Annotated in this window: 45 protein-coding genes (1 of these 45 running past the window's edge); 17 read left to right on the forward strand and 28 right to left on the reverse strand. The window is 68.9% G+C overall.

Annotation, left to right across the window (positions count from 1 at the left end):
* The first annotated feature begins 915 nt into the window (after positions 1-915).
* Positions 916-1,620: a methyl-accepting chemotaxis protein gene (locus BM060_RS33645; RefSeq protein WP_370311529.1), complete on the forward strand. Its 705-nt coding sequence runs from the start codon at positions 916-918 to the stop codon at positions 1,618-1,620.
* Positions 1,621-1,984: 364 nt separating this feature from the next.
* Here the strand turns inward: BM060_RS33645 and BM060_RS04165 are convergent, their stop codons facing one another.
* Together BM060_RS04165 and cra are read right to left on the reverse strand one after the other, a co-directional pair.
* Entirely contained in the window at positions 1,985-2,764 is a 780-nt protein-coding gene (locus BM060_RS04165) for a TatD family hydrolase (RefSeq protein WP_074977532.1), read from the reverse strand.
* 5 nt (positions 2,765-2,769) lie between these two features.
* On the reverse strand, positions 2,770-3,762 hold the full coding sequence (gene cra, locus BM060_RS04170) for a catabolite repressor/activator (protein WP_043272548.1): 993 nt from the start codon (positions 3,760-3,762) through the stop codon (positions 2,770-2,772).
* A 228-nt stretch (positions 3,763-3,990) separates the two neighbouring features.
* On the opposite strand from cra, the gene ptsP reads away from it, so the two are divergent.
* From ptsP to BM060_RS04185, 3 genes are read left to right on the forward strand one after another with little or no spacing between them, the layout of a single operon-like run.
* Positions 3,991-6,867, forward strand: coding sequence for a phosphoenolpyruvate--protein phosphotransferase (ptsP, locus tag BM060_RS04175; RefSeq protein WP_074977535.1), 2,877 nt, complete (start codon positions 3,991-3,993; stop codon positions 6,865-6,867).
* Positions 6,867-7,796 (forward strand): 1-phosphofructokinase, encoded by a 930-nt coding sequence (gene pfkB / locus BM060_RS04180; RefSeq protein WP_074977537.1) that lies wholly within the window; start codon positions 6,867-6,869, stop codon positions 7,794-7,796. Before ptsP ends, pfkB begins: the two co-directional genes overlap by 1 nt.
* Before the next feature lie 47 nt (positions 7,797-7,843).
* The gene (locus BM060_RS04185; protein ID WP_074977539.1) at positions 7,844-9,565 is read left to right on the forward strand and encodes a PTS fructose-like transporter subunit IIB; all 1,722 of its coding nucleotides are present in this window, start codon (positions 7,844-7,846) and stop codon (positions 9,563-9,565) included.
* 377 nt (positions 9,566-9,942) lie between these two features.
* Here the strand turns inward: BM060_RS04185 and BM060_RS04190 are convergent, their stop codons facing one another.
* The 8 genes from BM060_RS04190 to arnB are packed head-to-tail and all read right to left on the reverse strand — an operon-like array spanning position 9,943 to position 18,811.
* The gene (locus BM060_RS04190) at positions 9,943-11,319 is read right to left on the reverse strand and encodes a UDP-glucose dehydrogenase family protein (RefSeq protein WP_074977541.1); all 1,377 of its coding nucleotides are present in this window, start codon (positions 11,317-11,319) and stop codon (positions 9,943-9,945) included.
* Between the two features lie 17 nt (positions 11,320-11,336).
* Entirely contained in the window at positions 11,337-11,792 is a 456-nt protein-coding gene (gene arnF, locus BM060_RS04195; RefSeq protein ID WP_074977543.1) for a 4-amino-4-deoxy-L-arabinose-phosphoundecaprenol flippase subunit ArnF, read from the reverse strand.
* Positions 11,789-12,133 carry a 4-amino-4-deoxy-L-arabinose-phosphoundecaprenol flippase subunit ArnE gene (gene arnE / locus BM060_RS04200; RefSeq protein WP_074977545.1) on the reverse strand — a complete coding sequence of 115 codons (345 nt, stop codon included), beginning with the start codon at positions 12,131-12,133 and terminating at the stop codon, positions 11,789-11,791. Before arnE ends, arnF begins: the two co-directional genes overlap by 4 nt.
* Positions 12,130-13,776, reverse strand: coding sequence for a lipid IV(A) 4-amino-4-deoxy-L-arabinosyltransferase (arnT, locus tag BM060_RS04205; protein ID WP_074977547.1), 1,647 nt, complete (start codon positions 13,774-13,776; stop codon positions 12,130-12,132). Before arnT ends, arnE begins: the two co-directional genes overlap by 4 nt.
* Positions 13,773-14,657, reverse strand: coding sequence for a 4-deoxy-4-formamido-L-arabinose-phosphoundecaprenol deformylase (gene arnD / locus BM060_RS04210; protein WP_135499973.1), 885 nt, complete (start codon positions 14,655-14,657; stop codon positions 13,773-13,775). Before arnD ends, arnT begins: the two co-directional genes overlap by 4 nt.
* Complete coding sequence (gene arnA / locus BM060_RS04215) at positions 14,654-16,657, reverse strand: bifunctional UDP-4-amino-4-deoxy-L-arabinose formyltransferase/UDP-glucuronic acid oxidase ArnA (protein ID WP_074977551.1); 2,004 nt, start codon at positions 16,655-16,657, stop codon at positions 14,654-14,656. The genes arnD and arnA overlap by 4 nt, the downstream gene beginning before the upstream one ends.
* The gene (gene arnC, locus BM060_RS04220; protein ID WP_074977553.1) at positions 16,654-17,667 is read right to left on the reverse strand and encodes an undecaprenyl-phosphate 4-deoxy-4-formamido-L-arabinose transferase; all 1,014 of its coding nucleotides are present in this window, start codon (positions 17,665-17,667) and stop codon (positions 16,654-16,656) included. The genes arnA and arnC overlap by 4 nt, the downstream gene beginning before the upstream one ends.
* Before the next feature lie 4 nt (positions 17,668-17,671).
* Positions 17,672-18,811, reverse strand: a complete 1,140-nt coding sequence (gene arnB / locus BM060_RS04225) for a UDP-4-amino-4-deoxy-L-arabinose aminotransferase (RefSeq protein ID WP_074977555.1) — start codon at positions 18,809-18,811, stop codon at positions 17,672-17,674.
* 360 nt (positions 18,812-19,171) lie between these two features.
* On the opposite strand from arnB, the gene BM060_RS33515 reads away from it, so the two are divergent.
* From BM060_RS33515 to BM060_RS04245, 4 genes are all read left to right on the forward strand, one after another.
* A complete protein-coding gene (locus tag BM060_RS33515) occupies positions 19,172-21,196 on the forward strand; it encodes an aminotransferase class I/II-fold pyridoxal phosphate-dependent enzyme (RefSeq protein ID WP_074977557.1) in 2,025 nt (674 codons plus the stop codon).
* Between the two features lie 71 nt (positions 21,197-21,267).
* A complete protein-coding gene (locus BM060_RS04235; protein WP_058488568.1) occupies positions 21,268-22,056 on the forward strand; it encodes a transporter substrate-binding domain-containing protein in 789 nt (262 codons plus the stop codon).
* A gap of 51 nt (positions 22,057-22,107) precedes the next feature.
* Entirely contained in the window at positions 22,108-22,818 is a 711-nt protein-coding gene (locus tag BM060_RS04240) for an ABC transporter permease (RefSeq protein WP_074977559.1), read from the forward strand.
* A gap of 10 nt (positions 22,819-22,828) precedes the next feature.
* Positions 22,829-23,578: an ABC transporter permease gene (locus tag BM060_RS04245; protein ID WP_074977562.1), complete on the forward strand. Its 750-nt coding sequence runs from the start codon at positions 22,829-22,831 to the stop codon at positions 23,576-23,578.
* Here BM060_RS04245 and BM060_RS04250 read toward each other — a convergent pair.
* On the reverse strand, positions 23,575-24,198 hold the full coding sequence (locus BM060_RS04250; protein ID WP_074977564.1) for a TetR/AcrR family transcriptional regulator: 624 nt from the start codon (positions 24,196-24,198) through the stop codon (positions 23,575-23,577). The two genes, BM060_RS04245 and BM060_RS04250, sit on opposite strands and share 4 nt — an antisense overlap.
* Before the next feature lie 103 nt (positions 24,199-24,301).
* Between BM060_RS04250 and BM060_RS04255 the strand changes: the two genes are divergently transcribed.
* Entirely contained in the window at positions 24,302-25,315 is a 1,014-nt protein-coding gene (locus tag BM060_RS04255; RefSeq protein ID WP_074977567.1) for a M14 family metallopeptidase, read from the forward strand.
* 125 nt (positions 25,316-25,440) lie between these two features.
* Here BM060_RS04255 and BM060_RS04260 read toward each other — a convergent pair whose 3' ends face one another.
* The 3 genes from BM060_RS04260 to BM060_RS04270 form a co-directional block, all read right to left on the reverse strand.
* On the reverse strand, positions 25,441-25,884 hold the full coding sequence (locus BM060_RS04260; protein WP_074977570.1) for an REP-associated tyrosine transposase: 444 nt from the start codon (positions 25,882-25,884) through the stop codon (positions 25,441-25,443).
* 210 nt (positions 25,885-26,094) lie between these two features.
* Positions 26,095-27,678: a peptide chain release factor 3 gene (locus BM060_RS04265; protein WP_074977572.1), complete on the reverse strand. Its 1,584-nt coding sequence runs from the start codon at positions 27,676-27,678 to the stop codon at positions 26,095-26,097.
* A gap of 113 nt (positions 27,679-27,791) precedes the next feature.
* Positions 27,792-29,063, reverse strand: coding sequence for a cation:proton antiporter (locus BM060_RS04270; RefSeq protein WP_074977575.1), 1,272 nt, complete (start codon positions 29,061-29,063; stop codon positions 27,792-27,794).
* Between the two features lie 655 nt (positions 29,064-29,718).
* Here BM060_RS04270 and BM060_RS04275 point away from each other — a divergent pair.
* On the forward strand, positions 29,719-30,882 hold the full coding sequence (locus BM060_RS04275) for a type III PLP-dependent enzyme (RefSeq protein ID WP_043315266.1): 1,164 nt from the start codon (positions 29,719-29,721) through the stop codon (positions 30,880-30,882).
* A 502-nt stretch (positions 30,883-31,384) separates the two neighbouring features.
* Here the strand turns inward: BM060_RS04275 and BM060_RS04280 are convergent.
* From BM060_RS04280 to BM060_RS04290, 3 genes are all read right to left on the reverse strand, one after another.
* On the reverse strand, positions 31,385-33,175 hold the full coding sequence (locus BM060_RS04280; RefSeq protein ID WP_074977577.1) for a phosphoethanolamine transferase CptA: 1,791 nt from the start codon (positions 33,173-33,175) through the stop codon (positions 31,385-31,387).
* 115 nt (positions 33,176-33,290) lie between these two features.
* Entirely contained in the window at positions 33,291-34,085 is a 795-nt protein-coding gene (locus BM060_RS04285; RefSeq protein ID WP_074977580.1) for a tetratricopeptide repeat protein, read from the reverse strand.
* A 1-nt stretch (position 34,086) separates the two neighbouring features.
* Complete coding sequence (locus tag BM060_RS04290) at positions 34,087-34,767, reverse strand: Fe2+-dependent dioxygenase (RefSeq protein WP_074977583.1); 681 nt, start codon at positions 34,765-34,767, stop codon at positions 34,087-34,089.
* A gap of 203 nt (positions 34,768-34,970) precedes the next feature.
* Here BM060_RS04290 and BM060_RS04295 point away from each other — a divergent pair, with 203 nt between their 5' ends.
* Together BM060_RS04295 and BM060_RS04300 are read left to right on the forward strand one after the other, a co-directional pair.
* Positions 34,971-37,220, forward strand: a complete 2,250-nt coding sequence (locus BM060_RS04295) for a TonB-dependent receptor (protein ID WP_074977585.1) — start codon at positions 34,971-34,973, stop codon at positions 37,218-37,220.
* A 90-nt stretch (positions 37,221-37,310) separates the two neighbouring features.
* Entirely contained in the window at positions 37,311-39,854 is a 2,544-nt protein-coding gene (locus tag BM060_RS04300) for a PepSY domain-containing protein (protein WP_245323022.1), read from the forward strand.
* A gap of 68 nt (positions 39,855-39,922) precedes the next feature.
* On the opposite strand, the gene lpxO is transcribed toward BM060_RS04300, so the two are convergent.
* Positions 39,923-40,822: a lipid A hydroxylase LpxO gene (gene lpxO / locus BM060_RS04305; protein ID WP_009617712.1), complete on the reverse strand. Its 900-nt coding sequence runs from the start codon at positions 40,820-40,822 to the stop codon at positions 39,923-39,925.
* Positions 40,823-40,966: 144 nt separating this feature from the next.
* Between lpxO and BM060_RS04310 the strand changes: the two genes are divergently transcribed.
* From BM060_RS04310 to BM060_RS04320, 3 genes are read left to right on the forward strand one after another with little or no spacing between them, the layout of a single operon-like run.
* Positions 40,967-41,722 (forward strand): 5-oxoprolinase subunit PxpA, encoded by a 756-nt coding sequence (locus BM060_RS04310; RefSeq protein ID WP_074977592.1) that lies wholly within the window; start codon positions 40,967-40,969, stop codon positions 41,720-41,722.
* A complete protein-coding gene (pxpB, locus tag BM060_RS04315) occupies positions 41,719-42,396 on the forward strand; it encodes a 5-oxoprolinase subunit PxpB (RefSeq protein WP_074977595.1) in 678 nt (225 codons plus the stop codon). Before BM060_RS04310 ends, pxpB begins: the two co-directional genes overlap by 4 nt.
* Positions 42,393-43,313: a 5-oxoprolinase subunit C family protein gene (locus BM060_RS04320; RefSeq protein WP_135499972.1), complete on the forward strand. Its 921-nt coding sequence runs from the start codon at positions 42,393-42,395 to the stop codon at positions 43,311-43,313. Before pxpB ends, BM060_RS04320 begins: the two co-directional genes overlap by 4 nt.
* On the opposite strand, the gene BM060_RS04325 is transcribed toward BM060_RS04320, so the two are convergent.
* Positions 43,310-43,792 (reverse strand): Lrp/AsnC family transcriptional regulator, encoded by a 483-nt coding sequence (locus BM060_RS04325; RefSeq protein ID WP_074977597.1) that lies wholly within the window; start codon positions 43,790-43,792, stop codon positions 43,310-43,312. The two genes, BM060_RS04320 and BM060_RS04325, sit on opposite strands and share 4 nt — an antisense overlap.
* 137 nt (positions 43,793-43,929) lie before the next feature.
* On the opposite strand from BM060_RS04325, the gene BM060_RS04330 reads away from it, so the two are divergent.
* Positions 43,930-44,556 carry a LysE family translocator gene (locus BM060_RS04330; protein ID WP_009617717.1) on the forward strand — a complete coding sequence of 209 codons (627 nt, stop codon included), beginning with the start codon at positions 43,930-43,932 and terminating at the stop codon, positions 44,554-44,556.
* A 303-nt stretch (positions 44,557-44,859) separates the two neighbouring features.
* Here BM060_RS04330 and BM060_RS04335 read toward each other — a convergent pair whose 3' ends face one another.
* From BM060_RS04335 to BM060_RS04370, 8 genes are all read right to left on the reverse strand, one after another.
* Positions 44,860-45,831 (reverse strand): peptide ABC transporter ATP-binding protein, encoded by a 972-nt coding sequence (locus BM060_RS04335; protein WP_074977599.1) that lies wholly within the window; start codon positions 45,829-45,831, stop codon positions 44,860-44,862.
* On the reverse strand, positions 45,831-46,802 hold the full coding sequence (locus BM060_RS04340; protein ID WP_074977601.1) for an ABC transporter ATP-binding protein: 972 nt from the start codon (positions 46,800-46,802) through the stop codon (positions 45,831-45,833). Before BM060_RS04340 ends, BM060_RS04335 begins: the two co-directional genes overlap by 1 nt.
* 124 nt (positions 46,803-46,926) lie before the next feature.
* Positions 46,927-47,838: an ABC transporter permease subunit gene (locus BM060_RS04345; protein ID WP_074977603.1), complete on the reverse strand. Its 912-nt coding sequence runs from the start codon at positions 47,836-47,838 to the stop codon at positions 46,927-46,929.
* A 10-nt stretch (positions 47,839-47,848) separates the two neighbouring features.
* The gene (locus BM060_RS04350) at positions 47,849-48,859 is read right to left on the reverse strand and encodes an ABC transporter permease subunit (RefSeq protein ID WP_043315252.1); all 1,011 of its coding nucleotides are present in this window, start codon (positions 48,857-48,859) and stop codon (positions 47,849-47,851) included.
* A gap of 64 nt (positions 48,860-48,923) precedes the next feature.
* Positions 48,924-50,522 carry an ABC transporter substrate-binding protein gene (locus BM060_RS04355; RefSeq protein WP_074977605.1) on the reverse strand — a complete coding sequence of 533 codons (1,599 nt, stop codon included), beginning with the start codon at positions 50,520-50,522 and terminating at the stop codon, positions 48,924-48,926.
* 10 nt (positions 50,523-50,532) lie between these two features.
* Positions 50,533-51,912 (reverse strand): OprD family porin, encoded by a 1,380-nt coding sequence (locus BM060_RS04360; protein WP_074977608.1) that lies wholly within the window; start codon positions 51,910-51,912, stop codon positions 50,533-50,535.
* A gap of 145 nt (positions 51,913-52,057) precedes the next feature.
* Positions 52,058-53,659 carry an ABC transporter substrate-binding protein gene (locus tag BM060_RS04365; RefSeq protein ID WP_074977828.1) on the reverse strand — a complete coding sequence of 534 codons (1,602 nt, stop codon included), beginning with the start codon at positions 53,657-53,659 and terminating at the stop codon, positions 52,058-52,060.
* Between the two features lie 221 nt (positions 53,660-53,880).
* Positions 53,881-54,444, reverse strand: a complete 564-nt coding sequence (locus BM060_RS04370; protein WP_074977610.1) for a helix-turn-helix domain-containing protein — start codon at positions 54,442-54,444, stop codon at positions 53,881-53,883.
* A gap of 181 nt (positions 54,445-54,625) precedes the next feature.
* On the opposite strand from BM060_RS04370, the gene BM060_RS04375 reads away from it, so the two are divergent.
* Positions 54,626-55,843: a M24 family metallopeptidase gene (locus tag BM060_RS04375; RefSeq protein WP_074977613.1), complete on the forward strand. Its 1,218-nt coding sequence runs from the start codon at positions 54,626-54,628 to the stop codon at positions 55,841-55,843.
* Positions 55,844-56,373: 530 nt separating this feature from the next.
* Here the strand turns inward: BM060_RS04375 and BM060_RS04380 are convergent.
* A protein-coding gene (locus BM060_RS04380; RefSeq protein WP_074977615.1) for an OprD family outer membrane porin crosses the window boundary here: on the reverse strand, positions 56,374-56,707 show its end. The gene runs 1,055 nt beyond the window's last position; the window shows 334 of its 1,389 coding nt (coding positions 1,056-1,389); its start codon lies off the right edge, out of view; the stop codon is at positions 56,374-56,376.

Raw genomic sequence — 56,707 nt, forward strand, 5'->3', positions numbered from 1 at the left:
GAGACCGAAGGCTCGATGCAGAGCAAGGCCGGCATGGCCATGCGCCTGCTGAGCAATGTGCAGATCTTCAACAAGCTGCTGGCCACGCAGTCCGGGCTGAGCCAGGACGACAGCGCCGAAGTGCGGCAGATGGCCGACCTGATCAGCAGCGTCACCCCGGCGGTCACCGAGACCATCAGCCGCGGCCGCGTGCTGGGCACCGCGGCGTTGGGCCAGGGGTTCCTCAATTCCTCCACCAGCAGCAAGCTCGACGACCTGCTGCAGGACCTGGAGAAGCTCCACGCCGAATACGCCCTGAAGCTGCAGGAGGCCCTGGGCGCCAGCAGCGCGGCGCAGCAGGCGCTGGCCGGCGAGGCCGAGGCCAGCCGCGAGACGCTCAAGAGCCTGGGCAAGCTGATCGAGGACAAGGTGGTGATGGCCGACTCCCTCGACCTGCCCTGGGCGCAGTTCTACGACCAGATCAGCCAGGGCATGGACAAGACCTACCAGCTCAACGACAAGGTGCTCGGCTACCTCGGCGGCCAGCTGGAGCAGCGCCTGACCGGCAAGCAGGCGCAGATGGTCCTGCTGGTGGTGGCGCTGCTGGTGGTGTTCCTCGCCATCGTCTACCTCTACGGCGGTTTCTACGTCTCCACCCGCTCCACGCTCAAGAGCCTGGGCGCGATGATGGAGCGCGTCGCCGCCGGCGACATGACGGTCAACTACCAGGCGCAGAGCCGCGACGAACTGGGCGAGCTGGGCCAGGCCTTCAACGAGACGGTACGCCGCGTGCACGACCTGATCGAGCAGGTGGGCCGCACCGTGGCCGAGGTGGAACGGCAGACCGGCCGCGTGGAAGTGGTGTCGGCGCAGAGCAACCAGGCGGTGGCCGGCCAGCGCGACCAGATCGAGCAGGTGGCCACGGCGATGAACCAGATGGCCGCCACGGCCCAGGAAGTGGCGCGCAGCGCCGCCGCCGCCGTGGGCAGCGCGCAGAGCGTGAACCAGGAGACGGTCAGCGGCCGCGATCTGGTGGAATCCCAGGTGGGCAGCATCCAGCGCCTGGCCGCGGAGATCGACCAGTCGGTGGAAGTGATCAACCAGCTGGCCGCCGACAGCGCCTCCATCAGCCGTGTGCTGGACGTGATCAAGGGCATCGCCGAGCAGACCAACCTGCTGGCGCTCAACGCCGCCATCGAGGCGGCGCGGGCCGGCGAGCAGGGCAGGGGCTTCGCGGTGGTGGCCGACGAGGTGCGCACCCTGGCCAAGCGCACCCAGCAGTCCACCGAGGAGATCGAGCAGATGATCTCGCGCCTGCAGAGTGGCGTGGGCGCCGCGGTGAAGGCCATGGGCAGCAGCCACCAGACCGCCGACGGCACCGTCAGCCAGTCGGCGCAGGTGCAGCAGGCGCTGGACAACATCCTCGGCGCGGTGGGCATGATCGTCGACCAGAACCAGCAGATCGCCGCGGCCGCCGAGCAGCAGACCACGGTGGCCCACGACATCGACCAGAACATCGTGCAGATCAACCAGGCCGGCGAGCGCACCGCCCTGGGCGCCAACGAGACCGAGCGCGCCAGCCGCGAGCTGTCCGAACAGGTGGTGGAACTGAAGCGGCTGATCGGCGCCTTCAGGGTCTAAAGGGTTTCACCAGCAGCCCGGCATCCGCGCGAGCGCAAGGATGCTTCCCCATCTCGCGGGTGCCGGGTTGTCGGTGAAAAGGCTGTTGCCGGGAGCGTAGGGCGTATAACGCTCCGCGTTATCCGCCGTCTGGCCTTGATTCCCGGCGGCTCCGGGATTGACCTTGGCGTTGGCTGTGGCTTCGGTGTAACGGCGGATAACCGCGAACGGTTATCCGCCCTACGTTATGGGTGGGTCTGGTGTAGGGCGTATAACGCTCCGCGTTATACGCCGTCTGGCCTTGATTCGCGGCGGCTCCGAGGTTGACCTTGGCGTTGGCTGTGGCCCTGATGTATCGGCGTACAACCGCGAACGGTTGTACGCCCTACGTCCAGCCGAAAACCTCCCCCGCATTCCGCGTACTGGCCTCCGCCAACTCCTCCGCACTCACCCCCCGCAACGCTGCCAGCGCCTCGCAGATCGCCGGCAGGTGCTCCGGGCTGTTGCGCTGGCCGGGGAACATCGCCGGGGCCATGTCCGGGGCGTCGGTCTCCAGCACGATCGACTCCAGCGGCAGTTCCGCCACCGTCTTGCGCAGGCGGTTGGCCTGGGGCCAGGTGGGCGCGCCGCCCAGACCAAGGCGGAAGCCCAGCTTGATGTATTCGCGGGCTTCCTCGCGGCTGCCGGCGAAGGCGTGGACGATGCCGCGGCGCGGCGGGCGGAAGCGCTTGAGGGTGGCGATCATCGCGGCGTGGGCGCGGCGCACGTGGAGCAGCACCGGCAGTTCGCAGTCGATGGCGATGCGCAGCTGTTCCTCGAACAGCGCCTGCTGCGCCTCGCGGTCCAGGTCTTCGAGGTAGTAGTCCAGGCCGATCTCGCCCACCGCGCACAGCTTCGGGTGGCCGGCCAGGCGCTGCAGGTGCTCGCGCAGGTCGCGCAGGTGTTCGGGACGGTGCTGCGCCAGGTAGATCGGGTGCAGGCCCAGGGCGGCGTAGAGCGAATCGTTTTCCTCTGCCAGTCGCAGCACCCTTTCCCAGTTCTCGCGGAACACCCCCAGCAGCACCTGGCGCTCCACGCCGAGCCCGGCGCAGCGTTGCAGCAGGGCGGCGCGGTCGGCGTCGAAGTCCGGGAAGTCGATGTGGTTGTGGGTGTCGACCAGGCGCATGGCGGTCACCCGGCGCGCAGCTTGAGGGTGCGCGGGATGGGGTGCACGCCGGGCTGGTAGTGCTCGTGTTCCACGGCCTCCAGGGCCAGGTCCAGGGCGCGGGCGGCGATCAGCGCGTGCTGCTGGGAAATGGCGTTGACCTTCAGCGGCACGAAGTCGAGCAACTGGGTGTCGCCGAAGGTGCCCAGGCGCAGGTCGCGCGGCCAGCCGCCGGGCAGCGCCTGGAACACGTCGAACACGCCTTCGAGCAGCACGTAGGAGGTGGTGATCAGCGCGTCCGGCAGGTAGCCCAGGCGCTGCAGCAGGCCCTCCATCAACTGGCGGCCGCACTCGCGGCTGAAGCTGGCGCCCTGTTCGATGAAGCGCTCGCCGCCAAAGCCCTGCAGGGCCTGTTCGAAGCCGGCGCTGCGCTCCTGGCTGATGATCAGCTCCGGGCGCGCGCCGAGCAGGGCGATGTGCCGCGGCGCGGGCTGCAGCAGGGTAGCGGTGAGGCGCTGGGCGGCGTCGCGGTCGTCGCTGACCACCGAGCAGAAGCGCCGTGGGTCCAACTGGCGGTCGATGGCGATCACCGGCACGCCCTTGTCCAGCAGTAGCTGGTGGCTGTCGTCGTCGGCCGGTAGGCAGCTGGCCACCACCAGGGCGTCGCAGCGCCGCGCGCGGAACAGGTTCAGGGCCTGGCGCTCGCTCTCCGGCTCGTCGTCGGAGCAGGCGATCAGCAACTGGTAGCCGCGGGCGCGGGCGCCCTGTTCCAGCAGCTTGGCGATGCGCGCGTAGCTGGGGTTCTCCAGGTCCGGGAGGATGAAGCCGAGGGTGCGCGTCTGCCCGCGGCGCAGGCTGGCGGCCTGCTGGTCGGGGTGGTAGCCGTGGGCCTCGATCACCGCGCGCACGCGCTCCACGGTGGCCGCGCTGATGCGCCGCTGCACGGCCTTGCCGTTGATGACGTAGCTGGCCGTGGTCACCGAGACCCCGGCCAGACGGGCGATATCACTGAGTTTCAACACATACCCCGGCACTGCTGACTGACAACTGGAGGCTTCCAAGGATCACGCATTATCGGGTAACGTGCCAGTCTCAATAGGTGAAACGATTCAGCAAAAGCTGTCCCCCTGCCTGCGGCCACTATGCTGGTCACCAGGGACAGCCTCGCTGTTCACCCCAACAAGCGGATAACCGCCCCGTTTCGGCAGCCCGGCTTTCCTCCCGGGCGAGCCGCTGAGGAGAACGATGTGCTCGAACTGACCGCGCAGCAGGTCCGCATGCAACAGCGGGCCGCGGACAAGCCGGCCGCCCTCGAACTGCTCTGCCAGGCCCTGGAGGCCGACGGCCTGGTCGAGCCGGGCTACCTCGCCGGGCTCAAGGATCGCGAGGCCCAGGGCTCCACCTACCTCGGCCAGGGCATCGCAATCCCCCATGGCACCCCGCAGACCCGCGACCTCGTGCGCCGCACCGGCGTGCGCCTGCTGCACTTTCCCGACGGCGTGGACTGGGGCGACGGGCAGATCGTCTACCTGGCCATCGGCATCGCCGCGCGCTCGGACGAGCACCTGAACCTGCTGCAACTGCTGACCCGCGCCCTGGGCGAGGGCGACACCGGCGCGGTGCTGCGCGAGGCGCAGGATGCCGAGCAACTGCTGAAGGCCCTGAGCGGCGCCCCGCAAGCCCTGGCCCTGGACGCGCAACTGGTGGCGCTGGGGCAGGGCGCCGAAGACTTCGACGAACTGCTGCTGCTCGCCGCGCGCCGGCTCAAGGTCGCCGGCTGCGTGGAGAGCGGCTTCCTCGCCGCGTTGCAGCAAGGCGAGGCGCTGCCGCTGGGCGAGGGCCTGTGGTGGCTGGGCGGCGGCGAGAAGGTCAGCCGGCCCGGCCTGGCCTTCGTCACCCCGCAACGCGAGCTGCAGCACGCCGGCCAGCCCCTGCGCGGGCTGTTCTGCCTGGCCGAGCGCGGCGATGCGGCGTGCGTTGTGCTGGAGCGCCTGTGCGACCTGCTGGTGGACGGCCGCGGCGCCGAACTGGCCCGTGCGACTTCGGTACGCGCCGTGCTGGAGGCCCTGGGCGGCGAGCTGCCGGTGGATTGGCCGAGCCTGCGCGTGCCCCTGGCCAACCCCCATGGCCTGCATGCGCGGCCGTCGCAGGTGCTGATGCAGATGGCCCGCGACTTCGACGGCGAAATCCGCGTGCGCATCGCCGACAGCGAGGCGGCGCCGGTATCCATCCGCAGCCTGAGCAAGCTGCTCAGCCTGGGCGCGCGGCGTGGCCAGGTGCTGGAATTCTTCGCTGAACCTGCGATCGCCGAGGCGGCCCTGCCGGCCCTACGCGAGGCGGTGGAGCAGGGCCTGGGCGAGGACGTCCTGCCGCTGACGGAAGCGCCCGTGGAGCCCGAGACGCCGGCCGAGCCGGAAGCGCACCTGCCCGAACTGGTCCGGGGCGAGTGGCTGGATGCCATCGCCGCCGCCCCGGGCATCGCCAGCGGCCCGGCGCACCTGCAGGTGGAGCCGAAATTCCAGTACCCCGCCCGCGGCGAATCCCCCGAGATCGAGGCGCAGCGCCTGGCCGAGGCCAAGGCCGCCATCGCCACGGAGATCGAGGCCCTGGTGGAGCACAGCCGCAGCAAGGCGGTGCGCGACATCTTCGTCACCCACCAGGCCCTGCTCGATGACCCCGAACTGGGCGCCGAAGTGGCCGTGCAACTGGCCGATGGCGCCAGCGCCGAAGCGGCCTGGCACGCGGTGATCGAACGGGCCGCCAGCCAGCAGGAGGCCCTCGGCGACGCCCTGCTCGCCGAGCGCGCGGCGGACCTGCGCGACCTTGGCCGCCGGGTGCTGGCGCGCCTGTGCGGGGTGAGCCTGGCCGCCGAGCCGGCGCAGCCGTACATCCTGGTGATGGACGAGGTCGGCCCCTCCGACGTGGCGCGCCTGGACCCCGAGCGCGTGGCCGGCATCCTCACCGTGCGCGGCGGTGCTACCTCGCACAGCGCCATCATCGCCCGCGCCCTGGGCATTCCCGCCCTGGTCGGCGCCGGTGAAGGGCTGCTGGCGCTGCCGCCGGGCACGCCGCTGCTGCTCGACGGCGAGCGCGGCCGCTTCGTGGTGGCGCCCGCGGACGAGGTGCTGGAACAGGCCCTGCGCCGGCGTGAGGAACACCAGCGCCGCCAGGCCCTCGCCGAGGCGCGCCGGCATGAACCGGCGCGCACCCGCGACGGCCATGCGGTGGAAGTCTGCGCCAACCTCGGCGACAGCGCCGGCGCCGCCCAGGCCGTGGAACTGGGCGCCGAAGGCGTGGGCCTGCTGCGCAGCGAGTTCGTCTTCCTCGACAGCCCGCGCGCGCCGGACCTGGCGGCCCAGGAAGCCGAGTACCGCCGCGTGCTCGACGCCCTCGGCGGCCGCCCGCTGGTGGTGCGCACCCTGGACGTAGGCGGCGACAAGCCGCTGCCGTACTGGCCGATCCCGGCCGAGGCCAACCCCTACCTGGGCGTGCGCGGCATCCGCCTGACGTTGCAGCGCCCGCAGATTTTCGAGACGCAACTGCGCGCCCTGCTGCAGGCGGCCGCCGGGCGGGCGCTGCGGATCATGTTCCCGATGGTCGGCCAGGTCGAGGAATGGCGCCGGGCGCGCGACCTGGCGCTGGCCCTGCGCGAGGAGTACGACTGCGCCGACCTGCAGCTGGGCATCATGGTCGAGGTGCCCTCGGCGGCGCTGCTGGCGCCGGTGCTGGCGCGCGAGGTGGACTTCTTCAGCGTCGGCACCAACGACCTGACGCAGTACGCCCTGGCCATCGACCGCGGCCACCCGACGCTGTCCGCCCAGGCCGACGGCCTGCACCCGGCGGTGCTGCAACTGATCGACATGACCGTGCGCGCCGCCCATGCCCACGGCAAGTGGGTGGGCGTGTGCGGCGAGCTGGCCGCCGACGCCCAGGCGCTGCCGGTCCTGCTGGGGCTGGCGGTGGACGAGCTGAGCGTGTCCGCGCGCAGCATCCCGCTGGTGAAGCAGGGCGTGCGCGAGCTGGACCTGGGCCGGGCCCGCGAACTGGCCGGCGCCGCCCTCGGCCTGGCCTCGGCGGCGGAGGTCCGCGCCCTGGTGGCGCGGGCCCTGGGGGAGGCGCGCTGATGGCCCGCATCCTCACTCTCACCCTGAACCCGGCGCTGGACCTCACCGTGCGCCTGCCGAGCCTGGAACTGGGCGCGGTGAACCGCAGCGAGGCGGTGTTGGCCCAGGCCGCCGGCAAGGGCCTGAACGTCGCCCAGGTGCTCGCCGACCTCGGCCATGAGCTGAGCGTGGGCGGCTTCCTCGGCGCCGACAACGCCGAGGCCTTCGAGGCGCTGTTCCGCCGCCGCGGCTTCCGCGACGCCTTCGTCCGGGTGCCGGGCGAGACGCGCAGCAACATCAAGCTGGCCGAGCGCAGCGGGCGCATCACCGACCTCAACGGCCCCGGCCTGGAAGTGGATGCCGAGGCCCAGCGGCGTCTGCTGGACGGCCTGGACGAACTGGCCGCCGATCAGGACCTGGTGGTGGTGGCCGGCAGCCTGCCGCGCGGCGTGCAGCCGCAGTGGCTGTATGAGCTGCTGCTGCGCCTGAAGCGCCTGGGCCTGCGGGTGGCCCTGGACAGCAGCGGCGAGGCCCTGCGCCAGGGGCTGGCGGCCAGGCCCTGGCTGGTCAAGCCGAACGCCGAGGAGCTGGCCGAGGCCTGCGGCCCGGCGGGCGCGGGCGGCGCCGATGCCCAGGCCCGCGCCCTGCGTGCCGGCGGCATCGAGCACCTGGTGCTCTCCGAGGGCGCCGAGGGCGTGCGCTGGTACGGCCCGGACGGGCTGTGGCAGGCGACGCCGCCGAAGGTCGAGGTGGCCAGCACCGTGGGCGCCGGCGACTCGCTGCTGGCGGCGATGGTTGATGGCCTGCTCGCCGGGCGGCCCGCCGCGCAGGTGCTGCGCCAGGCCACCGCGGTGGCCGCCCTGGCCGTGACCCAGTTCGACTTCGGCATCGCCGACCGCGAGCGCCTGGCCTGCCTGCAGGCGCAGGTGGCGGTGCGCGCGCTGGATTGATCCGCCCGCCCGCAGCGCCGGGCGGAGCCATAACAAGAGGTACGACGATGAACCTTGCCCTGATCACTGCCTGTCCCAACGGCCAGGTCACCAGCCTGCTCAGCGCGCGCCTGCTGCGCGCCGCCGCCGAACGCCTGGGCTGGTCGGTGTGCGTCGAGAGCAACGAGCCGCAGCGCCCCGAGCAGCGCCTGAGCGCCGAACAGATCGGCTCGGCCGACCTGGTGCTGGTGGTCAGCAGCCAGCCGCTGGACTTGTCCCGCTTCGCCGGCAAGCCGCTGTTCCAGGCGCGCCCGGCCGAGGCCCTGGCCGAGCCGGCGGCCTTTCTGCAACGCGCCGCCGCCGAGGCGCAGCCCTGGCAAGGCACGCAGGCCGAGGCCAAGGCGGTGCGGGTAGTGGCGGTGACCGCCTGCCCCACAGGCGTGGCGCACACCTTCATGGCCGCCGAAGCGCTGCAGCAGGCCGCCGAGCGCCTGGGCTGGCAACTGCGGGTGGAAACCCAGGGCTCGGTGGGCGCGCGCAACCCGCTGTCGGCCGAGGACATCGCCGCCGCCGACGTGGTGCTGCTGGCGGCCGACATCGAGGTGAACGCCGAGCGCTTCGCCGGCAAGCGCATCTTCCGCTGCGGCACCGGCGTGGCGCTGAAGCAGCCCGAGGCGACCTTGCGCAAGGCCCTGGAGGAAGGCGCCACGGAAAGCGCCGTCGCCGCCGCTGCGCAGAAGCCGGGCAAGGGCGAGGCGCGCGGGCTGTACAAGCACCTGCTGACCGGCGTGTCGTTCATGCTGCCGATGGTGGTGGCCGGCGGCTTGCTGATCGCGCTGTCCTTCGTGTTCGGCATCCAGGCCTTCAAGGAGCCGGGCACCCTGGCTGCGGCGCTGATGCAGATCGGCGGCGAAAGCGCCTTCAAGCTGATGGTGCCGATGCTCGCCGGCTACATCGCCTGGTCCATCGCCGACCGCCCGGGCCTGGCGCCGGGGATGATCGGCGGGCTGCTGGCCAGCAGCCTGGGCGCGGGCTTCCTCGGCGGCATAGTGGCGGGCTTGCTGGCAGGCTACTCGGCGCGCGCGGTGAGCCAGTGGCTGAAGCTGCCGCAGAGCCTGGAGGCGCTCAAGCCGATCCTGCTGATCCCGCTGCTGTGCAGCCTGTTCACCGGGTTGGTGATGATCTACGTGGTGGGCCAGCCGGTGGCCGGGTTGATGAGCGCATTGACCGACTTCCTGGCCGGCATGGGCACGGCCAACGCCATTCTCCTCGGCCTGCTGCTCGGCGGCATGATGTGCGTCGACCTCGGCGGGCCGATCAACAAGGCCGCCTATGCCTTCTCCGTGGGCCTGCTGGCCTCGCAGAGCTACGCGCCCATGGCGGCGACCATGGCCGCCGGCATGGTGCCGCCGATCGGCATGGGCCTCGCCACCCTGCTGGCCCGGCGCAAGTTCGCCCAGAGCGAGCGCGAGGCGGGCAAGGCGGCGCTGGTGCTGGGCCTGTGCTTCATCTCCGAGGGCGCCATTCCCTTCGCCGCCAAGGACCCGTTGCGGGTGCTGCCGGCCAGCGTGGTGGGCGGCGCGCTGACCGGGGCGCTGTCGATGTACTTCGGCTGCAAGCTGCTGGCGCCCCATGGCGGGTTGTTCGTGTTGCTGATTCCCAATGCGATGAATCATGCGCTGGCGTATCTGCTGGCGATCGTCGTGGGGAGTGTGGTGACGGGGGTGATTTATGCCGTGCTCAAGCGGGATGAGGTGCAGGGGATGGTGGGGGTGCCGGGGCGGGCATAGGTTGGGTGTTCAATCGCGGACGGAGTCCGCTCCTACGGTGGTGCCGTCCTGCGTAGGGGCTGGATGGGGATTGATTTTCGTAGGAGCGAGCTTGCTCGCGAACGGTGTTTGCCGGCGGGCCTGGCGTTCATCCCGAAGAGCGCCCTCTCCCTAACCCTCTCCCTGAAGGGAGAGGGGACCGTTCGGTGTGCGCGGGTATTTCGGCGTTAGCCGGTTAGCACAGAGACTGCCGGCTGAAACCATTCCTTCTCTCGGCACGGACAAGCCCCCTCTCCCTTCAGGGAGAGGGCTGGGGAGAGGGAGCGGAGTTCAGCTCAACTGCGGAGTCACCGGGAAATGCCATTCGCGAGCAAGCTCGCTCCTACGAAGAGCGCCCCTCAGGCGCTGCGCCGCAACGGCTGCTCTTGCGCCGGCACCGGCAGCCGGTGCGAATCCCCCCGGCCCATGGCGAAGTATTCGAACCCATAGCGCGCCATCCGCTCCGGATCGTAGAGGTTGCGCCCGTCGAAGATCACCGGCGCCTTCAGGCGGCTGGCCAGCAGCTCGAAGTCCGGGGCCTTGAATTGCTGCCACTCGGTGCAGATCACCAGGGCATCGGCGCCGCCCAGCGCCGCCTCGGGGGTGCCCATCAGTGTCAGGCGTTCGTCATGGCCGTACAGGCGCTGGGCCTCGGGCATGGCTTCGGGGTCGAAGGCGCGGACCTTGGCCCCGGCCGCCCACAGCGCCTCCATCAGGGCGCGGCTGGGGGCGTCGCGCATGTCGTCGGTGTTGGGCTTGAACGACAGGCCCCAGAGGGCGAAGGTGCGGCCCTTGAGGTTGCCGCTGAAGTAGGCGGCGATGCGCTCGAACAGCTTGTGCTTCTGGCGCTGGTTGATGGCTTCCACCGCGCGCAGCAGGTCGCTGGAGCAACTGGCGTCGTCCGCGCTGTGGATCAGGGCCTGGACGTCCTTGGGGAAGCAGGAGCCGCCGTAGCCGCAGCCGGGGTAGATGAAGTGGTAGCCGATGCGCGGGTCGGCGCCCATGCCCTGGCGCACCGCCTCGATGTCGGCGCCCAGGTGCTCGGCCAGCTCGGCGATCTGGTTGATGAAGCTGATCTTGGTGGCGAGCATGCAGTTAGCGGCGTACTTGGTCAGCTCGGCGCTGCGCAGGTTCATGCACAGGATGCGGTCGTGGTTGCGGTTGAACGGCTCGTAGATCTCGCGCATCACGTCCAGCACCTCGGGCCGCTCGCAGCCGATGACGATGCGGTCGGGGCGGCGGCAGTCGGCCAGGGCCGAGCCTTCCTTGAGGAATTCCGGGTTGGACACGATATCGAAGTCCAGGCTGCGGCCATGCTGGCTCAGCACTTTGTGGATGTGCGCCTTGACCAGGTCGCCGGTGCCCACCGGCACCGTGGATTTCTCGACGATCACCACCGGCGCCTTGCGGTGCAGGGCGATGCCCTCGGCCACCGCGAACACCGCGCCCAGGTCGGCCGAGCCGTCGGCGAGCGGCGGCGTGCCGACGGCGATGAACTGCACCAGGCCGTGGGCCGCGGCCACTTCCACCTCGCTGGTGAAGCGCAGGCGGCCGGCTTCCAGGTTCTCCTTCACCAGCTCGGCCAGGCCGGGTTCGTAGATGCTCACCTGGCCGCGCTGCAGCTTGGCGACCTTGGCCTGGTCGATGTCCATGCAGACCACGTCGTGGCCCACTTCGGCCATGACCGCGGCCTGCACCAGGCCGACGTAGCCGATCCCGAATACGCTGATTTTCATGGTTGTGTCCCTGGTGGTTACGGGTGATTCGAGCGCACCGCCGTGCTGCCGCCCTGGCTTGGGCCAGCATGCCGGTGCTTCGTTACGGTTCTTTTGCCGCGCGGCGCGTTGATGGTCAGCACGCCGGCGATCACCAGGGCCACGCCGAGGGCGCCGCGGGCGTTCAGCGGTTCGCCGAAGCCGGGCAGCGCGGCGGCGCCCAGGTAGACCAGGGCGTAGCTGATGCTCAGAAGCGAATAGGCGCGGCCCAGCGGCAGGTGGCGCAGGGCGCCCAGCCAGCACAGCAGCGACAGCGCGTAGGCCAGCACGGCGGCGGCGAGCATCCCCAGCAGTGGCAGGTGGTAGGTGCTCAGCGCTTGCAGCCACTGCGCCGGCTCGGGCAGGCGCACCATGGCCCAGCGCATGCCCAGCTGGGCGCCACTGACCAGGCCTACGCTGCCCAGCGCCAGGGCGAAGCCGGTGACGCGGCTCATGCCTGCGCCCCCAGCAGCGCCACGCCGGCGCCGATCAGCACGATGCCCAGCCAGTGGCGCGCATCGACGCTTTCGCCGAAGAGCAGGCGCGCGGCCAGGGTGACCAGCACGAAGTTCAGGCTCAGCATCGGGTAGGCCAGGCCCACCGGCAGGCGCTGCAACAGCAGCAGCCAGAGCAGCAGGGCGGCGCCCAGGCAGGCCAGGGCCAGCAGCAGCCAGGGCGACAGCAGCTTGCCCGCAAGGCCGAGGCTGCGTTCGCCCCAGCCGTCCACGGCGAGCTTCTGGGCCACCTGGCCGAGGCAGGTGAGCAGGCACACGGCGGCGAGCAGCAGGGCGGTCATGGCGCGGCCTGCGGGATCAGCAGGAAGACCAGGTGGTTTTCCCGGTAGCTGGTGACGTCCCGCGGCATCAGCGCCAGCTCGGCTTCGTCGCCGGGGCTGTTGACGCGCAGGATCACGCCCACCGGACCCTTGCGGCGCGCATCGGCGAGCCAGGCGGGGAAGCCTTCCAGGCCCAGCGAGCGGCCCTGGGCGTCGGGGTAGCCGAGGCCGTACTTGAGCTCGCCCTCGGTGTTGAGCAGGAACACCTCGCTGCGCCCGGTGCGCCAGGCCAGCGCCGAGGCGCCGCCCAGGTCGTTGCTCAACAGGGTACGGGCGCTGGCCAGCTCCTCCAGATGCTGGGCGATGAACTGGTCGGGCATCTTGCTGTTGACCATGCGCTCGGGCATCGCCGCCGGCGCCGCGGCCACCAGCAGCCAGGCGGCCAGCGCCGGCGCGGCCCACAGCTGCTGCGGGCGCAGCCATTGCAGGATGCCGCACAGGGCCCAGAGGGCGCAGACCAGGCCGATCAGCAGCAGGCTCGGCAGTTGCTGGTGGTACAGCGCCTTCTTCGCCTGCAGGAATGCCAGCGCGGCCAGGCCGAGCAGGCCCAGCAGCAGGTTCAGCGCGCCGTTCAGGCGCAGCGCCCGCAGGCGCCCGCTCTCCAGGGCGCCGGCCAGGGCATCGGCCATCAGCAGGGCCAGGGGCGCGAAGCAGGGCATGATGTAGGTCGGCAGCTTGCCCTTGGCCAGGCTGAAGAACAGGAAGGGCATGGCGAACCACAGCAGCAGGAACACCGCGTGAGGCGAGCGGCGCGCCTGCCAGCCGCGCTGGAAGGCGGCGGGGACCAGCAGCGTCCAGGGCGCCGCGCAGGCGAACAGCAGCGGCACGAAGAACCAGAACGGCCGCGCGTGCTGGGCGTCGCTGCCGGCGAAGCGCTGGATGTGCTCGTGCCAGAAGAAGAAATGCCAGAAGTCCGGCTCGCGCAGGTGTACTGCCAGCACCCAGGGCAGGCTGGCCAGCAGCGCCACCAGCACCGCCAGCGGGCCGAGCAGGAAGAGTTCGCGCAGGCGCCGGCGCCACAGCGCGTAGGGCAGCGCCACCAGCACCGGCAGCAGGCCGGCGAGGAAGCCCTTGGTCATGAAGCCCATGGCGCAGGCCGCGCCCAGCGCCACCCAGGCGCCGAGGTGGGCGCGGGGCGAGGTGGCCTCGAAGGCGAACCACAGGGCGAACAGGCTCAGGTTCACCCACAAGGTGAATTGCGGGTCGAGGTTGGCGTAGCCGGCTTGCCCGGCGATCAACGCGAAGCTGGCGTAGAGCAGCGCGGCCATCCACGCCCGGCCCGGCTGCGGCCACAGCCGCCGGCCCAGCAGCCAGACCAGCAGGGTGCTGCAGGTGCTGACCAGCACCGAGGCGAAGCGCACGCCGAACAGGTTCTCGCCGAACGCCGCCTGGCCGAGGGCGACCAGCCAGTAGCCGGCGATGGGCTTCTCGAAGTAGCGCAGGCCGAGGAAGTGCGGCGCTACCCAGTCGCCGCGCTGCAGCATTTCCTGGGCGACCTGCGCGTAGCGCGTCTCGTCGGGTATCCACAGGCCGTGCAGGCCCAGCGGCACGAGGAAGAACAGGACCAGCACGGCCCCGGCCAGCAAGCTATAGCGCCGGTTCATCGCTGTACGCCCAGCCAGCCTTCGCGGCCCGCCAGGCTGCCGCGGCTCAGTTCGCCCAGTGGTAGCGTCGCCGGGTCAGCCGGCAGCAACTGGCCGAGGGGGCGGAAGCGGATGCCGCCCTCGCGGGCATGGCCCAGCAGCGCACGGAAGGCGTCGGCCATGACGATGCCTTCCACTTCGGCGTGCACGGTGTAGACGTTCAGCGCCTGCGGGCGGAAACGGGCCATGATGAAGTCGTTGAAGGCGTCGGCGGAAAGGTCCGGGCCCACCACCTCGTCGAAGGTCGGCAGGTCCACCGGCACCTGCGGGGTGCCCGGGCGGCCGTCGGCCAGGCGCGGGCGGAACGGCGAGGCGCCGCGGCAGTCGCTGTTGTAGCGGAAGCCGAAGGCCTCCTTGGCCTGCACGGTGCGCTCGTCGGCGCGCCAGCCGGCCACCGCCGAGCAGTCCACGCGCTGGCCGAGGATGTCGCTGAGGCTGTCCACGCCCAGGGCGATCTGCCGGTGCAGTTGTTCGGCGCTCCAGTGGCCGGCGTTGGCCTGCCAGCCGTGGTGGTCCCAGGCGTGCAGGCCGACCTCGTGGCCGGCGGCCAGGGTGCGCCGCATCAAGGGGCCGAGGTCGCGGCCGATGGGCCGGCCGGGCCAGGCGGTGCCGGCCAGGAGGATGTCCCAGCCGTACAGGCTGGCGGCCTTCGAACGCAGCATCTTCCACAGGAAGCGCGGCCGCGCCAGGCGCCACAGGTGGCGGCCCATGTTGTCCGGGCCGACGCTGAAGAAGAAGGTCGCCTTCACCCCCGCCTCGTCGAGCAGCTCCAGCAGCCGCGGCACGCCGTCACGGGTGCCGCGGTAGGTGTCGATGTCGATGCGCAGCCCGGCCTGCATCAGCTGGCGACCCTCAGCTTGCCGGCCTGCTGCTGCTCGGCGATGGCCTCGCGCAGGAAGAAGTCGAGGGTCTTGGCGATGGTCTCGCGCATGTGCACCTTCGGCTCCCAGTCCAGCAGGCGGCGGGCGTTGTCGATGCTCGGTTTGCGGTGCGCCACGTCCTGGTAGCCGTCGCCGTAGAAGCTGCGGCTCTCCACCTCGCGGAAGCCGGCGAAGGGCGGGAAGTGCGCGCGCAGCGGGTGGGCCTCGAACTGGCGCAGCAGTTCCTCGCCCAGCTCGCGGATGCTCGCCTCGTTGTCCGGGTTGCCGATGTTGACGATCTGCCCGTCGCAGCGCCCGCCGTCGTTGTCGACGATGCGCGCCAGGGCCTCGATACCGTCGTCCACGTCGGTGAAGCAGCGTTTCTGCGCGCCGCCGTCGACCAGGCGGATCGGCGTGCCTTCCACCAGGTGCAGGATCAGCTGGGTGATGGCCCGCGAACTACCGATGCGCGCCGAGTCCAGGCGGTCCAGGCGCGGGCCCATCCAGTTGAACGGGCGGAACAGGGTGAAGCGCAGGCCCTTCTGGCCGTAGGCCCAGATCACCCGGTCGAGCAGCTGCTTGGACACCGAGTAGATCCAGCGCTGCTTGTTGATCGGGCCCACCACCAGGTTGGAGCTGTCCTCGTCGAAGCTGGCGTCGCTGCACATGCCGTACACCTCGGAGGTGGACGGGAAGATCACCCGCTTGCCGTACTTCACGCAGTAGCGCACCAGCTTGAGGTTTTCCTCGAAGTCCAGTTCGAACACGCGCAGCGGGTTGCGGGTGTATTCGATGGGGGTGGCGATGGCTACCAGCGGCAGCACCACATCGCACTTCTTGATGTGGTACTCGATCCACTCGGTGTGGATGCTGATGTCGCCCTCGACGAAGTGGAAGTCCGGGTTGCTCTTCAGCCGTTCGATGGCGTCGGAGCCGATGTCCAGGCCGTACACCTCGTAGTGGCCGTCGCGCAGCAGGCGCTCGGAGAGGTGGTTGCCGATGAAGCCGTTGACGCCGAGGATCAGCACCCGCGTCTTGCGCCGGGGCTTGCCCACCGCGTGCAGCCGCGAGCCGGTCACCAGGCCCATCTCGCGGGCCAGTTGCGCGCCGGCGAGGAACAGCCCGGCGTCGCCCTGCTGGCCGGCGACTACCTCCAGGCTGTCTTCGCCGCAGGCGATGCGCAGCGGCTCCACACTGAGCACGGCGCCGGCCGGGCGGCCCTGGTTGCCGGGCACCACCTTCGATTGCCAGACGATCAGCTTGCGCTCGCCCACCGGGGCGAAGGCGCCGGGGTAGGGCTGCGTCACCGCGCGCACCAGGTTGTGCAGCTCGCCGGCCGGGCGGCGCCAGTCGAGCAGGCCGTCGGCGGGGGTGCGGCGGCCGAAGTAGCTGGCCTGGCTTTCGTCCTGCTCGCGCTCGACGAAGTCGCCTTCGAGCATCGCCGGCAGCAGCCGGTCGAGCAGTTCGCCGGCGGCCTCGCGCAGCTTGCCGTGCAGGCTCAGGGCGGTGTCTTCGGCGTCGATGGCCACGCGCTGCTGGGCGATGATGGCGCCGGCGTCGGGGCGCTTGACCATGCGGTGGAGGGTCACGCCGGTCTCGCTTTCGCCGTTGACCAGCACCCAGTTGGCCGGGGCGCGGCCGCGGTAGCGCGGCAGCAGCGAGCCGTGCAGGTTGAAGGCGCCGCGGCGGGCGCAGGCCAGCAGTTCCTCGCCGAGCAGGTGGCGGTAGTAGAACGAGAAGATGAACTGCGGCTGCAGCTCGCGGATGCGCGCGATCCACAGCGGGTGGTTGACGTCCTCCGGGGCGTGCACCGGGATGCCGCGCTGCGCGCACAGCTGCGCCACCGAGCCGAAGAAGCGGTTTTCCCGCGCGTCGTCGGCGTGGGTGAACACCGCGTCGATCTGGTAGTCGGCGGCCAGCAGGGCTTCGATGCCGGCGCAGCCGATGTCGTGGTAGGCGAATACGAGGGTCTTGGCGCTCATTGGGCTAGGGACTCGACGGCAGGGGTAGGGGAGATCGACGCGGTGCTGGCGGTGGGCAGGGCCGCGCCGCGCGCCACGCGCTCGATGAAGAAGCGCGGGCGGGCGCGCACGTCGTTGTACATGCGGCCCAGGTACTCGCCGAGCAGGCCCATGCCGACCAGCTGCACGCCGCTGAACAGGAAGAGGATGGCGAACAGCACGAACAGGCCGTTGCCGGCCCAGGCCGCGCCGAACAGCAGGCGCAGCACCAGCAGCAGGGCGCCGAAGGCGGTGCCGGCCAGGGCCATGCCGGCGCCGACCAGGCTGAGCAGGCGCAGCGGGCTGGTGGTCATGCAGGTGACCAGGTCGAACATCAGGTTGACCAGGCGCAGGAAGCCGTACTTCGACTCGCCGTGCTCGCGCTCGGCGTGGCCGACGACTATCTCGCTGGTGTGGCGGGCGAAGCTGTTGGCCAGGATGGGGATGAAGGTGCTGCGCTCGCGGCAGGCCAGCATCGCCTTGACGATGCCGCGGCGGTAGGCGCGCAGCATGCAGCCGTAGTCGCTCATGGCCACGCCGGTGGAGCGCTGCACGGCCAGGTTGATCAGCTTCGACGGCCAGCGGCGCAGGGCCGAGTCCTGGCGGTTGCCGCGCACCGTGCCGACCACGTCGTAGCCCCTGGCGGCCTGCTCGACCAGGCGCGGGATTTCCTCCGGCGGGTTCTGCAGGTCGGCGTCGAGGGTGATCACCAGGTCGCCGCGGCACTGCTCGAAGCCGGCCATGATCGCCGCGTGCTGGCCGTAGTTGCGGTTGAGGATGACCGCCAGCACGTGGCTGTCGGGCGCCTCGGCGGCTTCCTGGAGCAGTTCGGCGGAGCCGTCGCGGCTGCCGTCGTCGACCAGCACGATTTCGTAGGCGCGGCCGAGCTGGCGGCAGGCGGCGTCGGTGCGGCGCAGCAGTTCGGGCAGGCTGTCCTGCTCGTTGTACACCGGGATGACCACGGAGACGCAGTCGATGGCATAGGGTTTCACGGGTTCACCGAAGGAGGGTTTCGCAAGCCCCGACCACGCGCTCCAGGTCGGCGTCGGTCATGTCGGGGAACAGCGGGATGGAACACAGGCGCGCCGAGTTCCATTCGGTGGCGGGCAGGCTGACGCCGGGGAAGCGCTGGCGGTACCAGGTGTGCAGGTGGGTGCCGATGAAGTGGATGCCGCTGCCGATGCCGCGCTGCTGCAGGGCCTGCATGAAGGCGTCGCGATGCATGCCGCAGGCCTGCTCGTCGATGCGCAGGATGAACAGGTGCCAGGCGTGCTGCTGCGGGTAGCCGGGCACGCTCAGCGGCTGCACCGGCAGGTGCGCCAGGCGTTTGAGGTACTGGGCGGCGAGTTCGGCGCGGCGGGCGTTGAGCGCCTCCAGGCGATCCAATTGGACCAGGGCGATGGCGGCATTGATATCGGTGAGGTTGTACTTGAAGCCCGGCTCGATCACCTGCGCCTGGGGCTTGCGGCCGTGGCTCAGGCGGTCGTAGGCGTCCCCCCCCAGGCCGTGGAACTTCAGGGTGCGCACGCGGTTGGCCAGGGCCTCGTCGTCGCTGACGAACATCCCGCCCTCGGCGCAGGTCATGTTCTTGATCGCGTGGAAGGAGAAGATCGCCGTGCCGCGCGCGCCGACGTGACGGCCACGGTAGCGGGTGCCGGCGGCGTGGGCGGCGTCCTCGATCACCGCGATGCCGTGTTTTTCGGCCAGCGCGTAGAGCGGGTCGAGGTCGAAGGCGGCGCCGGCGTAGTGCACCGGGATGATCGCCTTCGTGCGCGGGGTTATGGCCGCCTCGATGCGCGCGGCATCGGTCATCAGGGTGTCGCGGTCGACGTCGACGAACACCGGCGTGGCGCCCAGCAGGCAGATCATGTTGGCGGTGGACACCCAGGTCTGCGACGGGGTGATCACCTCGTCGCCCGGGCCGATGCCCAGCGCCAGCAGGGCGATGTGCATGGCGCCGGTGGCCGAGGCCACGGCCACTGCGTGCTTGCAGCCGACGTAGTCGGCGAAGCGCTGCTCCAGCAACTGGTTCTGCGGGCCGGTGGTGATCCAGCCGGAGCCGAGCACCTGGCTGACGGCCTGGATTTCCTCGGCGCCGATGCTGGGCCGGGAGAAGGGGAGGAACGCGTTGTCCATGCGGGTCACGGGACTGTGGCCATTGGGTGCGTCCATGCTCGCCGAGCATTCGTTAAGAACCCGTTATGAGCATGTTCGGAAAATGTCGGCTGGCCGCCTGCACCGTCCCGGGGCGGCGGAAAAACGCTGACCTGGGCCGCCCGGCGCCCTTCGCCAGAGTCTTCGGCGCTTGCCGCGGCGGGCGCCGAAAATGGGCCCGCAGGCCGCGGCCGCTCTATTCCGGGGCAAACTGAACGATCGCTCGATTTGGCCGGAAAACACTGTTGAACACTCGTTCATTCGTGGTTATGGTGATGCCACGCCCCGCTGCCGAACGCCGTTCCCGCCGCGGGTTCTCCGTCATTCGGGTGAGGTCCGTGCATGCGTTATTCGTCGCTTGTGGACAGGATGGTCGGGCCAGGCGCAGCCGCCTGGGATATCCACTACGCCGCCGTGGCGGCGCAACGCGCCGGGGAGGACGCGATCGTCCTCAGCGTCGGCGATCCGGACTTCGCCACCCCGGCCTTCATCACCGACGCCGCGGTGGCCTCGCTGCAGGCCGGCGACACCCACTACAGCGACGTGGCCGGGCGCCCGGAACTGCGCCAGGCCATCGCCGACCTGTACCGGCGGCGCTTCGACCTGCAGGTGGGCGCGGACAACGTCATCGTCCTCGCCGGCGCGCAGAACGCCCTGTTCGCCGCCGCCCTGTGCCTGCTGGAGGCCGGCGACGAAGTCATCGTCTTCGACCCGGTCTACGTCACCTACGAGGCCACCCTGAAGGCCACCGGCGCCAAGCTGGTGGCGGTGCCGACCCCCGCCGACAACGGCTTCCGCCTCGACGCGGCGGCCCTGGAAGCGGCCATCACCCCGCGCACCAAGGCGATCTTCTTCGCCAACCCGAACAACCCCACCGGCGTGGTCATGCGCCCCGATGAGCTGCGCGCCGTCGCCGCCGTCGCCGAGCGCCACGACCTCTGGGTGGTGGTGGACGAGGTGTACGAGGCGCTGACCTTCGAGCAGCCGCACCAGAGCTTCGCCGCGTTGCCGGGCATGGCCGCGCGCACCCTGAGCCTGGGCAGCCTGTCCAAGTCCCACGCCATGACCGGCTGGCGCGCCGGCTGGATCGTCGCCGAGCCGAAGCTGGTCGAACACATCGAGAACCTGGCGCTGAACATGCTCTACGGCCTGCCCGGCTTCGTGCAGGAGGCCGCGCTGGCGGCGGTGCGCCGCCACGACGAGGTGGCCGCCGGGATGCGCGAGGTCTACCGCCGGCGCCGCGACCTGGTCCTGCGGCAGCTGGCGCGCAGCCCGCGGCTGAAGGTGCTGAGCCCCGAGGCCGGGATGTTCGTGATGGTCGACGTGCGCGGCACGGGCCTCAGCTCCCTGGACTTCGCCTGGCAGCTGTTCCGCGCCCGCGGCGTGTCGGTGCTCGACGCCGCCGCTTTCGGGCCCCAGGCCGACGGCTTCGTGCGGCTGTCCTTCACCCTGGCCGACGAGACCCTGGCCGAGGCCTGCGAGCGCATCCTCGCCTTCGTCGAATCCCTGCCCGCGGCCTCCCCTGTAGGAGCGGGCCCTGCCCGCGAATCGCGCGCAGGGCGCGCTCCTACACAGAGCGTACCGGCGCAGCCCGCCGGCAAACCCGTGATCGAAGTCCGTGACCTGCACAAGCGCTTCGGCCAGTTCGAGGTGCTCAAGGGCGTCTCGCTGTCGGCCCGCGAGGGCGGCGTGGTCTCGCTGATCGGCGCCAGCGGCTCGGGCAAGAGCACCCTGCTGCGCTGCATCAACATGCTGGAGGTGCCCAACGCCGGCAGCGTCAGCGTCGACGGCGAGATCATCCGCCTCGACCAGGACCGCCACGGCGAGCCGCGGGTGGCCGACCAGAAGCAGCTGACGCGCATCCGTTCGCGGCTGGGCATGGTGTTCCAGAACTTCAACCTGTGGCCGCACCGCACCGTGCTGGAGAACCTGATGGAGGCGCCGACCTTCGTCCTCCACGAGAGCAAGGCCGAGGCCCGCGAACGTGCCGAGGCGCTGCTGGCGCGGGTGGGCCTGGCGGAGAAGCGCAACGAATACCCGGCCTTCCTCTCCGGCGGCCAGCAGCAGCGCGTGGCCATCGCCCGCGCCCTGGCGGTGCGGCCGAAGGTGATGCTGTTCGACGAGCCGACCTCGGCGCTGGACCCGGAGCTGGTCGGCGAGGTGCTGCGGGTGATCCGCTCCCTGGCCGAGGAGGGCCGCACCATGATCCTGGTGACCCACGAAATGGCCTTCGCCCGCGACGTCTCCAGCCACGTGGCCTTCCTCCACCAGGGCCTGATCGAGGAGGAGGGCACCCCCGAGGAGGTCTTCGCGCGGCCGCGCAGCGAGCGCTGCCGGCAGTTCGTCAACGCGCACCAGAATCGTTGAACCGGCCGCCCCGCGCGGCCACCCGGGCAAGCTTCTAGCACGACAAACCACAAGAAAGCGGAAGGGGCATCATGAACAGACAGGGTCTTTGCGGTTGGTTGGCGGGTGCGGCATTGCTGGCGGCGGGCATGGCCAGCGCGCAGGCGGAGACATTGCGCTTCGCCCTGGCGGCGGAGCCCTACCCGCCGTTCTCGGTGAAGCAGCCGGACGGCCAGTGGACCGGCTTCGAGCCGGACCTGATCCACAAGGTCTGCGCCGAGATGAAGGCGCAGTGCGAGATCGACGAGGTGGCCTGGGACGGCATCATCCCGGCGTTGATGGCGAAGAAGATCGACGTCATCTTCAATTCCATGTCCATCACCGACGAGCGTGAGAAGCAGATCGCCTTCAGCGTGCCCTACTACGACACCCCGGTGGCGGTGGCCGCGCCGGCCGCCAGCGACATCACCATCAGCCCCGAGGGCCTGAAGGGCAAGGTGATCGGCGTGCAGATCTCCACCGTCAGCTCCAACTACCTGAAGAAGTACTACGAGAAGATCGCCGACGTGCGCTACTACGACACCCAGGACTCGGTGAACGCCGACCTGGTGGCCGGGCGCATCGACCTGATGATGGCCGACGGCATCGCCGTGAAATCCTTCCTCGACTCCCCCGACGCCAAGGCCGCCGGCATCGTCAGCAAGGGCGAGGTGCCCCACGACCCGCTGTTCGGCCGCGGCGTGGGCGCCGGCCTGCGCAAGGACGACACCGCGCTGAAGGCCAGGCTCGACGAGGCCATCGGCAAGCTGCTGGCCAGCGATGACTACAAGGCGCTGTCGGACAAGTACTTCGGCCTCAGCGTCGCGCCCAAGCAGCAGTGATGAGCCGGCGCCGCCCCTGCCCGGGCGGCGCCGTCGTTCGAGGAATTCGCCATGCAATCCTATCTCGACCTCGTCGGCTTCGGCGCCCAGGGCTGGGGGCCGGCGCTGCTGCGCGGGCTGCTGGTCACCCTGCAGATATCCTTCGGCGCCTTCCTGGTCGGCATGCTGATCGGCCTGGGCGCCGCCAGCGCCAAGCTCAACGGCCCGCGCCCGCTGGCCGCCGCCGCGCGCGGCTACACCACGTTGTGCCGGGCGGTGCCGGAGCTGCTGCTGATCCTGCTGCTGTACTACGTCGGCTCCATGGGCCTGAACCAGTTGTTCGCCTGGCTCGGCTACGGCGACGTGAGGCTCAACGGCACCATGGTCGCCATCGCCGTGCTCGGCCTGGTGCAGGGCGCCTACGCCTCGGAAATCTTCCGCGGCGCCATCCAGGCCATCCCCTACGGCCAGATCGAGGCGGCGCGGGCCTACGGCATGCACGGCTTCGGCCTGTTCCGCCGCGTCACCCTGCCGATCATGGCGCCCAACGCCCTGGCCGGGATGGCCAACCTGTGGGTCAACCTGATCAAGGACAGCGCGCTGATCAGCGTGGTGGGCACCAACGAGCTGCTCTACACCGCCAAGCAGGCGGCCGGCTCGACCCGTCACTACCTGACCTTCTACCTCACCGCGGCGGCGCTGTACTACCTGCTCACGGTGCTCTCCAACCTGTTCTCCGGCTGGCTCGAGCGGCGTTTCCGCCGCTGGATACCGGCGGTATGAGGCGCGCGCGATGAGCGATCACTGGATATTCGCCTACGCCAGCCTGCTGCTGCGCGGCCTGGGCACCACCCTGTCGCTGCTGCTGGCCAGCGCCGTGCTCGGCTTCGCCCTGGCGCTGCTGGTGGCGCTGGCGCGGATGTCGCGCAACCTGTTCGTGGCCAAGGCCAGCCTGGCCTTCACCAGCGTCATCCGCGGCACGCCGCTGCTGGTGCAGATCTACACCTGCTACTACGGCCTGGGCAGCCTGTTCGCCACCTACCCGCCGATCCGCAGCAGCTTCCTCTGGCCGTACCTGCGCGATGGCTACTGGTACATAGTGTTGGCGCTGGTGCTGTCGGTGGGGGCCTACGTCGGCGAGGTGGTGCGCGGCGGCCTCAAGGCCGTGCCGCGCGGCGAGCTGGAAGCCGCCGCGGCTTTCGGCATGCACCGCCGCCTGGTGCTCTACCGGGTGTGGCTGCCGCGGGCGATTCGCCTGCTGCTGCCGACCCTGGCCGGGGAAACGGTGCTGCTGCTCAAGTCCACCGCGCTGGCCTCGACCATCGCCGTGGTCGACCTGCTGGGCGCGGCCAACGTGGTGCGCGCGCAGACCTTCCAGGTGTACCAGCCGCTGCTGCTGGTGGCGGCCATCTACGTGTGCCTGACGTTCATCATCGAGGGCTGTTTCAACCTGCTGGAGCGCACCACGCCGGTCCGCCGCGAGTCCGCCGAGCCGCGTTCGCGCGCCGGCTGGGTGTTCTGGCGGCGCAAGGCGAAGGTCTAGGCGTAGGCGCCGCGGCGCAGGCCCTCGACCCAGTGGCGGCTGAGCTGCAGGCCGTCCTCGGCGCTGAAGGTGGTGGGGTTCAGGCACCACTCCAGCCACAGGCCGTCGAGCATGGCCGACAGGCCGATGGAGGCCAGGCGCGGGTTGGCGATGGCGAAGCCCTCGCTGCGTGCAAGGTCGGTGATCAGGCCTTCGAGCAGTTGCAGGTAGGCGCGGTAGCCGCGCTCGTGGGCGTCGTTGACCGGCGTGGAGTGGCGGATGAGGCTCCAGAACACCACCCAGGGGCTGAGCAGGTCGGGGTCGAGCACGCCGGGGGAGAAGGAGCCGACCAGGAAGGCGTCCAGGCGCGCTGCGGGGTCCGGGCCGGCGGCGGCGACGCTCTCGCGCAGCGACTGGGTGACGCCGGCGGCGAGGCTCTCGTAGGCCTGGGCGACCAGCGCCTCGATGCTGCCGAAGTGGTGGTTGACCAGGCCCACGGCCACCCCCGCCTCCTTGGCTATGCGCCGCACCGAGATGCCGGCGTGGCCATCGGCGACCAGGCACTTGAGGCAGGCGCGCACCAGGTCCTCGCGGCGTTCCTCGGGCGTGGCGCGGCGGGCTTTCTGGCGGGGGCTGTCCACGCGGGGAGTTCCTTGTGCGGGGCGCCGGGGCGCGGTGGGTGGAATCGATACTAGGGGGCGCCGGGCAAGTTTGCCATGCCCCGCGACGAGGGAGGAGGCAAGCATGATCGAAGACGTATCGCTGCGGCTGAGCGGGGATTCCGGCGCGCCATTGACGGTGCCGGCCTGGCGCATCGACGCCGGCCGGCCGGGGCCGCGGGTGCACCTGCAGGCCGGGGTCCACGCCGACGAAATCGCCGGCATGCTGGTGCTGCACCAACTGCTGCCGAGGCTGCGCCGGGCGGCGGAGCAGGGGCGGCTCAACGGCAGCGTGACGCTGGTGCCCCAGGCCAACCCCTTCGGCATCGGCCAGTTCCGCCAGGGGCGCATCCTCGGCCGCCATCACGAAGCGACGGCGCGCAACTTCAACCGCGGCTTCCCGGCCTCGGCGAAAGCCACGGGCACAGTGGACAACCTCAGCGACTGGCAGCGCCAGCTGGCCGCGCTGGCGGCGCCGGCGGACATCGTCCTCGACCTGCATACCGACGACGAGGCGCTGCAGTACCTCTACGTCCACGAACGCCTGTGGCCGGCGGCGCAGGACCTGGCCGCGGCGCTGCGCGCCGAGCTGGCGATCATCTGGGAAGGCGACAGCGACGGCGCCTTCGAGGAAGTGGTGATCGCACCCTGGCTGGCCGAGGATCGCTTCGACGGGCGCCTGGTGGCCACGCTGGAACTGCGTGGCCAGGGCGACGTCAGCGACGCGCTGGCGCAGCAGGATGCTGACGGGCTGTGGGCCTTCCTCTGCGGGCGCGGGGTGATCGACGAAGCGGTGGAACTACCGGCCTGGCAAGGCGTGGCGGTGCCCATGGGTTTCATGGAAACGGTGTTCGCGCCGGTGGCCGGGGTGCTGGTGTTCGAGCGCGAGCTGGGCGAGGTGGTGCAGGCTGGCGAGCGCTTCGCCCGCATCATCGCGAGGCCGGGGGATGCCGGGAGCGAGGTGGTGCTGCGGGCGCCGCAGAGCGGGTTGTTCGTTACCCGCTATCGCGACCGGTTGATACAGCGCGGGGCGATTGCGGCGAAGTTCACCGGGGCGGCGCCGTCGAGCACCTGGACCTCCGGTGCGCTCGATCCATAACACCGCACGCCCTTTCGGCTTTTAGGCCTTTCGGCTTTTCGTAGGAGCGAGCTTGCTCGCGAACCAGCCCCACTGCGGAATCTGTTCGCGAGCAAGCTCGCTCCTACGAAGAGCACTGTGCGGCATCACAGCCAGATGGCGTTCCAGAAGGGATAGTCGGCGACGCGTTTCACCAGGCCTGCCCGCAGCGGATTGGCGATGATGTAGCGGGCGACGGCCTTGAGGTCTTCTTCATGCCGCAGAGCCCGGTCGTGGTAGCCGGATTGCCAGGCTTTTCCTGTTCGCTGCGAGGCTGCATTGATGGCGATAGCCGTGCGCGACTTGAAGCTTCGCATTACGTGTTCCAGGCGCTCTTCCTGAAGTTGCAACAGCCAATGCAGATGGTCCGGCATCAGAACCCAGGCGAGGGTCTGCAACTCCTCTGCATGGTGGATTTGCCGGCAGACCTGGCAGGCGGTCGCCCAGTCCTCGAAGAGGCGTTCGCGGTGGGGCGTGACCGTGGTGACCAGGTAGATCTGGCCGGGTATGGAATGGCGGCCCTTGCGCAGGTCCTTTCCGTGGAAGCCCATGGGGTGCTCCTTGCTGGGGTGGCGCTGGGAGCATGGCAGGGAGAGGTGTCGGATTTATCCGGGATGGGAGGTGTCTGGGGCGGTTCGCGAGCAAGCTCGCTCCTACAGGTCGGGCGTGGTACCTGCTTTTCGTAGGAGCGAGCTTGCTCGCGAACCCACCCAAACAAAAACGCCCGCACAACGGCGGGCGTTTTCACGAAGGCACCGAACTCAGTGATGCTCGCGCGTAGCGCGGAAGGTAATGTCCGGCCAGCGCTCTTCCATCAGGCTCAGGTTCACCCGGGTGGGGGCCAGGTAGGTGAGGTGGCCGCCGCCGTCCACGGAGAGGTTCTCGAAGGCCTTGTCCTTGAACTCCTTGAGCTTCTTCTCGTCCTTGCACTCGATCCAGCGGGCCGACCAGACGTTGATCTGCTCGTAGGCGCACTCGACCTTGTATTCCTCCTTCAGGCGGCTGGCGACCACGTCGAACTGCAGCACACCGACTGCGCCGAGGATGATGTCGTTGTTGCGCTCGGGGAAGAACACCTGGGTGGCGCCTTCCTCGGCCAGTTCCTGCAGGCCCTGGCGCAGCTGCTTGGACTTCAGCGGGTCCTTCAGGCGCACGCGGCGGAACAGTTCCGGGGCGAAGTGCGGGATGCCGGTGAAGCCCAGGTTCTCGCCTTCGCTGAAGGTGTCGCCGATCTGGATGGTGCCGTGGTTGTGCAGGCCGATGATGTCGCCGGCGTAGGCCTCTTCCAGCTGCTCGCGCTCGCTGGAGAAGAAGGTCAGGGCGTCGGCGATCTTCACGTCCTTGCCCAGGCGCACGTGGCGCATCTTCATGCCCTTCTCGTACTTGCCCGAGCAGATGCGCATGAAGGCGATGCGGTCGCGGTGTTTCGGGTCCATGTTCGCCTGGATCTTGAACACGAAGCCTGTGAACTTCTCCTCGGTGGGCTGCACTTCGCGCTCGTGGGTGGCGCGCGCCAGCGGCTGCGGGGCCCAGTCGACGATGCAGTCGAGCACCTGGTCGACGCCGAAGTTGCCCAGCGCGGTACCGAAGAACACCGGGGTCATCTCGCCCTTGAGGAAGGCGTCCTTGTCGAACTCGTGGCAGGCGCCCTGCACCAGTTCCAGCTCTTCGAGGAAGTTGTCGTAGAGGTCGCCCAGGTGCGCGCGGGCCTCGTCGGAGTCGAGCTTGTCGATGACCTGGGTCTCGATGCGCTCGTGACCGTGGCCGGGCACGTAGACGATGATCTTGTCCTCGGCCAGGTGGTACACGCCCTTGAAGTCCCGGTAGCAGCCGATCGGCCAGGTGATGGGCGCGGCCTTGATCTTCAGCACCGCCTCGATCTCGTCGAGCAGCTCGATGGGGTCGCGGATGTCGCGGTCGAGTTTGTTGATGAAGCTGACGATGGGCGTGTCGCGCAGGCGGCAGACTTCCATCAGGGCGATGGTCCGCGGCTCGACGCCTTTACCGCCGTCGAGCACCATCAGCGCCGAGTCCACCGCGGTCAGGGTGCGGTAGGTGTCTTCGGAGAAGTCTTCGTGGCCGGGGGTGTCGAGCAGGTTGACCATGTGCTCGCGGTAGGGGAACTGCATCACCGAGGTGGTGATGGAGATGCCGCGCTGCTTCTCCATTTCCATCCAGTCGGAGGTCGCATGGCGGTCGGACTTGCGCGACTTCACGGTACCGGCGACGGCGATGGCCTTGCCCATCAGCAGCAGCTTCTCGGTGATGGTGGTCTTACCGGCGTCGGGGTGGGAGATGATCGCGAAGGTGCGGCGCTTGGCGACTTCGGCGGCCTGGTTGGTCATGGGTGCGTGCCTGCTGGAGTTCGGTGACGGCGGGCGCGGTCGGCCCGGAAAAGCGCGGGATTATAGCCCAAAGCCTTGCGTCGCCGGCAGGTGCGGCGACGCAAGGCCCCGCCTCAGTGGCCGTCGTCGGCCGCGGGCGCCGCGCCGCGGTAGATGGTGCGCACCAGCGGGCCGATGGACAGGCCCTGGAGCAGGATGGACACCAGCACCACCACGTAGGTCAGGCTGAGGATCAGGTCGCGCTGCTCGCCCAGCGGCAGCGACAGCGCCAGGGCCACCGAGACGCCGCCGCGCAGGCCGCCCCAGACCAGGATGCGGATGGTTCCGCCCGGCACCTGGCGGCGCCCAGCCTCGGTCTGGCGCAGCACCAGGATGGCCGGGGCCACGGTGAGCAGGCGCGAGGCCAGCACCGCGCCGCCGAGGGCGAAGGCGGCCACCACGTGCAGCCAGTTGAACGGCAACAGCAGCAGTTCCAGGCCGATCAGGGCGAACAGCAGGGCGTTGAGGATTTCGTCGATCAGCTCCCAGAACTTGTCGATGTAGCGCCGCGTCTCGTCGGACATGGCGTACTGGCGCGCCTGGTTGCCGATGATCAGCCCGGCCACCACCATGGCGATCGGCGCCGACACGTGCAGGCGCGCGGCCAGGGCGGCGCCGCCGATGACCAGGGCGAGGGTCAGCATCACTTCCACCTGGTACTGGTCGATGCCGCGCATCATCAGGAACACCCCGTAGCCCAGCGCCGCGCCGAACAGCACGCCGCCCACCGCCTCCTGCAGGAATAGCCAGGCGGTGGCCGAGACGGTCGGCGTCTCGCCGGCCATGAGGATGCCCAGGAGGATGGTGAACACCACCACCGCGGTGCCGTCGTTGAACAGCGACTCGCCGACGATGGTGGTGGCCAGCGGCTTGGGCGCGCCGGCCGAGCGCAGGATGCCGAGCACGGCGATGGGGTCGGTGGGCGAGATGAGCGCGCCGAACAGCAGGCAATAGATGAAGTCCACGTGCCAGCCGAACAGGGCGAAGGTGTAGTAGGCCAGGTAGCCGATCACCGTGGTGGCGATCAGCACGCCGAAGGTGGCCAGCAGGCCGATGGGCCACTTGTAGTTGCGCAGGTCGCTGAGGTTCACGTGCAGGGCGCCGGCGAACAGCAGCGCGGGCAGGAACCAGGTCATCAGCACTTCGGAGAAGTCGATGCGGCGGATGATCTGCTGCATCTCCACCTCCAGCACCGGGTAGCCGGCCATCGACAGGCCCTGGGCGAGGAGCGAGAACACCAGCGCCGTGGCCATCACGCCGATGGTCGGCGGCAGCCGCACGAAGCGGTAGTTCACGTAGGTGAGCAGGGTGGTCAGCGTGATGAACGCCGCGGCGAGGTCGAGCATGTCGCAGGTACTCCTTGGCAAGGCAAGTGGGCCGGCCCCAGTGACCTATCCCTGGGTCGGGGGCACGCGGAAAGAGACCGGATGATAACCGGATATGGCGGACATATTGGCGAGCGCCGAGGTTTCGTCCGACAGGGGCGGGGAGTATGGGTTCCTCCCGTGGTCAGGGTTTCCGAGCCTGGTGCGCGAACTTTCTCCAAAACCTGGTGCGTGACGATGCTGCGGATGAACCCTCGTCGCTGTCCCGGGTCTGTCAAAAAGAAGGGGGATGATCGGGGCGTTCCGAAACCCCTGGAAAGCCCGTGCTGTGCGGTATTCCGTGCATTTTGTGGAGTATCTAGAACAGTCAACCGGCAAGGCGACAAAGGGATTCGGGAAAGCGGCAATTTCTGGTTGAACTCACGGACTTCAGGTCCTAAAGTTCGCGCCCGAACGTCCATGCTGGAAACGATCCATCCGGCTCAAGTACTGACGACGAGAGTCTGCCTGACTAATCAGTTCAGTGGTTTCTGCGAGCCCTTCGCAGAAAGCGCCGGGCACCAGGTGATACTCGGCGACATGCCTTGGGAAGTAGGCGAACCAAAGTGGGGAAACGGATTAGACGTTCAGCTTCACCCCTACGTATCCATGTGTTTTGCCATTGGGAGTCCCAACCATGTCCATCAAGGTCGAGGATTACTTCGCCCCTGAAACCTTCCAGCGTATGAAGGCATTTGCCGACAAGCAGGAAACCCCCTTCGTCGTCATCGACAAGCAGACCATCGCCGACGCCTACGACCAGCTGACCCACTGCTTCCCGTTCGCCAAGGTGTACTACGCGGTCAAGGCCAACCCGGCCACCGAGATCACCGAGCTGCTGCGCGACAAGGGCTCGAACTTCGACATCGCCTCGATCTACGAGCTGGACAAGGTGATGAAGACCGGCGTGGGCCCGGAGCGCATCAGCTACGGCAACACCATCAAGAAAGCCAAGGACATCCGCTACTTCTACGAGAAGGGCGTGCGCCTGTTCGCCACCGACTCCGAGGCCGACCTGCGCAACATCGCCAAGGCCGCCCCGGGTTCCAAGGTCTACGTGCGCATCCTCACCGAGGGTTCGACCACCGCCGACTGGCCGCTGTCGCGCAAGTTCGGCTGCCAGACCGACATGGCCATGGACCTGCTGATCCTCGCCCGCCAGCTGGGCCTGGTGCCCTACGGCATCTCCTTCCACGTCGGCTCGCAGCAGCGTGACATCTCCGTGTGGGATGCCGCCATCGCCAAGGTCAAGGTGATCTTCGAGCGTCTGAAGGAAGAAGACGGCATCGAGCTGAAGATGATCAACATGGGCGGCGGCTTCCCGGCCAACTACATCGCCAAGACCAACGACCTGGAAACCTACGCCGAGGAGATCATCCGCTTCCTCAAGGAAGATTTCGGCGACGACCTGCCGGAAATCATCCTCGAGCCGGGCCGCTCGCTGATCGCCAACGCCGGCATCCTGGTCAGCGAAGTGGTGCTGGTGGCGCGCAAGTCGCGCACCGCGGTGGAGCGCTGGGTGTACGCGGACGTGGGCAAGTTCTCCGGCCTGATCGAAACCATGGACGAGTCCATCAAGTTCCCGATCTGGACCGAGAAGAAGGGCGAGATGGAAGAAGTGGTGATCGCCGGCCCGACCTGCGACAGCGCCGACATCATGTACGAGCACTACAAGTACGGCCTGCCGCTGAACCTGGCCGCCGGCGACCGCCTGTACTGGCTGTCCACCGGCGCCTACACCACCAGCTACAGCGCGGTGGAATTCAACGGCTTCCCGCCGCTGAAGGCCTTCTACATCTGAGCCGCAGCTGAACCGAAGAAACCCCGCCGATGCGGGGTTTTTTCTTTTGTCCCAGCCAATGCCTTTCCGACTGCGCCGAGGTGCTTTTCGTAGGATTGCCGGAGGAGCGGCTTTTCGTAGGAGCGAGCTTGCTCGCGAACCAACCCTCCAGCACCGTGCCAGCCCGGTTCGCGAGCAAGCTCGCTCCTACGAAGAGCACCTCGGCGCAGCCTACAGTTCCTGGATGGCACGGGCGTAGGAGCGGACCCTGTCCGCGATAGCCGGAGGTGTCGGCGCGATTCGCGGATGAGATCCGCTCCTACGCTGCCCCACCCACGCCATTCCCATGTAGGAGCGCGCCCTGCGCGCGAAATCGCGGGCAGGGCCCGCTCCTACAGTTCCAGGGAAGCACGGGCGTAGGAGCGGACCCTGTCCGCGATAGCCGGAGGTGTCGGCGCGATTCGCGGATGAGATCCGCTCCTACGCTACCCCACCCACGCCATTCCCCTGTAGGCGCGCGCCCTCAACCCTCGTTGGCCTGGCGCACTTGTACGGCGGCCGGCGCCTTGCTTGCCTTGGCCAACTGCTGGTCGCCCATTGCGTTATCCAGCGGCAACTTGTCGAACTCGTGCAGGCCGTTCTTCGCGTAGGGATCGCCGATCCAGCGTGGCGCCGCGACGAACTCGGGGCTGACCAGGCTCTTGCCCGGCTCGTAGCGGTCGTAGCTCAGGCCCGCCAGGTCGGACAGGGTGTGGATCAGGTGCGAGCTGCTGTAGGGCCTTCCGCTCAGCGCCTGCAGGTCGCGCGGATGGGCCTGTTGCCAGCTCGGCGAGGTCCAGAGCAGGAAGGGGATGGTGTACATCGGCCGCGTCGGGTCGCCCTCGTTGCGCCCCAGGCGGTCGTGCTTGCCGGAGCTGAAGACTTCCTCGCCATGGTCGGAGAGGTACACCAGGAAGCCGTTCGGCTCGCTGGCGGCGTAGCGCTTGATCAGGTTGGCGACCACGAAGTCGTTGTGCAGCACCGCGTTGTCGTAGGCGTTGTAGGTGTCCGCCTGATCGTCCGAGAGCCCGGCCGGCACGCCCTGGCGGTCGTTGAAGCGGGCCGAGGCCTCGGGGTAGCGATAGCGGTAGTCCATGTGGGTGCCCAGCAGGTGCACCACGATGAGTTTCTTCGGCGCCGGGTCCTTGAGCACCTGTTCGAAGGGCGCGAAGACCACGTCGTCGTACTGGCGGGCGTTCTGGTTGCGCTGGTTGTTCAGGTAGAACTGCTCGTCCGTCTGCTGCGAGAAGGTGGTGAGCATGGTGTTGCGCTTGGTCATCGTCTGCTGGTTGGTGATCCAGAAGGTCTTGTAGCCGGCCTGTTTCATCAGGTTGATCAGCGACGGGTCGGTGAGGAAGCGGTCCGGTTGCTGCTCGTCGCCGAAGGTGAGGATCTGCTGCATCACCTCGATGGTGTAGGGGCGCGGCGAGACCACGTCCTTGAACACCGTCAGGTTGCGGTCGCCGGCGGCCAGGGCGTCGAGGTTCGGCGTGGTCGGCCGGTCGTAGCCGTACAGGTGCATGTGCTCGCGGGTGGTGGATTCGCCCAGCACCAGCACCAGGGTGCGCGGCGCCTCGCCGCTGTCATCCTTGAGGTTCTTCAGCGGCGGCAGGGCGGCGTTGCGCTGCAGCAGCTTCTGCATGTTGTCCAACTGCTGGCGGTACTGCGCGTAGCCCACCACCAGTTGCCAGGGCACCGCTGGCTCCATGCGCTGCTGCACCTTCTCCAGGGCCTGGGCGAAGCTGCGCTCCTGGCTGACCATCTGCTTGTAGAAGGGGTAGGCCAGGTTCGCCGCCACCAGCAGCACGGCCAGGGCCACCCGGGCCGGCGCCGGCATGCGCAGCGGGCGCACGCGCCGCCACAGCAGCACCGCCACCGCGGTATAGAGCAGCAGCGCCAGGCACAGCCAGGTGCTGAAGTACTGGCTGAAGTATTCGCCGGCCTCGGCTGTGTTCGACTCGAACATGACGAAGATGACGCTCTGCGAGAACTCCTGGTGGTAGATGCCGAAGTAGCTCAGGCCCACCAGCGAGGCCGCCCACAGCACCAGGCCGATCAGCGCCGCCAGGCCGCGGGTGAAGCGCGGCAGCAGCAACGGCGGGGCCAGCCACAGGCTGCTGAGGAAGAAGGCGTCGCGGAAGCCGGCGAAGCCGGTGGTGCCGCTGAACAGGATCAGCGCCTGGGTGACGCCGGAGAAGTACCAGAAGAACAGCAGCAGCCAGCCCAGGCCGGCCCAGTCCACCTTGCGGCGGGAGGGGTTGGTTGCAGTCGACACGCTTGCCTCGTCTTGCAGGGGCCGCCCGTGCGGGGCGGTCAGTTGGGCAGCGAGCCTAGCGGGGAGCGTGTGAAGGGCGGGGCAAGGGCGTGTGAAAAAAACGTCAAGAAATCGCTTACAGGCGTTTGAGCGCCGCGGCGAACAGGTCGGCGTCGGCCGTCTCGCCGAGTTCCGCGGCGCGCCGGTAGTAGGCCAGGGCCAGGCTGCGCAGTTCCGCCTGCGGCGCCCGTTCCAGCTGCTCGCGGGCCACCCGCAGGAAGTTCAGGTTGCCGCCCTCCAGGGCGCGCAGCAGCCAGTAGCGCGCGTCCTCCACCTCGCCCCGTTCGGCCAGTGCCGCGGCGTGGCTGAACTGGCCGCGGAAGTCGCCGGCCACCGCCGAGCGGCGGTACCACTCGCGGGCCTGCTCGGGGTCGCGCGGCACGCACAGGCCTTCCTCGTAATGGCGGCCGACCAGGTTCATCGACTTGGCGTGGCCGAGGTCGGCGGCGCGCCGGTACAGCGCCAGGGCATGGGCCGCGTCGCGTGGCACGCCGCGGCCGGTGGCCAGCAGGTTGGCCAGGTTGTACAGGCCCCAGTCGAGGTCCACGGCCGCCGCGCGGGCGTAGTGCTCGGCTGCCTCGGCGGGGTTGGCGGGCACGCCCCAGCCGTGCTCCAGGCAGCGTCCGAGCATGTTGCGCGCCATGGCGTGGCCGCGCTCGGCGGCGATGCGGAACCAGGTCGCCGCCAGCGCGGCGTCGCTCTCGATGCCCTGGCCGTCGAGGAGGATCTGCCCGAGCAGCGCCTGGGCCTCGACGTCGCCCTGGCGCGCGGCTTCGAGGATGGCCGCCGCGACCTGGCGCGGGTCGCTGGCCAGGCGGGCGCGCAATTGCTCCACCGAGAGCTCTTCGCGCCGGCGCAGGACGAACGCCATGTCAGACCTCGACCCAGCGCCGCAGCAGGTTGTGGTAGGTGCCGGTCAGCTCGACCAGGGCCGGGTGCTCCGGCACGTCGGCGCTGAGCTTCTGGATCGCCTGGTCCATCTGGAACAGCAGGGCGCGCTGGCTGTCCTCGCGCACCAGGCTCTGCGTCCAGAAGAACGAGGCGAAGCGCGCGCCGCGGGTCACCGGCTCGACCTTGTGCAGGCTGGTGCCGGGGTAGAGCACCAGGTCGCCGGCCGGCAGCTTCACGCGCTGCTCGCCGTAGGTGTCCTGGATGACCAGTTCGCCGCCGTCGTAGTCCTCGGGGTCGCTGAAGAACAGGGTGGAGGAGAGGTCGGTGCGCACCCGTTCGCGGCCGCCCTGCACGTCGCGCACGGCGTTGTCGATGTGGAAGTCGAAGTTGCCGCCGCCGGTGTAGCAGTTGAACAGCGGCGGGAACACCTTGTGCGGCAGGGCCGCGGACATGAACAGCGGGCTCTGCCACAGGCGCAGCAGCATGGCCTCGGCGATCTCGCGGGCCAGCGGGTGGTCCTGGGCCAGCTGCAGGTTGTGCTTGGCCTTGGCCGACTGGTAGCCGGCGGTGGCCTTGCCGTCGCCCCATTCGGCCTGTTCCAGGGCGGTGCGGATGCGGGTCACCTCGTCGCGGGTGAACAGGCCGGGGATGTGCAGCAACATGGCGGGGCTCGATCAGATGAAAATCCGATGCCGATGATAGACATTTGCATTTGCAGCGTATAGCGGAGGTGGCGAACGGTCGCACGGAGTAAATGTAAATGTTGTAAATAAAGTGCGTCTGATAATATTTACTAATTGATACAGATTCTCGTTTTGCACTAGATTGCGCCGCCTTCAGCAAGTCCCTGGGGAGGGAACTTTCGATGTCGCGTCAATCTGTCGAAGCCACCGGCGCTCCGCGCCTGCTGGTCTCCGCCGTCGGTGTGGCCATCACCGCCATGTCCGGCAGCCACTTCGCCCAGGCGGCGGAGTCCACCGAGAAGAAGCCCGCACAGGATGTGCTGTCGCTGGATGCCGACACCGTCGTCGGCCAGCAGGGCGAAGAAACCTACAACGTCCAGCAGTCGGCCTCGCAGAAGTACACCGCGCCGCTGCTCGACACGCCCAAGACCGTCACCGTGATCCCGCAGCAGGTGATTAAGGACACCGGCGCCCTGACCCTGGTCGATGCCCTGCGCACCACGCCCGGCATCACCTTCGGCGCCGGCGAGGGTGGCAACCCGGCGGGCGACCGTCCGTTCATCCGCGGCTTCAACGCCGAGAGCGACACCTTCCTCGACGGCATGCGCGACGTCGCCTCGCAGACCCGCGAAGTGTTCAACATCGAGCAGATCGAAGTCGGCAAGGGCCCGGGCTCGGCCTACACCGGCGCCGGCTCCACCGGCGGCAGCCTGAACCTGGTCAGCAAAACCGCCAAGCTGCAGGACTTCAACGACGCCAGCTTCACCTACGGTTCCGACCAGACCCACCGCACCACCCTGGACGTCAACCACACCCTGGGCGACAACGCGGCCTTCCGCCTGAACCTGATGAAGCACGAAGCCAACGTCGCCGGCCGCGACGACGTCAGCGTCAGCCGCTGGGGCGTAGCGCCGACCATCACCTTCGGCTTCAACACCCCGACCCGCGCAACCTTCTCCTACTACCACCTGGCTACCGACGACATCCCGGACTACGGCCTGCCGCTGACCAACGTCGACCGCAGCAAGCACAACCCGAGCAAGCCGGCCTCGGTCGACCGCGACAATTTCTACGGCCTGACCCACCGCGACTACCGCAAGAGCACCACCGACAGCGGCACCTTCCGCATCGAGCACGACCTCAACGACGACCTGACGCTGTCCAACAGCTTCCGCATGGTCCGCACCACGCTCGACTACGTGGTCAGCAACCCCGACGACAGCCGCGGCAACGTCGCCAACGGCTACGTCTATCGCTCGTCGAAGAACCGCAATTCCACCTCCAAGGGCTGGGTCAACCAGACCGACCTGAAGGCCACCTTCGACACCGGCAGCATCAGGCACAGCCTGGTGACCGGCCTGGAGTTCAGCTACGAGGACGTGCACAACCGCCCCTACGTGGTGACCCCGGGGGCCGCGGGCAACACCTGCAACGCCGCCCTGCTGGCCAGCGGCGACTGCACCAGCCTGGCCAACCCGACGCCCAAGGACCCCTGGACCGGCAGCATCGTCGACAGCCAGGCCTACACCGACACCGATACCAAGACCTCGGCCGTCTACGTGTTCGACACCCTCAAGCTCAACGAGCAGTGGGACCTGAACCTGGGCCTGCGCTACGACGACTTCGACACCGAGTCCAGCGGCTACAGCACCGGTGGCCGCGGCTCGGCGCCGGGCAACTTCAAGCGCGAGAGCAACACCCACTTCTGGAACTACCAGACCGGCCTGGTCTACAAGCCGCTGCCCAACGGCAGCATCTACCTGGCCTGGTCCACCTCCAGCAACCCCAGCGGCGAGACCGCAGGCGAGGGCGGCCAGGAAGTCAGCGCGGCCAACACCAGCCTGGACCCGGAACGCAACCGCAACCTGGAGCTGGGCACCAAGTGGGACTTCTTCGACGAGGCGCTGTCGCTGAACGCCGCGGTGTTCCGCACCGACAAGACCAACGCCCGCGTCGCCGACCCGGACAACAGCTCCTTCCAGGTGCTCGACGGCGAACAGCGCGTGCAGGGCGTGGAACTGGGCTTCAGCGGCCAGCTGACGCCCAAGTGGAAGGTCTTCGGCGGCTACACCTACCTGGATAGCGAGATCCGCAAGTCGACCACCAAGTCCGACGAAGGCAACCGCATGCCGCAGGTGGCGCCGAACAACTTCACCCTGTGGACCACCTACGAGGTGCTGCAGGACCTGACCATCGGCGGCGGCACCACCTACGTGGACAAGCAGTTCGGCAACACTGCCAACTCGACCTACATCCCGTCCTACTGGCGCTACGACGCCATGGCCAGCTACAAGCTGAGCAAGAACGTCGACCTGCAGCTGAACGTGCAGAACCTGACCGACAAGCGTTACTTCGACCAGGTCTACAGCACCCACATGGCCCACGTGGCCCCGGGCCGCACGGCGCTGCTGGGGGTGAACCTGCACTTCTGATCGCACGGCCTTCCGTGCACCCCGCCCGTTGCTCCTTCGGGCGGGGTTTTCTATTGTTTGGCGCCCCGCGCCCGAGGTGAGAGCAAGGTGTTGAAGAAAGTCTGGTTCCAGCTGCATTGGTTCTTCGGCATAAGCGCCGGCCTGGTGCTGGCCCTGATGGGCGTGACCGGGGCGGCGCTGTCGTTCCAGGACGAACTGCTGCGCGCCTTCAACCCTGCCAGCCTGACGGTGCAGGAGCAGCCCGGCGGCACCCTGGCGCTGGACGAACTGGTACGGCGGGTGGAGTCCGCCGAGCCGGGCAAAAAGGTGTCCTTCGTCTGGGCCAAGGTCGACGGCGACGAGGCCGCGCGCATCTTCTTCACCCCGCCGCCGGGCCAGCGCCGCGGCGAATCGCGCTACGTCGACCCCTACACCGGTGCCTCGCTGCCGGCGCCGTCCGGGGAAGGCTTGTTCATGTTCATCATGCAGCTGCACCGCTTCCTGGCCCTGGGCGAGTTCGGCAAGCAGGTGACCGCTGCCTGCACCCTGATCCTCATCTATTTCTGCCTCTCCGGCCTGTACCTGCGCTGGCCGCGCAAGACCCTGAGCTGGCGCGCCTGGCTGGCCCTGGACTGGCGCAAGAAGGGCCGCGCCTTCAACTGGGACCTGCACGCCGTGGCCGGCACCTGGTGCCTGGCCTTCTACCTGCTGGCCTCGCTGACCGGCCTGTACTGGTCCTACGACTGGTACCGCGGCGCGCTGTTCAAGCTGCTCGACGACGCCCCGGCCGGCCAGCAGCGCCAGGGCGGCCGCGGTGGCCGTGGCGGCGAAGCGCCCAAGGGGCCGCCGCTGGAAGTGGACTACAGCGCCCTGTGGAACACCCTGCGCAGCACCGCCGGCCCTGGCCTTGAGGCCTACAACCTGCGCCTGCCGCCGGTGGGTGGGCAGCCGGCCACGGTGTTCTACCGCCTGGACGACGCCACCCACGAACGCGCCTTCAACGAAATGCGCATCGATCCGAAGAGCGGCCGCCTGCTGGGCGACAAGCGCTACGCCGACAGCAGCTTCGGCAAGCAACTGCTGACCAGCGTCTACGCCCTGCACGTGGGCAGCTACTTCGGTATGCCCGGGCGCATCCTGATGATGCTGGCGAGCCTGGCCATGCCGCTGTTCTTCGTCACCGGCTGGCTGCTCTACCTCGACCGCCGGCGCAAGAAGAAGGCCGCCCAGGCCGCCCGCGTCGAACTGGCTGGCGCCGGCGGCGCCGATGCCTGGCTGGTGGGCTACGCCAGCCAGAGCGGTTTCGCCGAGCAACTGGCCTGGCAGAGCGCCGGGCAGCTGCAGGCCGCGGGCCTGGCGGTGCGCGTCGAGCCCCTGGCGCGCCTGGACCGCCAGCAACTGGAGCAGACGCGCAACGCGCTCTTCGTGGTCAGCACCTTCGGCGACGGCGAGGCCCCGGACAGCGCCCGCGGCTTCGAGCGCAAGCTGCTCGGCGAAGCCGCCGGCCTCGGCCAGCTGCGCTTCGCCATGCTCGCCCTGGGCGACCGCCAGTACCAGGCCTTCTGCGGCTTCGCCCGGCGGATGCAGGGCTGGCTGCAAGGGCAGGGCGCGCAGCCGCTGTTCGACGGCGTGGAAGTGGACAACGGCGACGCCGCTGCCCTGCGCGAGTGGCAGCAACACCTGGCGCAACTGACCGGCGTGGCCGCGCCGACGCCCTTCGCCGCGCCGCAATACGAGCTGTGGAGCCTGGCCGCTCGCGAACACCTGAACCCCGGCAGCCAGGGCCAGTCCACCTGGCTGCTGCGCCTGCAGGCGCCGGCCGGCAGCAGCGCCGACTGGCGCGCCGGCGACCTGGTGGAAATCCTTCCGCAGCACCCGCGCGAACGCGTGCTGGCGTGGCTGGCGCGCCTGGGCGTGGACAGCATGGCTTGCGTCGAGGTCGACGGCGGCCGCGTGGGCCTGGCCGAAGCCCTGACCGGGCGCGAGCTGCCGGCCTCCCTCGGCCATCTGGTCGGCCTGCACCCACAGGCCGTGCTGGACGCCCTGGTGCCGCTGGCGGCGCGGGAATACTCCATCGCCTCGCTGCCCAGCGACGGCGCCCTGGAGCTGATCGTGCGCCAGGAGCGCCACCCCGACGGCAGCCTGGGCGTGGGCTCCGGCTGGCTCACCGAATACCTGCAACCCGGCGCCGGCCTGGCCCTGCGCCTGCGCCGCAACGCCGGCTTCCACCTGCCGGAGGAAGACCGCCCGCTGATCCTGATCGGCAACGGCACCGGCCTGGCCGGCCTGCGCTCGCTGCTGCGCGCCAGCATAGGCGCGGGCCGCCGGCGCAACTGGCTGCTGTTCGGCGAACGCAACCGCGAGCACGACTTCTACTGCCGCGAAGAGCTGGAGGACTACCTGCTGAGCGGCGAACTCCAGCGCCTGGACGTGGCGTTCTCCCGCGACCAGGCGAGCAAGGTCTACGTGCAGGACGTGCTGCGTGAACGTGCTGAGGAGTTGCGGCAGTGGCTGGAAGAGGGCGCGGCGATCTACGTCTGCGGCAGCCTGGAAGGCATGGCCGGCGGCGTGGATGCGGTGCTGCGCGAAGCGCTGGGTGACCTGGCGGTGGAAGCGTTGCTGGAAGAAGGGCGCTATCGGCGGGATGTTTATTAAAGAGGCTGAAGGCTGAAGGCGGAAAGGCTCTTACCTCCAGCCTTCAGCCTCTAGCCTCCAGCGGCTCTTCAAACCCAGAGAATGAACGCCAGGATCGCCCCGAAGAACGCCCACTTCTGCAGGTAGTACAGCTTGCGGTTGCGCTTCTTCAGCGCCTTGCCCTGCAGGCGGATCTTGTACAGCGTGCCGAAGGCGCGGTTGATGCCGCCGGTCTTGTCGCCGTCGTCGTTGGGCGAGGCGGCGGCGGCCATCACGTTGCGGCTGAACCAGCGGTTGAAGGCCTGCGCCCAGCGGTATTTCAGCGGCCGCTCGACGTCGCAGAAGAGGATCACCCGGTCGTGCTCGGTGGTGTTTTCGGCGTAGTGGATGTAGGTCTCGTCGAACACCACGGCCTCGCCGTCCTTCCACGCATAGCGCTGGCCGTCCACCTCGATGAAGCAGCCCTCGTCGTTCGGCGTGAACAGCCCCAGGTGGTAGCGCAGCGAGCCGGCGTAGGGGTCGCGGTGGCGCACCAGGCGCGAGCCCGGCGGCAGCTCGGCGAACATCGCCGCCTTCACCGAGGGGATCTCCCGCAGCAGCGCGGTGGTCTGCGGGCAGACCACGTCGGCCGAGGGATGGGCGTCGTCGTACCACTTCAGGTAGAAGCGCTTCCAGCCGGTCTTGAAGAAGGAGTTGAAGCCGACGTCGTTGTACTGCTCGGAGCGCTTGATGCTGCCGGCCTCGCGCAGGCGCAGGGCCTCGGCGCGGATGACTTCCCAGTTGTCGGTGAGCTTCTGCATCTCCGGGAAGGCGTTGGGCGTCAGGTAGGGCGTGTTGGGCACCCTGGAGAACAGGTACATGAAGCAGTTCAGCGGGGCGAGGAAGCTGGAGTGGTCGCTCAGCTGCCGGGACAGCTTGTGGCGGACCTTGCCGCGTACGTGCACATAGGCGATGCAGGCCGCGTAGGCAGCCAGGATCAGGGCTTTCATCTTCGAGTCGATGGCTTTCGGCGGGAGGAAGCGAAGGATATTACTCCCCTGAATCGTTACTGAATATTCCTAAGACTAAATGATGGCCCTCTGGTTTAACCTAGGGATGTTTCCGAAACTCGCCGGCGAAGTCGAGGCAGTATCATGACCGATCAGTCAACTCGCATCCTGCTCAACTGCGACATGGGGGAAAGCTACGGCGCCTGGCGCATGGGCGACGACGTCCACGCCATGCCGCTGATCGACCAGGCCAACCTGGCCTGCGGCTTCCACGCCGGCGACCCGCTGACCATCCAGCGCACCGTGCGCCTGGCGCTGGAGCAGGGCGTGAGCATAGGCGCGCATCCGTCCTACCCCGACCTGGCCGGTTTTGGCCGCCGTCATATGAGCTGTTCGCCGGAAGAGGTGCAGGCCCTGGTGCTGTACCAGGTGGGCGCGCTGGACGCCTTCTGCCGCGCCGCCGGCACCCGCGTCGACTACGTGAAGCCCCACGGCGCGCTGTACAACGACCTAGTGCGCGACGACGCCCTGCTGGCAGCGGTGCTCGATGCCTGCGCGGCCTACCGCAAGGGCCTGCCGCTGATGGTCCTGGCCCTGGCCGACAACCGCCGCGAACTGGCCCTGGCCGACGCCGCCGACGTGCCGCTGATGTTCGAGGCCTTCGCCGACCGCGCCTATCTGTCCGACGGCCAGCTGGCCCCGCGGCGCCTGGCCGGCGCGGTGCACCACGAGCCGCAGCGCATCCTCGACCAGGCCCTGGCCATCGCCCGTGGCGAACCCTTCCCGGACATCGACGGCAACCCGCTGCGGCTGCGCGCCGACAGCCTCTGCGTGCACGGCGACAACCCCGAATCCCTGGCGGTGCTGCGGCGCCTGCGTGGCCTGCTGGACGCCGCATGATCCGCGTCGAGCCCTTCGGCGCCGAAGCCCTGCTGCTGACCCTGGCCGAACACCCGGACGTGCACCTGCCGCTGCGCATCGCCGCCCTGGCCGAACGCCTGCGCTCGGCCCTGGGCGAGGTGCTGACCGACCTGGTGCCGGGCTGGACCACGCTGCTGCTGCACTACGACCTGCGCTGCACCGAGCCCCTCGACCTGCAGCGCCGCCTGGCGCCGCTGCTGGCGGACTGGCCCGGCCCCGAGCCGAGCGACGACGCCGGGCGCCTGCATGAAATCGGCGTGTGGTACGCCGGCGAGGACCTCGACGAGGTGGCCCGGCGTTGTGGCCTGCAGCGGGACCAGGTGATCGAGCTGCACAGCGCCCGCGAGTACCGCGTCGGCGCCATCGGTTTCGCCCCGGGCTTCGCCTACCTCGGCGAGCTGGACGAGCGCCTGGCCCTGCCGCGCCGGGCCAACCCGCGCATCCGCGTGGCGGCCGGCAGCCTGGCTATCGCCGAGCGGCAGACCGCGGTCTATCCACAGGCCTCGCCGGGCGGCTGGCACCTGCTGGGGCTCACCGCGCAGCGCCTGTTCGACCCACACCAGGAGCCGCCGTGCCCGCTGGCAGTGGGCGACCGGGTGCGTTTCCTGCCCATCGACGAGGCTGCCTTCCGCCGCGCCGGAGGCTGCCCATGAGTGGCCTGCGGGTGCTCAAGGCCGGCCCGCTGAGCCTGCTGCAGGATGCCGGCCGCCACGGCTGGCAGCATCTGGGTGTTTCCACCGGCGGGCCTGTGGATATCCATGCCGCGGCCTGGGCCAACCATCTGCTGGGCAACGCCTGGGGCACGCCGCTGCTGGAGGTAGCCCTCGGCGGCCTGCGCCTGCGGGCCGAAGCGGATTGCTGGTTGGCGCTGTGCGGTGCGCAAGTGCCGATTCGCGTGGGCGGCGATGCACGCCCCGGCTGGTCGCGCTTTGCCCTGCGCGCCGGGCAGGAACTGGAACTGGGCTTCGCCGCCAGCGGCCAGCGCGCCTACCTGGCGGTGGCGGGCGGCTTCCGCGTCGAACCCGTGCTGGGTAGCGTCGCCACCCAGCGCCGCGAGGGCCTGGGCGGCCTGCACGGCGACGGCCGGGCGCTGGAGGAGGGCGACCTGCTGCCTTGCGCGGCTAGCGGTGCAGCCTTCGAACGCGGCGCCAGCGTGCCCTGGCCCTACGTGCCGGACTACCGCGAGACGCCGGTGCTGCGCGTGCTGCCCGGCGGCGACGTCTTCGAGCCGGAGCAGCGGGGGGCCTTCTTCGAGCGCACCTGGCAACTCAGCCCGCAATCCGACCGCATGGGCGCGCGCCTGCACGGTGAGCCGATCCGCGCACCCAGCCGGCAATGGTCGCTGGGCATGGTCCGCGGCGCCATCCAGGTGCCGCCGGACGGCCAGCCCATCGTCCTGCAGGCCGACCACCAGAGCATGGGCGGCTATCCGCTGCTCGGTTTCGTCCACCCCCTGGACCTGGGCCGCCTGGCGCAGTGCCCGGCCCACGCCGAGGTGCGCTTTGTCGAGACGACGCTGGAAGTGGCGCAGGACGAGCTGCGGCGCTTCTACCGTTTCTTCCGCGGCTAGCGGGGCAGGTGCTGCAGGGGCAGCGGCGCCGATTCCTTGAGGGTGCTGATGGCGAAGTTGCTGCGGATGTCGCTCACCCCCGGCAGTTTCAGCAGGGTGCCGGTGAGGAAGTGCTCGTAGGCGCGCAGGTCCGGGACCACCACCTGCAGCAGGAAATCCGATTCGCCGGAGACCAGGTGCACCGAGATCACCTCGGGCAGGTCGACCACCGCGCGGCGGAAGGCTTCGGCCTGTTCCTCGTGGTGGCGCTCCACCTTGATCCCGACGAACACCGTCAGGCCCAGGCCGACCTGGTCGCGGTCCAGGTCGGCGCCGTAGCGGCGGATCACCCCTGCCTCTTCCAGCAGGCGCACACGGCGCAGGCAGGGGGAAGGCGACAGGCCGATGGCCTCGGCCAGTTGCACGTTGCTCAGGCGGCCGTCGCGCTGCAGGGCGGCGAGGATGCGATGGTCGTAGGCGTCCAGTTGGTGGTTTGGCATAGCTGGCCAGCTTCCAGGATTTGGATTGGCAGATCATGCCAAAACTACCCAGGCTGGCAAGCCGAATACGCAAGCACCTGCCCTGGCCTTCGGGCATAGAATCCTTGACCGGAGCCCCTTGCTGCGGAGTGCGAACCATGGATTTCGGCGTCTTCCTGCTGGCCCTGGCGATGGTCTACCTGCTGCCCGGGCCGGACATGCTCCTGCTGCTGCATACCGGCGCCAGCCGCGGCGGCCGCACGGCCCTGGTCACCGCCCTGGGCCTGGCCACGGCGCGGGGTTGCCACGTGGTATTGGCTGGTGCCGGGCTGGCGCTGCTGTTCCGCAGCGTGCCCTGGACCTTCGATGCGGTGCGTTTGGCTGGCGCGGCCTACCTGGCGTGGCTGGGGTTGCGCATGTTGCTGGCGCGGCCGTCGTTGGCGGGCATCGAACCTGTGGCCGAGGTTCAGGCGCGGAGTTGGCGGCGGGCCTTTGGCAATGGGTTGTTGACCAATCTGCTCAATCCCAAGGCGTTGTTGTTCTGTTCGGTGCTGCTGCCGCAGTTCGTGCGGCCGGATGCGGGGCCGTTGGCGTTGCAGTTCGGCGTGCTGGGGGCTGTGTTGGTGGGGGTGGGGTTGGTGTTCGATAGTTTCTATGCGTTGAGCGGGGCGCGGTTGGGGCGTTGGCTGGAGCGGCATGCCTTGGCGCAGCGGGTGCAGCAGTGGGCTTTTGCTTCGTTGCTGATCGGGTTCGGGGCGCGGTTGGCGTTGTTGAGGGAGGTGTAGGCGCGAGCTTGCTCGCGAAGAGGTTTCGCCGGGGGGGAGTGGGGTTGGGCGGGTTCGCGAGCAAGCTCGCTCCTACAAGAGGGGTTGGGTGTGGGGGGAGTTGTGGAGTACAGGGATGCTCCGTTCCCCTCACCCCAGCCCTCTCCCGGAGGGAGAGGGGGCTTGTCCGTGCCGGCTGGGGGTGAAGTTTCAGCCGGATATCACAGTGTCCGGCTGACTCCGAAACATCAGCGCACTCCGAACGGTCCCCTCTCCCTTTGGGAGAGGGTTAGGGTGAGGGAGCGGAGCCCAGCATTAGCACCATTACCCCAGAAACTGCTCCGCATGATGGCAAGCCACCTGCCGCTCATCCAGCAGCCGCAGTTCCGGCACTTCCACCTTGCAGCGCTCCGTCGCATAGGGGCAGCGCTTGTGGAAGGCGCAGCCGCTGGGCGGGTTGAGCGGGTTGGGCAACTCGCCCTGGATCTTGATCTTCGGTTTGCCCGGGTCCGGGTGGATCGCCGGGGTGGCCGAGAGCAGGGCGCGGGTGTAGGGGTGCAGCGGGCGTTCGTAGAGCTTGTCCGCCGGGCCCATTTCCGCCGGGCGGCCGAGGTACATCACCAGCACGTCGTCGGCCACGTGGCGCACCACCGCCAGGTTGTGGGAGATGAACACGTAGGCGGTGCCGAACTCCTGCTGCAGGTCCATGAACAGGTTGAGCACCTGGGCCTGGATGGACACGTCCAGCGCCGAGGTCGGTTCGTCGGCCACCAGCACCTTGGGCTGCAGCATCATGGCGCGGGCCAGGGCGATGCGCTGGCGCTGGCCGCCGGAGAACATGTGCGGGTAGCGCTGGTAGTGCTCCGGGCGCAGGCCCACCTGCTGCATCATCGCCTGCACCCGCTCGCGGCGTTCGCTGCGCGACAGGCTGGTGTTGATCAGCAGCGGCTCGCCGAGCTGGTCGCCGATCTTCTGCCGCGGGTTGAGCGAGGCGTAGGGGTTCTGGAACACCATCTGCACGTCGCGGCGCAGTTGCTTGCGCTGCTCGTGGCTGGCGCCCTTCACTTCGTGGCCGGCGATGCGCAGGGAGCCGGAGGTGGGCTCCTCGATCAGCGTCAGGGCACGGGCCAGGGTGGACTTGCCGCAGCCGGACTCGCCGACCACCGCCAGGGTCTTGCCGGCCTGCAGTTCGAAGGACACGCCGTTGAGGGCGCGGACCAGGGCGTGGGGCTTGAACAGGCCCTGGGCGATGTCGTAGTGGCGGGTCAGGTCGCGGGCGGTCAGTACGGCTTCCATCAGACCACCTCCTTGAGGTTCAGCGGGTAGTAGCAGCGCACCGCGCCGCGGACGTGGGGTTCCAGGGCCGGGCGGATGGCGCGGCAGTTGTCCTGCACGTAGGGGCAGCGCGGCGACAGCAGGCAGCCCTGCGGCCGGTCGTAGCGCCCGGGGACGATGCCGGGCAGGGTGGCCAGGCGTTCCTCGCCGGCGCTGTGCTCGGGAATGGCCTTGAGCAGCGCCTCGGTGTACGGGTGGGTGGGCAGGTCGAACAGCGCTGGCACCTGGCCGATCTCCACCGCCTGCCCGGCGTACATCACGCAGACGCGCTGGGCGGTCTCGGCGACCACGGCGAGGTCGTGGGTGATCAGGATCAGCGCCATGCCCTGGTCGCGCTGCAGGTTCAGCAGCAGTTCCATGATCTGCGCCTGGATGGTCACGTCCAGGGCGGTGGTGGGCTCGTCGGCGATCAGCAGCTTGGGCTCGCCGGCGATGGCCATGGCGATGGCCACGCGCTGGCTCATGCCGCCGGAGAGCTGGTGCGGGTAGGCGTCCAGGCGCTGGGCGGCGCCGGGGATTTCCACCTTCTCCAGCAGTTCCAGGGCGCGCTGGCGCGCGGCCTTGCCGCGCAGGCCCAGGTGCAGGCGCAGCACTTCCTCGATCTGGAAGCCCACGGTGTAGCTGGGGTTGAGCGCGGTCATCGGGTCCTGGAAGACCATGGCGATGTCCTTGCCGACGATGCGCCGGCGCTCGCGGCCCTTGAGCTTGAGCATATCGCTGCCGTCGAAGCGCAGGGTGTCGGCGGTGATGCGCCCGGGGGCGTCGATCAGGCCCATCAGCGCCATCATGGTCACCGACTTGCCGGAGCCGGACTCGCCGACGATGGCCAGCACCTCGCCCTTGTCGACGTTCAGGTCGAGGCCGTCGACCACGGGCACGGCGTCGGCGCCGCCGAAGCGCACCGAGAGGTTGCGGATTTCCAGGAGGCTCATACGGCGGTCTCCAGCGAATTCTTCCTGTAGGAGCGAGCTTGCTCGCGAACGGCGGTATGGCGGGGAGGCAGGTTCGCGAGCAAGCTCGCTCCTACGAAAAGCGCAGTCTTCATCGGGGTCATCCTCACGCCGCGCTCTTGAGTTTCGGGTCCAGCGCGTCGCGCAGGCCGTCGCCCACCAGGTTGATGGCCAGCACGCTGAGCAGGATGGCCAGGCCGGGCAGGCTCACCACCCACCAGGCGCGCTCAATGTAGTCGCGCGCCGAGGCCAGCATGGTGCCCCACTCCGGGGTCGGCGGTTGCACGCCGAGGCCGAGGAAGCCCAGGGCGGCGGCGTCGAGGATGGCCGAGGAGAAGCTCAGGGTGGCCTGGACGATCAGCGGCGCCATGCAGTTGGGCAGCACGGTGACGAACATCAGCCGCCAGAGGCCGGCGCCGGCCAGGCGCGAGGCGGTGACGTAGTCGCGGTTGACTTCGCCGAGCACCGCCGCGCGGGTCAGGCGCACGTAGGAGGGCAGCGAGACCACGGCGATGGCGATCACGGTGTTGAACAGCCCCGGGCCGAGCACCGCGACGATGGCCACCGCCAGCAGCAGCGAGGGCAGCGCCAGCATGATGTCCATCAGGCGCATGATCACCGGGCCCAGGCGGTTCGGCGAGAAGCCGGCGACCAGGCCCAGCACCAGCCCCGGCAGCAGCGAGATGACCACCGAGCTCAAGGCGATCAGCAGCGACAGGCGGGCGCCGAAGATCAGCCGCGAGAGCATGTCGCGGCCCACTTCGTCGGTGCCCAGCAGGAACCGCCCGGTGCCGCCTTCCAGCCACACCGGCGGGGTGAGCAGGAAGTCGCGGAACTGCTCGCTGGGGTCGTAGGGCGCCACCCAGGGCGCGAACAGCGCGCAGAAGACGATCAGCACCATGAAGGCCAGGCCGCCCACCGCACCCTTGTTGTGCGCGAAGGCTTGCCAGAACTCTTTCAGGGGCGAGGGGTAGACCAGGCTCGGGTCGCCGGCGGGAGCGTTTTGCATGGAATTCATCGCGGGCTCCTCAGCGTTGGTGGCGGATGCGCGGGTTGACCAGGCCGTAGAGGATGTCCACGGTGAAGTTGACCAGGATCACCAGGGTGGCGACCAGCAGGATGCCGTTCTGCACCACCGGGTAGTCGCGGCGGCTGATGGCGTCGATCAGCCACTTGCCGATGCCCGGCCAGGAGAAGATGGTCTCGGTCAGCACGGCGCCGGCCAGCAGCGCGCCGACCTGCAGGCCGAACACGGTGAGCACCGGGATCATGGCGTTGCGCAGGGCATGCACGAACACCACGCGGGCCGGCGACAGGCCCTTGGCGCGGGCGGTGCGCACGTAGTCCTCGCGCAGCACTTCGAGCATGGCCGAGCGGGTCATGCGGGCGATCACCGCCAGAGGTATGGTGCCCAGCACGATGGCCGGCAGGATGAGGTGGTGCAGGGCGTCGAGGAAGGCGCCCTCCTCATCGGAGAGCAGGGTGTCGATGAGCATGAAGCCGGTCTTCGGCTCGATGTCGTAGAGCAGGTCCAGGCGCCCGGACACCGGCGTCCAGCCGAGGGTCACGGAGAACAGCATGATGAGGATCAGGCCCCACCAGAAGATCGGCATCGAGTAGCCGGCCAGGGAGATGGTCATCACCCCGTGGTCGAAGATCGAGCCGCGCTTGAGCGCCGCGATGACCCCGGCCAGCAAGCCGAAGGTGCCGGCGAAGAGCATGGCGGCGATGGCCAGCTCCAGGGTCGCCGGGAACAGCGTGAGGAACTCGTGCCAGACGCTGTCGCGGGTCACCAGGGATTCGCCGAGGTTGCCCTGGGCGAGGTTGCCGATGTAGTCCAGGTACTGCTGGTACAGCGGCTTGTCCAGGCCCAGGCGGTGCATGGCCTCGGCGTGCATCTGCGGGTCGACGCGGCGCTCGCCCATCATCACCTCGACCGGGTCGCCGGGGATCATGCGGATCAGCGCGAAGGTCAGCAGCGTGACGCCGAAGAAGGTCGGAATGAGCAGGCCGAAACGGCGTGCGATGAAACTCAGCATGGTGGGGGCGGACTCCTCATCACGCGGCTGCCCGCGGGGATAACGCGGGCGCCCGTTTTTATTGTCACTTCACCCGGATATCGGAAAGCCGCACCTCGGCGAAGTTGTTATTGCTCAGCGGGCTGATGGTGTAGCCCTCGATATTGCTGCGGCGCACATTGAACAGCTTAGGATGCGCCAGGGGAATCCAGGGGGCCTGTTCGTGGAATATCTTTGTCGCCTTTTCATAAAGTTCCTGCCGTTTCGACCGCTCGTCGGTGCGCCGGGCCTGCTGGATCAGTGATTCGAAGGCCGCATCGCACCAGCGCGCCTGGTTTTCCCCGGACCTGGCCGCCGCGCAGCTGAGGTTGGGGCTGAGGAAGTTGTCCGGGTCGCCGTTGTCGCCGGCCCAGCCGAGCAGCGAGAGGTCGTGCTCGCCGGCCTTGGAGCGCTTGAGCAGCTCGCCCCATTCCAGCGAGCGGATCTGCAGCGCGATGCCGACCTTGGCCAGGTCCGCCTGCATCATCTGTGCCGCCAGCGCCGGGTTGGGGATGGTCGGCGAGCTGCCGTTGCGGATGAATAGCGTCAGCTTCAGGCCGTCGTCCACCCCGGCTTCCTTGAGCAGGGCCCGGGCGCGCTCGGGGTCGTGCGGCCAGTCCTGGAGCTGCCGGTTGTAGCCGAGCAGCGTCGCCGGGTAGGGGTTGATCGCCGGCGTCGCCGCGCCGGGGCCGAACACCGCCTCCAGCAACGCCGGCTTGTCGATGGCCAGGTTGATGGCCTGGCGCACCCGCGCATCGTCCAGCGGCTTGTGCTGGGTATTGAGGGCCACGTAGGTGGTCAGCAGGGCGTCGGTGCTGTCCACCGCCAGGCCCGCTTCCTTCTGCAGTTGCGGCACGTCGGCCGGTTTCGGGTAGAGCGCCACCTGGCATTCGCCGCGGCGCAGCTTCTGCATGCGCACGTTGGGGTCGAGGGTGATGGCGAACACCAGGTTGTCGATGGCCGGCTTGCCGCCGAAGTAGTCCGGGTTGGCCTTGTAGCGCACCTGGGCGTCGCGGGCGTAGCGGCTGAAGACGAAGGGGCCGGTGCCGATGGGCTGGGCGTTGAGCTGTTCCTGCTTGCCGGCCTTGAGCAGCTGGTCGCCATATTCGGCCGAGTAGATGGAGGCGAAGCCCATGGCCATGTCGGCGAGGAAGGGCGCTTCCGGGTGGTTGAGGGTGAAGCGCACAGTCAGCTCGTCGAGTTTGTCCACCGACTTGATCAGCTCGCCCATGCCCATGGCCTCGAAGTAGGCGTAGCCGCGCGGCGCCGAGGCGTGCCAGGGGTGCTGCGGGTCCAGGGCGCGCTGGAAGCTCCAGAGCACGTCGTCGGCGTTCAGCGTGCGGCTGGGCTTGAAGTACTCGGTGCTGTGGAACTTCACCCCCGGGCGCAGGTGGAAGGTGTAGGCCAGCCCGTCGGGGCTGGCCTCCCAGCGCTGCGCCAGGGCCGGCACGACCTCGGTGGTGCCCGGGCGGAACGCCACCAGGCGGCTGAACACCGTCTCGGCGGCGGCGTCGGCGGTGACCGCGCCGGTGTACTGGACGATGTCGAAACCCTCCGGGCTGGCCTCGGTGCACACCACCAGGTTCTGCGCCAGCGCGGGGCCGGCGCCGAGCGCCAGGAGCAGGGGCAGGTAGCGCGGGATCATGCGGGTTCTCCTACAGCAGGTCGAAGGGGAAGGTGCTGACCAGGCGGACCTCGTCGACGCTGCCGTCGACCTGGTTCTGGCTGGCCAGGTGCTTCATGTACATCAGGCGGAACTTGCTGCGCTTGAGCGGGCCGTCCTGGACCACGTAGGTGCCCATCAGGCCCAGTTCGTGGTGCTTCTCGCCGTCCTGGCCGCGGACCTCGGCGTAGTTGCCGTAGGCGCCGTTGCGATCGCCGTCGTAGTGGGTGCCGTCGATGTCCCAGCCCTTGGCGTACCACACCGCGGTGCTCAGGCCGGGCACGCCGTAGGGCGCGAAGTCGGTGCCGTAGCGCAGCTGCACGGACTTTTCGTTGGGACCGTTGTAGTCCGACAGCAGCGAGTTGGCCAGGTAGATGGCCGAGGTCTCGTGCACGTAGTCGAAGTACTCGTTGCCGTCGACCTGCTGCCAGCCGAGCATCAGGCTGTGGGCGCCATGGCTGAGGGTGAAGGCCAGGCTCCAGGTGTCGTTGTCGATGTAGCCGGCCTCGCGGTTGCCGGTGTCGCGGGTGCTGTAGAGGTTGAAGCTGGTATTCAGGGCCAGGCTCTGGGCGTCGCCCAGGTCGTGGGAGAGGCCGAGGTAGTACTGGTTCCAGACGTCCTCGAAATGCCCGCCGTAGGCGCTCACCGAGAGGTTGTCGGCGACCTTGTAGGTGCCGCCGAGGTAGCTGTAGCGGTCGCCCTTGACCTGGCGCGTGCCGTACTCGGTGGTGAAGTCCTCGTCGCCCGCCCCGGTGCGCGGGCTGGCGCGGGTGAAGCTGCCGGCCTGCAGCGAGAGGCCGGCCAGTTCCTCGCTGAGCAGGCCGACGCCGTTGAAGCTCGACGGCAGGGCGCGGTTGTCGATGCTGTTGAACACCGGCGTCTCCACCTGGAAGCGCCCGGCCTTGAGCTCGGTGTTGGAGACGCGCAGGCGCAGGTTGGCGATGCCCAGCTTCGACCACTCGTCCACCGCCTCGCCGTCGCTGTGGGCCAGGGTGCGGTTGCCGCCGCCGCCGATCACGCCCTTGCCGCGCTCCAGGTTGATGGCGTTGAAGCCGGCCACGTCGAGGCCGAAGCCGACGGTGCCCTGGGTGTAGCCGGAGCTGTACTGCAGGATGGTGCCCTGCACCCAGGCGCGGCGGCTGTGGGTGAATTCCGAGCCGCCTTCCTTGGGAATGCGGAAGCCGAAGCTGTCGTGCATCTGCTCGCGGGAAAAGAAGTTGCGCGTGCTCAGGGTCAGTTTCTGGCCCTCGATGAAGCCGCTGGCGCCGGCCTGGCCCTTGTTCGCATCGTCCTCGGCGGCCTGGGCCTGGCCGAGCAGCCCGGCGCCGATCGCCAGGCCCAGTACAGCGGGTTTGAGGTAGGGACACTGCATGGATTGCTCCTTTTTCTTCTTCGTTGTTGTTCGAGACGGCAAACGCATCCCGCCGCGCCTGCCTGGGCGGGCGCGCGGGGTGTGGGGCAGTGGCGAAACGAAGGGCCGCCCGGTCTGCGCCGGGTCGGCGGGCCGAAAGCCTCGGCTAGGGCTGGTTGCTCACGCCGTAGAAGGTGTTGCGCCCGAAGGGGCTGATGAGGAAGCCCTGCACCGACTTGCGCATGGGCTGGTACACCGTGGAGTGGGCGATGGGGCTGATGGGCAACTGCTGGGCGAGCAGTTGCTGGGCCTGCTGGTAGAGGGCGACGCGCTGGGCGTGGTCGGTGGTGGCCTTGGCCTGCTTGACCAGCTTGTCGTAGGCCGCGTCGCACCACTTGGAGATGTTGTTGCCGTTGACTGCGTCGCAGCCGTAGAGGGTGCCCAGCCAGTTGTCCGGGTCGCCGTTGTCGCCGGTCCAGCCGAACAGGGCGGCATCGTGCTCGCCGGCGTGGGCGCGCTTGATGTACTCGCCCCACTCGTAGCTGACGATCCTCGCCTTGATGCCGACCTTGGCCCAGTCGGCCTGGATCATCTCGGCCATCAGCTTGGCATTGGGGTTGTACGGGCGTTGCACCGGCATGGCCCAGAGGGTGATCTCGGTGCCTTCGGCGATGCCGGCCTGCTTCAGCAGTTCCCGGGCCTTCGCCGGATCGTAGGCCTGGCCCTTGATGGATTCGTCATAGGACCACTGCGTCGGCGGCATGGCGTTCACCGCCAGCTGGCCGGCGCCCTGGTAGATGGCGTCGATGATCGCCTGCTTGTTCACCGCCATGTCCAGCGCCTGGCGCACCTCGACGCGGTCCAGCGGCTTGTGGGTGACGTTGTAGGCGATGTAGCCGAGGTTGAAGCCCGGCTGCGAGGGCATGTTCAGGTTCGCGTCCTGCTTCAGCGAGGCCAGGTCCGCCGGGCGCGGGTTGAGGCTGATCTGGCATTCGCCGGCCTTGAGCTTCTGCATGCGCACCGAGGCGTCGGTGTTGATGGCGAAGATCAGGTTGTCCAGGCGCACGTCCTCGGGCTTCCAGTAGTCCTTGTTGCCCTTGAAGCGGATCAGCGCGTCCTTCTGGTAGCGGCTGAGCACGAAGGGCCCGGTGCCGATGGGCTTCTGGTTGATCTCGCTGGCCTTGCCCCGGGCGAGCAACTGGCCGGCGTACTCGGCGGACTGGATGGCCGCGAAGCTCATGGCCAGGTTCTGGATGAAGGCGGCGTCGACCTCGTTGAGGACGAAGCGGACGCTGTAGTCGTCGAGCTTCTCCACCCTGGCGATGTTGCGGTCCAGGCCCATGTCGGTGAAGTAGGGGAATTCGGTGGGGTAGGCCTTGCGGAACGGCTGGTCCTTGTCGAGCATGCGCTCGAAGGTGAAGACCACGTCGTCGGCGTTGAACTCGCGGCTGGGCTTGAAGTAGTCGGTGGTATGGAACTTCACGCCGTGGCGCAGGTGGAAGGTCCAGGCCTTGCCGTCGGCGCTGGTCTCCCAGCTTTCGGCCAGGGCCGGCACGGCCTCGGTGCCGCCGCGCTCGAACTGCACCAGGCGGTTGAACAGGGTTTCCGACGTGGCGTCGTAGTCGGTGCCGGTGGTGTACTGGCCCGGGTCGAAGCCGGCCGGGCTGCCTTCGGAGCAGTACACCAGGGTGTTGCCGGCGAAGCTCGCCGAGCTGGCCAGCAGCAGGCCGCCGGCGACCAGTGAATGCATGGAGTTACGACGCTTCATACGCATGCCTAACCTCGTTGTTCTTTTTCTGAGGGAACCGGGCGTGGGCCTGATGGGCCTGTGCCGGCTCGGGCGCCACCGCTCCCCCGTGGGCGATGGTCGGATGCCGCCGGGGTAGCCGGCGAACGTCGAACGCGAAGTTAAGTCAGGCTGAAATTAAGGTCAACTTAAATTCAGTGCTACTGCAAAAATCAGAAGAGTCCTAATACCTAGGGAATGTCTCAGGTACCCGGATGCTCGCCGAACAACGGCATGGTGGTGACGGTCAGCACCTCGGCGGTTTCCCCGCCGGCGTTGCGCAGGCAGTGGGGCTTGCCGGCGTCGAAGTGCACCGAGTCGCCGGGGCCCAGGGGGTAGCTGCGGCCGTCGATGGTGTAGACGATGCTGCCGCTGAGCACGTAGGCGAATTCCGCGCCCTCGTGGGCAATCAGCTCGGACTGGTAGCCGACCGGCATGTTCATCTTCACCGCGTTGAGCTGGTTGCCGGGGAAGGAACTGGACAGGCGCTCGTAGCCCAGCGGCTGGCCCTCGATGGCATAGCGCACGCGCTCGCCCTGGTGGGTGTCCGGCTGCGGTTGCTGCGGCTGGTCGAACAGTTCGTTGAGCGGCCCCCCCAGGGACTTGGCGATGCTGGCCAGGGACGAGATGGAAACCCCGGTGAGGTTGCGTTCGGCCTGGGACAGGAAGCTGGCGGTGAGACCGGATTCGCTGGCCACCTGGTTGAGGGTCTTCTTCGCGGCGCGCCGATAGCGACGCAGGCGCTCTCCGATTCGATCGACGGTCATTGGCTGGGCTCTTGGAGGATGCCGGCAGTATACCGGCGAAGGAAGGCGGAGGAGGAGGGCCGGAAAGGTTGGCTTGCGAAGAGGGCTTTTGTTGTGATTTTAAGTGGTGCTTAAAATTCGTTTGGCAATGATTTTAAGTAGTGCTTAAATTTCGCCGGAATTTTCAGGATGGGAGTTGGCGATGACGTTGGGCGTTGGGGGCAGTAGTCCCGAGCAGGCTCTGGCGGGGCTGCACGATATGAGCGGTGGCGTCGGGCCGATCGGGCTGGACGAATACCGGGCCCGCGTGGCCGGCCTGCAGGCGCGCCTGCGCGAGCAGGGCATGGCCGCGGCATTCGTCGATGCCGGCAGCTACCTGCGCTATTTCAGCGGGGTGAAATGGAACCCCAGCGAACGCCTGGTCGGCCTGCTGGTGCCCGCCGAGGGCGAGCCGCAGTACCTCGCCCCGGCCTTCGAGGAGGGCACGGTGCGCGACTTCCAGGTGCTGCCCGGGGCGATCCGCACCTGGCAGGAACACCAGAGCCCCTACCGCCTGCTGCTGGACATGCTGGTGGAGCTGGGCGTGCCGGCCAACGCCCGCCTCGGCCTGTGCCCGAGCCTGCCGTTCGGCATGGTCGAGCGCTTGCGCGAAGTCGTCGGTTCGCTGCGCCTGGTGGATGCGAGCGCCGTCGTCGACCATGGACGGCAGCGCAAGTCGGCCGCCGAGCTGGCGCTGATGCAGCGCGCCAAGGACATGACCCTGGAAGTGCACAAGGCCACCGCCAGCATCCTCCGCGAAGGCATCACCACCACCGAGGTGGTGCGCTTCATCGAAGCCGCGCACCGCCGCGTCGGCGCGCCCGGCTCGACCTTCTGCATCGTGCTGTTCGGCGAGGACAGCGCCTTCCCCCACGGCGTGCGCGAGCCGCGCCCGCTGCGCGAAGGCGACATGGTGCTGATCGACACCGGCTGCCAGTTGCACGGCTACAACTCGGACATCACCCGCAGCTACGTATTCGGCACGCCCAGCGAGCGCCAGCGCAGCCTGTGGAACCTGGAGAAGGCCGCGCAACTGGCCGCCTTCGCCGCCGCCGTGCCGGGTGCGCCCTGCCAGGCGGTGGACGCCGCCGCGCGGCGCTGCCTGGAGGCCGGCGGCCTGGGCCCGGACTACGCCTTGCCCGGCCTGCCGCACCGCACCGGCCACGGCATCGGCCTCGACATACACGAAGGCCCCTACCTGGTGCGCGGCGACGAAACCCCGCTGGAGGCCGGCATGTGCTTCAGCAACGAACCGATGATCTGCGTGCCCGGCGAGTTCGGCATCCGCCTGGAAGACCACTTCTACATGAGCGCCGAAGGCCCGCGCTGGTTCACCCGGCCGAGCCATTCCATCGACGATCCGTTCGGTCTGGCGGGGTAGGGCCTAGCGCACCGGAGGGCATTGTAGGAACGGGCCCTGCCCGCGATTCGCGCGCAGGGCGCGCTCCTACAGGGGGATGGCGGCGCAGGATTTCATCCGTGATCGCGCCGGGGCGTTCGGCTATCGCGGACAAGGTCCGCTCCTACGGGAGAAATGCCGCGCTGTCCGGCAACCTGTAGGAGCAGGCCCCACCCGCGATTCGCGCGCAGGGCGCGCTCCTACAGGGGGATGGCGGCGCAGGATTTCATCCGTGATCGCGCCGGGGCGTTCGGCTATCGCGGACAAGGTCCGCTCCTACGGGAGAAATACCGCGCTGCCCGGCGACCTGTAGGAGCAGGCCCTGCCTGCGATTCGCGCGCAGGGCGCGCTCCTACAGGGGACTGGTGCGGGTGGGGCAGCGTAGGAGCGGATCTCATCCGCGAACCGCGCCGGGACGTCCGGCTATCGCGGACAAGGTCCGCTCCTTGCAGGCGAGCACAGCTTTTCGTAGGAGCGAGCACCTCGGTACAGCCTGCAATGTTGCACGGCTACTAGAGCAACTCGAAGGGAAAGGTGCTGACCAGCCGCAGCTCGTCGACGCTGCCGTTGCTCTGCTTCTGGCTGGCGCGGTGGCTGACGTACATGAGGCGGAAGTGGCTGCGTTTGAGCGCCCCGTTCTGCACCACGTAGGCGGCCGACAGGCCCAGTTCGCGGTGCTTCTCGCCGTCCTGCTCGCGGCCCTTCGCGTAGTTGCCGTAGGCGCCGTTGCGGTCGCCGGTGTAGCCCGTGCCGTCGATGTCCCAGCCCTTGACGTACCACACCGAGGTGCTCAGCCCCGGCACGCCGTAGGCCGCCCAGTCGGTGTTGTAGCGCAGCTGCGCGGAT

This window comes from Pseudomonas citronellolis (assembly GCF_900112375.1).
GTDB classification, from domain to species: domain Bacteria; phylum Pseudomonadota; class Gammaproteobacteria; order Pseudomonadales; family Pseudomonadaceae; genus Pseudomonas; species Pseudomonas citronellolis.

What these genes read in the sequence shown, in the direction of transcription:
- pfkB (WP_074977537.1), top strand. Translation starts at nt 6,867, where the DNA reads ATGGCCCGCATCCTCACTCTCACCCTGAACCCGGCGCTGGACCTCACC.
- BM060_RS04290 (WP_074977583.1), bottom strand. Translation starts at nt 34,767, where the DNA reads ATGTTGCTGCACATCCCCGGCCTGTTCACCCGCGACGAGGTGACCCGC.
- BM060_RS04320 (WP_135499972.1), top strand. Translation starts at nt 42,393, where the DNA reads ATGAGTGGCCTGCGGGTGCTCAAGGCCGGCCCGCTGAGCCTGCTGCAG.
- BM060_RS04310 (WP_074977592.1), top strand. Translation starts at nt 40,967, where the DNA reads ATGACCGATCAGTCAACTCGCATCCTGCTCAACTGCGACATGGGGGAA.
- BM060_RS04340 (WP_074977601.1), bottom strand. Translation starts at nt 46,802, where the DNA reads ATGAGCCTCCTGGAAATCCGCAACCTCTCGGTGCGCTTCGGCGGCGCC.
- BM060_RS04255 (WP_074977567.1), top strand. Translation starts at nt 24,302, where the DNA reads ATGATCGAAGACGTATCGCTGCGGCTGAGCGGGGATTCCGGCGCGCCA.
- BM060_RS04375 (WP_074977613.1), top strand. Translation starts at nt 54,626, where the DNA reads ATGACGTTGGGCGTTGGGGGCAGTAGTCCCGAGCAGGCTCTGGCGGGG.
- BM060_RS04190 (WP_074977541.1), bottom strand. Translation starts at nt 11,319, where the DNA reads ATGAAAATCAGCGTATTCGGGATCGGCTACGTCGGCCTGGTGCAGGCC.
- arnB (WP_074977555.1), bottom strand. Translation starts at nt 18,811, where the DNA reads ATGGACAACGCGTTCCTCCCCTTCTCCCGGCCCAGCATCGGCGCCGAG.
- BM060_RS04355 (WP_074977605.1), bottom strand. Translation starts at nt 50,522, where the DNA reads ATGATCCCGCGCTACCTGCCCCTGCTCCTGGCGCTCGGCGCCGGCCCC.
- BM060_RS04270 (WP_074977575.1), bottom strand. Translation starts at nt 29,063, where the DNA reads ATGCTCGACCTCGCCGCGGCGTTCATCACGCTGACCACCCTGCTCACC.
- BM060_RS04285 (WP_074977580.1), bottom strand. Translation starts at nt 34,085, where the DNA reads ATGGCGTTCGTCCTGCGCCGGCGCGAAGAGCTCTCGGTGGAGCAATTG.
- BM060_RS04265 (WP_074977572.1), bottom strand. Translation starts at nt 27,678, where the DNA reads ATGACCAACCAGGCCGCCGAAGTCGCCAAGCGCCGCACCTTCGCGATC.
- lpxO (WP_009617712.1), bottom strand. Translation starts at nt 40,822, where the DNA reads ATGAAAGCCCTGATCCTGGCTGCCTACGCGGCCTGCATCGCCTATGTG.
- BM060_RS04185 (WP_074977539.1), top strand. Translation starts at nt 7,844, where the DNA reads ATGAACCTTGCCCTGATCACTGCCTGTCCCAACGGCCAGGTCACCAGC.
- BM060_RS04330 (WP_009617717.1), top strand. Translation starts at nt 43,930, where the DNA reads ATGGATTTCGGCGTCTTCCTGCTGGCCCTGGCGATGGTCTACCTGCTG.
- BM060_RS04260 (WP_074977570.1), bottom strand. Translation starts at nt 25,884, where the DNA reads ATGGGCTTCCACGGAAAGGACCTGCGCAAGGGCCGCCATTCCATACCC.
- pxpB (WP_074977595.1), top strand. Translation starts at nt 41,719, where the DNA reads ATGATCCGCGTCGAGCCCTTCGGCGCCGAAGCCCTGCTGCTGACCCTG.
- arnE (WP_074977545.1), bottom strand. Translation starts at nt 12,133, where the DNA reads ATGACCGCCCTGCTGCTCGCCGCCGTGTGCCTGCTCACCTGCCTCGGC.
- arnA (WP_074977551.1), bottom strand. Translation starts at nt 16,657, where the DNA reads ATGAGCGCCAAGACCCTCGTATTCGCCTACCACGACATCGGCTGCGCC.
- arnF (WP_074977543.1), bottom strand. Translation starts at nt 11,792, where the DNA reads ATGAGCCGCGTCACCGGCTTCGCCCTGGCGCTGGGCAGCGTAGGCCTG.
- BM060_RS04295 (WP_074977585.1), top strand. Translation starts at nt 34,971, where the DNA reads ATGTCGCGTCAATCTGTCGAAGCCACCGGCGCTCCGCGCCTGCTGGTC.
- BM060_RS04325 (WP_074977597.1), bottom strand. Translation starts at nt 43,792, where the DNA reads ATGCCAAACCACCAACTGGACGCCTACGACCATCGCATCCTCGCCGCC.
- BM060_RS04365 (WP_074977828.1), bottom strand. Translation starts at nt 53,659, where the DNA reads ATGAAGCGTCGTAACTCCATGCATTCACTGGTCGCCGGCGGCCTGCTG.
- BM060_RS04350 (WP_043315252.1), bottom strand. Translation starts at nt 48,859, where the DNA reads ATGCTGAGTTTCATCGCACGCCGTTTCGGCCTGCTCATTCCGACCTTC.
- BM060_RS04360 (WP_074977608.1), bottom strand. Translation starts at nt 51,912, where the DNA reads ATGCAGTGTCCCTACCTCAAACCCGCTGTACTGGGCCTGGCGATCGGC.
- arnT (WP_074977547.1), bottom strand. Translation starts at nt 13,776, where the DNA reads ATGAACCGGCGCTATAGCTTGCTGGCCGGGGCCGTGCTGGTCCTGTTC.
- BM060_RS33515 (WP_074977557.1), top strand. Translation starts at nt 19,172, where the DNA reads ATGCGTTATTCGTCGCTTGTGGACAGGATGGTCGGGCCAGGCGCAGCC.
- BM060_RS33645 (WP_370311529.1), top strand. Translation starts at nt 916, where the DNA reads ATGGCCGCCACGGCCCAGGAAGTGGCGCGCAGCGCCGCCGCCGCCGTG.
- BM060_RS04275 (WP_043315266.1), top strand. Translation starts at nt 29,719, where the DNA reads ATGTCCATCAAGGTCGAGGATTACTTCGCCCCTGAAACCTTCCAGCGT.
- BM060_RS04335 (WP_074977599.1), bottom strand. Translation starts at nt 45,831, where the DNA reads ATGGAAGCCGTACTGACCGCCCGCGACCTGACCCGCCACTACGACATC.
- BM060_RS04245 (WP_074977562.1), top strand. Translation starts at nt 22,829, where the DNA reads ATGAGCGATCACTGGATATTCGCCTACGCCAGCCTGCTGCTGCGCGGC.
- BM060_RS04165 (WP_074977532.1), bottom strand. Translation starts at nt 2,764, where the DNA reads ATGCGCCTGGTCGACACCCACAACCACATCGACTTCCCGGACTTCGAC.
- BM060_RS04345 (WP_074977603.1), bottom strand. Translation starts at nt 47,838, where the DNA reads ATGAATTCCATGCAAAACGCTCCCGCCGGCGACCCGAGCCTGGTCTAC.
- BM060_RS04370 (WP_074977610.1), bottom strand. Translation starts at nt 54,444, where the DNA reads ATGACCGTCGATCGAATCGGAGAGCGCCTGCGTCGCTATCGGCGCGCC.
- BM060_RS04235 (WP_058488568.1), top strand. Translation starts at nt 21,268, where the DNA reads ATGAACAGACAGGGTCTTTGCGGTTGGTTGGCGGGTGCGGCATTGCTG.
- BM060_RS04240 (WP_074977559.1), top strand. Translation starts at nt 22,108, where the DNA reads ATGCAATCCTATCTCGACCTCGTCGGCTTCGGCGCCCAGGGCTGGGGG.